55 protein-coding genes (1 of these 55 only partly in view) are annotated in these 57,264 nt (G+C 53.9%); 30 read left to right on the top strand and 25 right to left on the bottom strand.

Annotated elements, in window-relative coordinates:
* The 9 genes from hslU to tatC form a co-directional block, all read left to right on the top strand.
* Positions 1–789: the 3' portion of an ATP-dependent protease ATPase subunit HslU gene (gene hslU, locus CZ787_RS02725; RefSeq protein ID WP_087105925.1), read on the top strand. The gene continues 534 nt to the left of window position 1, outside the view; 789 of the gene's 1,323 nt are visible here — the last part of the coding sequence; its start codon lies beyond the left edge, outside the window; the stop codon is at positions 787–789.
* A gap of 92 nt (positions 790–881) precedes the next feature.
* Positions 882–1,265: a gamma-butyrobetaine hydroxylase-like domain-containing protein gene (locus tag CZ787_RS02720; protein ID WP_087105923.1), complete on the top strand. Its 384-nt coding sequence runs from the start codon at positions 882–884 to the stop codon at positions 1,263–1,265.
* A 197-nt stretch (positions 1,266–1,462) separates the two neighbouring features.
* Positions 1,463–2,218, top strand: coding sequence for a bifunctional demethylmenaquinone methyltransferase/2-methoxy-6-polyprenyl-1,4-benzoquinol methylase UbiE (gene ubiE, locus CZ787_RS02715; RefSeq protein ID WP_087105921.1), 756 nt, complete (start codon positions 1,463–1,465; stop codon positions 2,216–2,218).
* Between the two features lie 40 nt (positions 2,219–2,258).
* Positions 2,259–2,918 (top strand): ubiquinone biosynthesis accessory factor UbiJ, encoded by a 660-nt coding sequence (locus CZ787_RS02710; RefSeq protein ID WP_087105919.1) that lies wholly within the window; start codon positions 2,259–2,261, stop codon positions 2,916–2,918.
* Entirely contained in the window at positions 2,915–4,537 is a 1,623-nt protein-coding gene (gene ubiB / locus CZ787_RS02705) for a ubiquinone biosynthesis regulatory protein kinase UbiB (protein ID WP_087105916.1), read from the top strand. Before CZ787_RS02710 ends, ubiB begins: the two co-directional genes overlap by 4 nt.
* Positions 4,538–4,621: 84 nt before the next feature.
* The gene (locus CZ787_RS02700) at positions 4,622–4,981 is read left to right on the top strand and encodes a phosphoribosyl-ATP diphosphatase (protein ID WP_087105914.1); all 360 of its coding nucleotides are present in this window, start codon (positions 4,622–4,624) and stop codon (positions 4,979–4,981) included.
* Positions 4,982–5,017: 36 nt separating this feature from the next.
* Positions 5,018–5,284: a Sec-independent protein translocase subunit TatA gene (gene tatA / locus CZ787_RS02695; protein WP_087105912.1), complete on the top strand. Its 267-nt coding sequence runs from the start codon at positions 5,018–5,020 to the stop codon at positions 5,282–5,284.
* A 3-nt stretch (positions 5,285–5,287) separates the two neighbouring features.
* Complete coding sequence (gene tatB, locus CZ787_RS02690) at positions 5,288–5,719, top strand: Sec-independent protein translocase protein TatB (RefSeq protein WP_087105910.1); 432 nt, start codon at positions 5,288–5,290, stop codon at positions 5,717–5,719.
* Positions 5,716–6,498, top strand: coding sequence for a twin-arginine translocase subunit TatC (gene tatC / locus CZ787_RS02685; RefSeq protein WP_087105907.1), 783 nt, complete (start codon positions 5,716–5,718; stop codon positions 6,496–6,498). Before tatB ends, tatC begins: the two co-directional genes overlap by 4 nt.
* Before the next feature lie 119 nt (positions 6,499–6,617).
* On the opposite strand, the gene elbB is transcribed toward tatC, so the two are convergent.
* A complete protein-coding gene (gene elbB / locus CZ787_RS02680) occupies positions 6,618–7,277 on the bottom strand; it encodes an isoprenoid biosynthesis glyoxalase ElbB (protein WP_087105904.1) in 660 nt (219 codons plus the stop codon).
* Between the two features lie 172 nt (positions 7,278–7,449).
* Between elbB and hemB the strand changes: the two genes are divergently transcribed.
* From hemB to CZ787_RS02665, 3 genes are all read left to right on the top strand, one after another.
* Positions 7,450–8,463 carry a porphobilinogen synthase gene (gene hemB / locus CZ787_RS02675; protein ID WP_087105902.1) on the top strand — a complete coding sequence of 338 codons (1,014 nt, stop codon included), beginning with the start codon at positions 7,450–7,452 and terminating at the stop codon, positions 8,461–8,463.
* Between the two features lie 121 nt (positions 8,464–8,584).
* Entirely contained in the window at positions 8,585–10,777 is a 2,193-nt protein-coding gene (gene ppk1 / locus CZ787_RS02670; protein ID WP_087105900.1) for a polyphosphate kinase 1, read from the top strand.
* 176 nt (positions 10,778–10,953) lie between these two features.
* Positions 10,954–11,892: a LysR family transcriptional regulator gene (locus CZ787_RS02665; RefSeq protein ID WP_087105898.1), complete on the top strand. Its 939-nt coding sequence runs from the start codon at positions 10,954–10,956 to the stop codon at positions 11,890–11,892.
* On the opposite strand, the gene CZ787_RS02660 is transcribed toward CZ787_RS02665, so the two are convergent.
* Positions 11,855–13,450 (bottom strand): ATP-binding protein, encoded by a 1,596-nt coding sequence (locus tag CZ787_RS02660; RefSeq protein ID WP_087105896.1) that lies wholly within the window; start codon positions 13,448–13,450, stop codon positions 11,855–11,857. The two genes, CZ787_RS02665 and CZ787_RS02660, sit on opposite strands and share 38 nt — an antisense overlap.
* A 25-nt stretch (positions 13,451–13,475) precedes the next feature.
* Positions 13,476–14,234, bottom strand: a complete 759-nt coding sequence (locus CZ787_RS02655) for a winged helix-turn-helix domain-containing protein (protein ID WP_087105894.1) — start codon at positions 14,232–14,234, stop codon at positions 13,476–13,478.
* Between the two features lie 220 nt (positions 14,235–14,454).
* Between CZ787_RS02655 and CZ787_RS19045 the strand changes: the two genes are divergently transcribed.
* On the top strand, positions 14,455–14,589 hold the full coding sequence (locus CZ787_RS19045; protein WP_254908543.1) for a hypothetical protein: 135 nt from the start codon (positions 14,455–14,457) through the stop codon (positions 14,587–14,589).
* Between the two features lie 102 nt (positions 14,590–14,691).
* Here CZ787_RS19045 and CZ787_RS02650 read toward each other — a convergent pair whose 3' ends face one another.
* From CZ787_RS02650 to CZ787_RS02635, 5 genes are all read right to left on the bottom strand, one after another.
* On the bottom strand, positions 14,692–14,871 hold the full coding sequence (locus CZ787_RS02650; protein WP_087105890.1) for a PLDc N-terminal domain-containing protein: 180 nt from the start codon (positions 14,869–14,871) through the stop codon (positions 14,692–14,694).
* Positions 14,872–14,942: 71 nt separating this feature from the next.
* A complete protein-coding gene (locus CZ787_RS02645) occupies positions 14,943–15,452 on the bottom strand; it encodes a retropepsin-like aspartic protease family protein (RefSeq protein ID WP_087105888.1) in 510 nt (169 codons plus the stop codon).
* A 24-nt stretch (positions 15,453–15,476) separates the two neighbouring features.
* The gene (locus tag CZ787_RS02640; RefSeq protein ID WP_087105886.1) at positions 15,477–16,823 is read right to left on the bottom strand and encodes an MFS transporter; all 1,347 of its coding nucleotides are present in this window, start codon (positions 16,821–16,823) and stop codon (positions 15,477–15,479) included.
* 153 nt (positions 16,824–16,976) lie between these two features.
* Positions 16,977–17,141, bottom strand: coding sequence for a hypothetical protein (locus tag CZ787_RS18785; RefSeq protein WP_172117332.1), 165 nt, complete (start codon positions 17,139–17,141; stop codon positions 16,977–16,979).
* Between the two features lie 43 nt (positions 17,142–17,184).
* A complete protein-coding gene (locus CZ787_RS02635) occupies positions 17,185–18,810 on the bottom strand; it encodes a BCCT family transporter (protein ID WP_087105884.1) in 1,626 nt (541 codons plus the stop codon).
* A 543-nt stretch (positions 18,811–19,353) separates the two neighbouring features.
* Here CZ787_RS02635 and CZ787_RS02630 point away from each other — a divergent pair.
* On the top strand, positions 19,354–19,725 hold the full coding sequence (locus CZ787_RS02630) for a hypothetical protein (protein ID WP_087106025.1): 372 nt from the start codon (positions 19,354–19,356) through the stop codon (positions 19,723–19,725).
* An 80-nt stretch (positions 19,726–19,805) separates the two neighbouring features.
* On the opposite strand, the gene glnE is transcribed toward CZ787_RS02630, so the two are convergent.
* The 4 genes from glnE to trmB all read right to left on the bottom strand — a co-directional run bounded on the left by glnE (position 19,806) and on the right by trmB (position 25,447).
* A complete protein-coding gene (glnE, locus tag CZ787_RS02625; RefSeq protein ID WP_087105882.1) occupies positions 19,806–22,760 on the bottom strand; it encodes a bifunctional [glutamate--ammonia ligase]-adenylyl-L-tyrosine phosphorylase/[glutamate--ammonia-ligase] adenylyltransferase in 2,955 nt (984 codons plus the stop codon).
* A gap of 28 nt (positions 22,761–22,788) precedes the next feature.
* Positions 22,789–23,160 carry a diacylglycerol kinase gene (locus tag CZ787_RS02620; RefSeq protein ID WP_087105880.1) on the bottom strand — a complete coding sequence of 124 codons (372 nt, stop codon included), beginning with the start codon at positions 23,158–23,160 and terminating at the stop codon, positions 22,789–22,791.
* Between the two features lie 31 nt (positions 23,161–23,191).
* Positions 23,192–24,619, bottom strand: coding sequence for a D-alanyl-D-alanine carboxypeptidase/D-alanyl-D-alanine-endopeptidase (dacB, locus tag CZ787_RS02615; RefSeq protein WP_087105878.1), 1,428 nt, complete (start codon positions 24,617–24,619; stop codon positions 23,192–23,194).
* A 162-nt stretch (positions 24,620–24,781) separates the two neighbouring features.
* The gene (gene trmB / locus CZ787_RS02610; protein ID WP_087105876.1) at positions 24,782–25,447 is read right to left on the bottom strand and encodes a tRNA (guanine(46)-N(7))-methyltransferase TrmB; all 666 of its coding nucleotides are present in this window, start codon (positions 25,445–25,447) and stop codon (positions 24,782–24,784) included.
* Positions 25,448–25,656: 209 nt separating this feature from the next.
* Between trmB and CZ787_RS02605 the strand changes: the two genes are divergently transcribed.
* The 8 genes from CZ787_RS02605 to CZ787_RS02570 all read left to right on the top strand — a co-directional run bounded on the left by CZ787_RS02605 (position 25,657) and on the right by CZ787_RS02570 (position 33,391).
* A complete protein-coding gene (locus CZ787_RS02605; protein ID WP_087106023.1) occupies positions 25,657–27,540 on the top strand; it encodes a beta-ketoacyl synthase in 1,884 nt (627 codons plus the stop codon).
* The gene (gene coaD, locus CZ787_RS02600; RefSeq protein ID WP_087105873.1) at positions 27,537–28,031 is read left to right on the top strand and encodes a pantetheine-phosphate adenylyltransferase; all 495 of its coding nucleotides are present in this window, start codon (positions 27,537–27,539) and stop codon (positions 28,029–28,031) included. Before CZ787_RS02605 ends, coaD begins: the two co-directional genes overlap by 4 nt.
* An 80-nt stretch (positions 28,032–28,111) precedes the next feature.
* Positions 28,112–28,360, top strand: coding sequence for a YfhL family 4Fe-4S dicluster ferredoxin (locus CZ787_RS02595; RefSeq protein ID WP_087105869.1), 249 nt, complete (start codon positions 28,112–28,114; stop codon positions 28,358–28,360).
* Positions 28,361–28,374: 14 nt separating this feature from the next.
* The gene (locus CZ787_RS02590; protein ID WP_087105867.1) at positions 28,375–29,664 is read left to right on the top strand and encodes an MATE family efflux transporter; all 1,290 of its coding nucleotides are present in this window, start codon (positions 28,375–28,377) and stop codon (positions 29,662–29,664) included.
* Between the two features lie 130 nt (positions 29,665–29,794).
* Positions 29,795–31,105, top strand: a complete 1,311-nt coding sequence (locus CZ787_RS02585; RefSeq protein WP_087105865.1) for a short-chain fatty acid transporter — start codon at positions 29,795–29,797, stop codon at positions 31,103–31,105.
* 50 nt (positions 31,106–31,155) lie between these two features.
* A complete protein-coding gene (locus CZ787_RS02580) occupies positions 31,156–31,671 on the top strand; it encodes an acyl-CoA thioesterase (protein ID WP_087105863.1) in 516 nt (171 codons plus the stop codon).
* 117 nt (positions 31,672–31,788) lie between these two features.
* On the top strand, positions 31,789–32,793 hold the full coding sequence (locus tag CZ787_RS02575; RefSeq protein ID WP_087105861.1) for a hypothetical protein: 1,005 nt from the start codon (positions 31,789–31,791) through the stop codon (positions 32,791–32,793).
* A complete protein-coding gene (locus tag CZ787_RS02570; RefSeq protein WP_087105859.1) occupies positions 32,786–33,391 on the top strand; it encodes a LysE family translocator in 606 nt (201 codons plus the stop codon). Before CZ787_RS02575 ends, CZ787_RS02570 begins: the two co-directional genes overlap by 8 nt.
* On the opposite strand, the gene CZ787_RS02565 is transcribed toward CZ787_RS02570, so the two are convergent.
* Complete coding sequence (locus CZ787_RS02565) at positions 33,388–33,741, bottom strand: I78 family peptidase inhibitor (RefSeq protein ID WP_087105857.1); 354 nt, start codon at positions 33,739–33,741, stop codon at positions 33,388–33,390. The genes CZ787_RS02570 and CZ787_RS02565 overlap by 4 nt on opposite strands.
* Before the next feature lie 95 nt (positions 33,742–33,836).
* A complete protein-coding gene (locus CZ787_RS02560) occupies positions 33,837–33,968 on the bottom strand; it encodes an entericidin A/B family lipoprotein (RefSeq protein ID WP_087105855.1) in 132 nt (43 codons plus the stop codon).
* Between the two features lie 188 nt (positions 33,969–34,156).
* On the opposite strand from CZ787_RS02560, the gene CZ787_RS02555 reads away from it, so the two are divergent.
* Positions 34,157–34,576 (top strand): HIT domain-containing protein, encoded by a 420-nt coding sequence (locus CZ787_RS02555; protein WP_087105851.1) that lies wholly within the window; start codon positions 34,157–34,159, stop codon positions 34,574–34,576.
* Positions 34,577–34,582: 6 nt separating this feature from the next.
* Here the strand turns inward: CZ787_RS02555 and CZ787_RS02550 are convergent, their stop codons facing one another.
* Genes CZ787_RS02550 through CZ787_RS02535 form a run of 4 tightly spaced genes read right to left on the bottom strand, consistent with a single transcriptional unit; the run spans position 34,583 to position 37,290 of the window.
* Complete coding sequence (locus tag CZ787_RS02550) at positions 34,583–35,617, bottom strand: nickel/cobalt transporter (RefSeq protein WP_254908542.1); 1,035 nt, start codon at positions 35,615–35,617, stop codon at positions 34,583–34,585.
* Positions 35,618–35,672: 55 nt separating this feature from the next.
* Positions 35,673–36,305, bottom strand: coding sequence for a DUF1007 family protein (locus CZ787_RS02545; RefSeq protein ID WP_254908545.1), 633 nt, complete (start codon positions 36,303–36,305; stop codon positions 35,673–35,675).
* A gap of 53 nt (positions 36,306–36,358) precedes the next feature.
* Entirely contained in the window at positions 36,359–36,733 is a 375-nt protein-coding gene (locus CZ787_RS02540; protein WP_140398961.1) for a hypothetical protein, read from the bottom strand.
* Positions 36,730–37,290: a hypothetical protein gene (locus tag CZ787_RS02535; protein ID WP_087105849.1), complete on the bottom strand. Its 561-nt coding sequence runs from the start codon at positions 37,288–37,290 to the stop codon at positions 36,730–36,732. The genes CZ787_RS02540 and CZ787_RS02535 overlap by 4 nt, the downstream gene beginning before the upstream one ends.
* A gap of 121 nt (positions 37,291–37,411) precedes the next feature.
* Here CZ787_RS02535 and CZ787_RS02530 point away from each other — a divergent pair, with 121 nt between their 5' ends.
* Entirely contained in the window at positions 37,412–38,551 is a 1,140-nt protein-coding gene (locus CZ787_RS02530) for a glycerate kinase (RefSeq protein WP_087105847.1), read from the top strand.
* 233 nt (positions 38,552–38,784) lie between these two features.
* Entirely contained in the window at positions 38,785–39,261 is a 477-nt protein-coding gene (locus tag CZ787_RS02525) for a Dps family protein (RefSeq protein ID WP_087105845.1), read from the top strand.
* A 67-nt stretch (positions 39,262–39,328) separates the two neighbouring features.
* On the opposite strand, the gene CZ787_RS02520 is transcribed toward CZ787_RS02525, so the two are convergent.
* Positions 39,329–40,795 (bottom strand): aminoacyl-histidine dipeptidase, encoded by a 1,467-nt coding sequence (locus tag CZ787_RS02520; RefSeq protein WP_087105843.1) that lies wholly within the window; start codon positions 40,793–40,795, stop codon positions 39,329–39,331.
* 39 nt (positions 40,796–40,834) lie between these two features.
* A complete protein-coding gene (locus tag CZ787_RS02515) occupies positions 40,835–43,027 on the bottom strand; it encodes a tRNA(Met) cytidine acetyltransferase TmcA (protein ID WP_328514763.1) in 2,193 nt (730 codons plus the stop codon).
* 231 nt (positions 43,028–43,258) lie between these two features.
* Between CZ787_RS02515 and CZ787_RS02510 the strand changes: the two genes are divergently transcribed.
* Complete coding sequence (locus CZ787_RS02510; RefSeq protein ID WP_087105841.1) at positions 43,259–44,959, top strand: ABC transporter permease; 1,701 nt, start codon at positions 43,259–43,261, stop codon at positions 44,957–44,959.
* A 6-nt stretch (positions 44,960–44,965) separates the two neighbouring features.
* Here the strand turns inward: CZ787_RS02510 and CZ787_RS02505 are convergent, their stop codons facing one another.
* The gene (locus tag CZ787_RS02505; RefSeq protein WP_087105839.1) at positions 44,966–46,066 is read right to left on the bottom strand and encodes an ABC transporter ATP-binding protein; all 1,101 of its coding nucleotides are present in this window, start codon (positions 46,064–46,066) and stop codon (positions 44,966–44,968) included.
* 235 nt (positions 46,067–46,301) lie between these two features.
* Between CZ787_RS02505 and CZ787_RS02500 the strand changes: the two genes are divergently transcribed.
* Positions 46,302–47,327: a Fe(3+) ABC transporter substrate-binding protein gene (locus CZ787_RS02500; protein ID WP_087105837.1), complete on the top strand. Its 1,026-nt coding sequence runs from the start codon at positions 46,302–46,304 to the stop codon at positions 47,325–47,327.
* A gap of 68 nt (positions 47,328–47,395) precedes the next feature.
* Here the strand turns inward: CZ787_RS02500 and polA are convergent, their stop codons facing one another.
* Positions 47,396–50,170, bottom strand: coding sequence for a DNA polymerase I (gene polA / locus CZ787_RS02495; protein ID WP_087105835.1), 2,775 nt, complete (start codon positions 50,168–50,170; stop codon positions 47,396–47,398).
* Between the two features lie 163 nt (positions 50,171–50,333).
* On the opposite strand from polA, the gene CZ787_RS02490 reads away from it, so the two are divergent.
* Both CZ787_RS02490 and speA read left to right on the top strand, forming a co-directional pair.
* Entirely contained in the window at positions 50,334–51,293 is a 960-nt protein-coding gene (locus CZ787_RS02490; RefSeq protein ID WP_087105834.1) for a homoserine kinase, read from the top strand.
* On the top strand, positions 51,290–53,203 hold the full coding sequence (speA, locus tag CZ787_RS02485) for a biosynthetic arginine decarboxylase (RefSeq protein ID WP_087105831.1): 1,914 nt from the start codon (positions 51,290–51,292) through the stop codon (positions 53,201–53,203). Before CZ787_RS02490 ends, speA begins: the two co-directional genes overlap by 4 nt.
* Before the next feature lie 94 nt (positions 53,204–53,297).
* Here speA and CZ787_RS02480 read toward each other — a convergent pair whose 3' ends face one another.
* From CZ787_RS02480 to CZ787_RS02470, 3 genes are all read right to left on the bottom strand, one after another.
* Positions 53,298–53,963 carry a fumarylacetoacetate hydrolase family protein gene (locus CZ787_RS02480; protein ID WP_087105830.1) on the bottom strand — a complete coding sequence of 222 codons (666 nt, stop codon included), beginning with the start codon at positions 53,961–53,963 and terminating at the stop codon, positions 53,298–53,300.
* 116 nt (positions 53,964–54,079) lie between these two features.
* A complete protein-coding gene (gene thpD / locus CZ787_RS02475) occupies positions 54,080–55,063 on the bottom strand; it encodes an ectoine hydroxylase (protein WP_087105828.1) in 984 nt (327 codons plus the stop codon).
* Between the two features lie 648 nt (positions 55,064–55,711).
* Entirely contained in the window at positions 55,712–56,515 is an 804-nt protein-coding gene (locus CZ787_RS02470; protein ID WP_087105826.1) for a Crp/Fnr family transcriptional regulator, read from the bottom strand.
* Between the two features lie 459 nt (positions 56,516–56,974).
* On the opposite strand from CZ787_RS02470, the gene CZ787_RS02465 reads away from it, so the two are divergent.
* Entirely contained in the window at positions 56,975–57,226 is a 252-nt protein-coding gene (locus tag CZ787_RS02465; protein ID WP_176372162.1) for a hypothetical protein, read from the top strand.
* Positions 57,227–57,264: the final 38 nt, after the last annotated feature.

Genomic DNA, 57,264 nt, shown 5'->3' with positions numbered 1-57,264 from the left:
ACAGGTGTCGACATCATGACGCCGCCTGGCATGGAAGAGATGACCAATCAACTGCAGAGCCTGTTTTCCAACATGGGCCAGCAGAAACGCGAGCAGCGCCGAGTAACGGTCAAAGAAGCGCTGGTACTACTACGCGATGAAGAAGCCAGCAAGCTGGTGAATGAAGATGAAATCAAAGCGCGTGCCGTTGAGGCCGTAGAGCAGCACGGCATCGTATTCCTGGATGAGATCGACAAAGTTGCCAAGGGCAGCGGACAGTCCAGCGGTGGTGAAGTATCTCGTGAAGGCGTTCAGCGTGACCTGCTACCGCTGATCGAAGGCTCTACGGTTTCCACCAAGTACGGCATGGTGAAAACTGACCATATCCTGTTCATCGCATCCGGCGCTTTCCACTTGGCGCGTCCGTCTGACTTGATCCCCGAGTTACAGGGTCGTCTGCCGATCCGCGTGGAGCTTGATGCGCTAACGCCGGGCGACTTCAAGCGCATTCTGACCGAGCCATCCGCATCATTGACCAGACAGTACCAGGCGCTGCTGGCAACCGAAGGGCTGGATATTGAGTTCACCCCTGACGGGATTGAGCGTATCGCCGAGATCTCCTGGCAGGTTAACGAAGGCACCGAGAATATCGGCGCTCGCCGCTTGCACACCGTGATGGAGCGCTTGCTGGAAGAAGCCTCGTTCAAGGGCGGCGATATGGACAGCCCGCTGGTCATTGATGCCAATTATGTGAACGCCCAACTAGGTGAACTGGCTGTCGACGAAGACCTGTCGCGCTATATCCTGTAATGATCGCTTAAATCGCTTGCCCACTGATGCCTGTTTCAATGGGGCGCAGAAGGTGGGCAAGCTATCTCGGCAATGAGCCAAGAGGTTTGTGCATGAACGCTCCCGCCCCCAACCGGGTCCACTACCATAAAAAGGCCCGCGAACTTGAACTTGGCTATGCCAGCGGTGAGAGCTTCCGGCTGTCGATAGAGTTTTTGCGGGTTTACTCGCCCTCTGCGGAGGTACGTGGTCATGGCGGTGATACCGCTGTACTTCAAGTCGGTAAAAAGGAGGTTGGGCTACAAAACATCGTCCAGACAGGCAACTATGCGCTACAGATTTACTTTGATGACGGGCATAGCAGCGGCATTTATAGCTGGGAATATCTGTTTGAACTCGCCACGCATCAAAAAGCCTATTGGGAGAACTACCTGCAGCGGCTAAAAGAAGCCGGTGCATCGCGCGAGCCGGCAGGTATTCAATTCAAGCAGCTGTGATTCGAGAATCGAGAAGCATGATTCAAGAACCATGCTTCAAGAACCATAACCCAAGAACCAAACTCAAAAACCATGACCCAGCGCATCCGACCAGGCGCAGACAAATTGGGGCAGACAAGGCTACAATATCGCCAACCTTTTTATACGACGGCCATTTGGTCGATTGTTACCGCCTCAAACTCGGGAGCTAAAGCCCCATGAGCCCCACGGAAAAGCGCACCACCGATTTTGGTTATCAAGAAGTCCCGGTCGACGAGAAAGCATCGCGTGTAGCGGATGTATTCCACTCTGTCGCCGCCCGTTACGACGTTATGAACGACTTAATGTCGATGGGCATCCACCGTGTATGGAAACGCTTCACCATTGAGCGTGCGGGCGTTCGCCCCGGCCACCACGTTTTAGATATCGCGGGTGGTACCGGTGATTTAACCCTTAAGTTCTCACGTATTGTCGGCCCGCGCGGCAAAGTCATTCTTGCCGACATCAACGCCTCCATGCTGAAGGTTGGCCGCGATAAGCTGATGGATAATGGCGTCGGTGGCAATGTTGAATACGTTCAGGCCAACGCTGAGTGCTTGCCCTTCCCTGACAATAGCTTTGACTGTATTACGATTGCGTTTGGCTTGCGGAATGTGACCAACAAAGACGCCGCACTACGCTCCATGGCCCGCGTGCTAAAGCCGGGTGGCCGCTTGCTGGTGCTGGAGTTCTCCAAGCCCAATAACCCGCTGCTTTCTAAAGCCTACGATGAGTACTCTTTCCGCCTGCTGCCTAAAATGGGCGAGCTTGTCGCCGGAGACGGCGAAAGCTACCGCTATTTGGCGGAGTCTATTCGCATGCACCCGAACCAGGAAACGCTTAAAGCGATGATGGAAGCAGCGGGCCTTGAGCGGGTGGAGTACTCCAATCTGACAGGCGGCATTGTGGCCTTGCACCGCGGCATTAAGTTATGACGTTATCGTCGATAGTGGTATCAACGATCACGAGGTCAGCATGCTGTTAACCCCGACACTTGTGTTGGCCGGTTGTGAACGTACGCTTAATGCCCTGCTCGCTCGCGACCCTGCCGCACCGGCTCGCTTAGCGGCCCTGGCGGGCAGTCGGCTTTTGGTGCGTTTGGAAAAGCCACATCTGCAGCTGGTACTGCATTACCATTTGGCGGGTATTGACCTACTCCGTGGCGATGACGTAGACGAAGCCGATGTCGACGCAGTGGTAGAACTCACGCCTGAAACCTTCTCTGAATGGATCAGCGGCGCCTCCATTGAGCGGCTCATGTTTGACGGAAAGCTCGCGGTGCGCGGACGCCTTCATCTGCTGGAGGCTACCCGCGACCTGCTGTTTGACCTGGATATCGACTGGGAAGCCGAGCTTGCCAATTGGTTGGGCGATATCCCCGCTCACTCGTTGGCCGAAGGCGTGCGCCGCCTGACGCGCTGGGGGCTGCGTACCAAGAATGAGCTTCTTCAGGATGTCTCAGAGTATGTATTTGAAGAAGCGCGTTTACTGCCAGGCCGCCAGCAGCGTGACGTGCTGCGTGACCACTTAACCGAACTTGAAGTGGCAACTGACCGTTTGGAAGCCCGCTTTAACCGACTCCATCGCCGTCTGGTGCGTGACTCATCGCTTGCCTCACAGGAGCCGTCGGCATGAGCCTGCGTCTGTTCAAAATTCTTTGGGTTATTGCGCGCCATCGGCTAGACACTCTGATTCCCATGGAGCGGCTGCCGTTTTGGCTGCGAGCGCTTTTATGGTTTTCGCCGCTGCAGCTTTTTTCGGTTGGTCATCGCAGTCGTGGCGAACGATTGCGCCTGGCACTGGAAGCACTGGGGCCTATTTTTATCAAATTTGGCCAGATGCTCTCCACGCGTCGCGACCTGTTGCCCGATGATGTCGCCAACGAACTTAGACGCCTACAGGATCAGGTGCCGCCCTTTCCGGCCGAACTTGCCGCCGCCCGGGTCGAAAAAGAGCTGGAGATGTCACTTGAGGTAGCGTTCGCTGAATTCGAGCAGGCGCCGCTTGCCTCGGCATCCATCGCTCAAGTACATGCGGCCAAGCTACACACCGGCGAAGAGGTGGTGGTTAAAATCATCCGCCCCGGTATCGACCGCATCATGCGCCAGGACATGGCGCTGATGTATCAGGTTGCCAAACTGTTTGCCAAGGTGCCCGAAGCCCGCAGACTACGCCCGGTAGAAGTGATTCGCGACTATGAGGCCACGCTATTCGACGAACTGGACCTTTATAAAGAAGCGGCCAACACCTCACAGCTCAAGCGTAACTTCAAGGATTCACCGCTGCTGTTTGTACCGACTATTTATTGGCCTTTCACACGTCGATACGTGATGGTTCAGGAGCGCATTCGCGGTGTGCCCGTCGCGGATATGGAGACGCTGACTGCCCGCGGGGTCAACTTAAAGAAACTCGCTGAGCGCGGCGTAGAGCTCTTTTTTACCCAGGTATTTCGCGACAACTTCTTCCATGCGGATATGCACCCGGGTAATATTTTTGTTAATTGCGATAATCCCGAAGATCCTCAATACATTGCGATCGACTGTGGGATTGTGGGCAGTTTGACCCGCGAGGATCAGGACTATCTCGCGCGTAACCTTTTGGCGTTTTTCCATCAAGACTATTATGAAGTCGCCGCGCTGCACATCGAGTCTGGCTGGGTGGGCGAAGATACTCGAGCGAATGAGTTTGCCGCGGCAATCCGCACCGTTTGCGAGCCGATCCTTGAAAAGCCTTTAAAAGACATTTCCTTTGGCCAAGTACTGTTAGGGCTTTTTCAAACAGCTCGGCGCTTTAATATGGAAGTCCAGCCTCAGTTGGTACTGCTGCAAAAGACGCTGCTCAATATTGAAGGCCTTGGCCGCCAGCTCTATCCGGAGCTTGATCTGTGGAGCACTGCCAAGCCCTATCTTGAACAGTGGATGAAAGACCGCGCGGGCATTAGCGGGCTGTGGGAGTCGCTAAAGCGCCAAGCGCCTGAGCTTTCTCATCAGTTGCCTGAACTGCCAGTGCTTGCCCACCAGGCGCTGACCCGGATGGAAGTTGAGCATCGCCAGCGCCACCAACAGGTCGACTCGATTCATCACATGCAGCGCCAAATGGCGGATCAAGGAAAACGCCATCACCGCTTACGGATTGGCCTGCTCTTGGTAGCGATTGCACTGGCCTGGCAGCCGCTTGCCAGTTGGGCCGCTACTCAGGATTGGCCGATTTTAGGCGCAGCCGCCATTGGCTTGCTGCTACTGTTATGGCAATAGCGTTGTTATAAACGTGGTTGGACGTTCACACGTGGTGGGACTTTCACTAACGAATGATGATGCTCACTGTTGTAAAGGAGACTCATGAATACCCCTTTAACGTCTAATCACGCCCCCGTGCTGGACACCCTCGCCGAGGTACTAAAGCAGCGGCGCAGCGCCTCTTCTGAAGATTCTTATGTTGCCTCCTTGCATCATAAGGGTTTGAACAAGATACTCGAAAAAGTGGGTGAAGAAGCCACCGAGACGCTGCTTGCCGCAAAGGATGCAGAACACGGCAGTCCCGAGCAGCGCCAGGCATTGGTCTCGGAAACCGCCGACCTCTGGTTCCATACACTGGTCATGCTCTCTCACCTGGAGCTGGATCATCAGGATGTGTTAAACGAGTTGGCGCGGCGCTTTGGCATTTCCGGTCATGACGAGAAAGCCGCACGTACGCCATAATCAATAACACGCATTTGAATTAACGAGGATACGCATATGTTAGGTGGCATCAGTATTTGGCAGCTGCTAATTGTCTTAGGCATCATTATTTTAATCTTCGGCACCAAGAAGCTACGCAATGTGGGCACCGACCTGGGCGGCGCGATTAAAGGCTTTAAAAAAGCGGTGCATGAAGACGATAAAGACGACGAAAAGAAAGACGTCGAGCCCCCGCACGCCAAGGTTAGCCACGAAGAACCTGGCAACACTTATGACGTTCAGGCCGAAGAAAATCGCAAGGCCCGTAACGAAGAGCCCAAATAATTTATGTTGGATATCGGCTTTCTTGAACTGATGCTTGTCGGTGTCGTGGGACTACTGGTACTTGGCCCTGAGCGCCTCCCTCGGGCGGCGCGTACGGCAGGCCTTTGGGTTGGTAAAATCAAGCGCACGATATCCGGAATGCAGCGCGAAATTAGCGCGCAGCTTGAAGCAGAAGAGCTGCGCCAAACGCTGAACGAACAGCAAAAGACCATTAACGATAGTCTGAAGAATGCTAAAAAAGACGTTGAGAGTATTCTCGACGCTCCCTCCTCGCGCAGCACTTCTTCATCGGCAAGCCAGAGCGAAACGGAGCAACGTGTAGCCCAGGCAAGCGCCCAATTGGATGAAGCGCAGCGGGAAGTGAACGAAGCGGCGTCCCATACCTCCAACGAGCCCTTAAAGGCGACCTCTAAAAAGGATAGTCAGAATCCATGAGTACCCCTGGCGACGCTCGGGAACCCCAGAACGATCATCAGCAGACCCCATTGATTGAGCATTTGATTGAGCTTCGCATGCGCCTTGTCCGCGCGGTGGTGGTCATTTTAGTGGTTTTTCTGGGCCTTTATGCTTTTGCCAATGATATCTATGGCTTTGTGGCCGAGCCGCTGATGGCTCTGCTACCGCCGGGTTCGCAGATGATTGCGACCGAAGTAGCCTCGCCCTTTCTGGCGCCCTTTAAGCTAACTTTGGTGGTCGCCGTTTTTATCGCTATACCCTTTGTACTGCATCAGGCATGGGCGTTTATCGCGCCAGGGCTATACGACAATGAAAAAGCCTTGGCCATCCCTATTCTGGTCTCAAGCATTGGGCTTTTTTACGCGGGAGCGGCTTTTGCCTACTATGTGGTATTTCCGCTGTTGTTTGCCTTTTTCACCCAGGCCGGGCCTGAAAACGTCACGGTCATGACCGATATTAACCAGTACCTGAACTTTGTACTGAAGCTCTTTTTCGCCTTTGGCGTGGCATTTGAAATCCCCATTGCGACATTTTTGTTAATCCTGTCGGGCGCCACCAGCGTAGAGAGCCTTTCCAAAAAGCGGCCCTATATTTTCCTGGGCTGCTTTGTCATAGGGATGCTGCTAACGCCGCCAGATGTGGTATCACAAAGCCTGTTGGCACTGCCCATGTATCTGCTTTACGAGGTAGGCTTGCTGTTTGGTCGCCTGGTGCGCAAGCGGCGTGATGAGCAAGCCACCGAAGAGCAGGAGCCGTAAACGGCGCTTCTACCACCAGAAAACCCACCGCATCGTTATTTACGCTATCAACGCGTTAAAAAGCCTCTGTCATTATTCATGACAGAGGCTTTTGTTATAACCGCCGCGTGTACCGCCTATTAGTCCATCATTTCGTCAATGCGATCCACCAGCTTGGAAATACCTGTAGCGGCTTCACTGATACGGGTTGCCAGCATATAGGCGGGCGTGGTGACCACTCGGTGTTCCAAGTCGATCACGATTTCATCCACTGCGCAGCTGCGATGCAGGCCACCCATGGCACTGATAGCCCCCGACACACTTGGGTCATGGCCCACGGTAACCGCAACACCCTCACCCAAAAGCCGTGGCACCAACACCGGCGCAATACACATTAAACCAATCGGCTTTTCCTCTTCCCGAAAGCCAGAAAGCGCGTCTTTTAGCGCCTCCAACACCTGCATGCCGTCCCCTGCGCTTGCAAAGTCAGACAAATTCTTCGCCACGCCAAACCCACCCGGCACAATGACCGCATCAAACTCATCGGCCTTTAGCTCAGTAATCGGCTGGATGTCGCCACGCGCAAGGCGCGCTGACTCCTGAAGCACGTTGCGTGACTCACCTTCTACGGCTTCCTGAGTGAGGTGGTTAACGACATGATGTTGCTCAATATCGGGCGCAAAGCAGCGATAACCAATGCCCAACTGGTCCAAACGCAACAGCGTTAACGTGGTTTCATAAATTTCAGAACCATCAAAAACGCCACAACCCGCTAATACCACTGCCACCTGTTTGGTCATGTCTATCTCCCTTATCGCAGTGTCTGCCGAATGCAATACAGCAAAGCAATCGCTCACTTTAGTCAGTGTGGCGGTTTGCCACAAGACGGCTTTCGCCGTAAGACATGCCTGATATACTCAATCCAAGCCTATGGGCATCTTTATTTATGACCCTTTATTACGGAGAGATCTCTTGAGCACACTCACTCCTCGCCAGTTTCCCAGCACTCGGCTGCGCCGCATGCGCCGCGATGACTTTTCCCGTAGGTTGATGCAGGAAGTGACCCTGACACCGTCTGATTTAATCTTGCCGGTGTTTGTTTTAGAGGGTGAAAATCAGCGTGAAGCCATTGCTTCCATGCCCGGCGTTGAGCGCCTGTCGATTGATTTATTGATTGAACAAGCCAAGGAAGCGTTTGCATTAGGTATTCCCGCGCTGGCGCTCTTCCCTGTGGTAGGTACCGAACAGAAAAGCGAGCTTGCCGAAGAGTCTTATAATGCCAACGGGCTGGTTCAGCGCAGCGTGCGCGCGCTTAAAGAGGCGCTGCCTGAGCTGGGCATTATTACCGATGTCGCCCTGGACCCTTACACCAGTCACGGCCAGGACGGTATTTTAGATGAGCAAGGCTACGTTCAGAACGACCGCACGGTAGAAACACTGCTTAAGCAGGCGCTTTCCCATGCTGAAGCCGGGGCGGACGTTGTCGCGCCTTCAGACATGATGGATGGTCGCATTGGCGCCATCCGCCAAGTACTGGAGCAAGAACTTCTGCACAATGTCCGGATCATGGCCTACAGCGCCAAATACGCGTCCAAATACTACGGCCCGTTTCGTGACGCGGTCGGCTCGGCGGCCAATCTAGGCAAGGCCGACAAGCGTACCTACCAGATGGACCCGGCCAATAGCGATGAAGCGCTGCACGAAGTGGCCATGGATATCAGTGAAGGGGCCGATATGGTCATGGTGAAACCCGGCATGCCCTATCTGGACGTGGTGCATCGGGTTAAAAACGAGCTTAAAGTGCCCACCTTTGCCTATCAGGTAAGTGGTGAATACGCCATGCACCGCGCCGCGTTCGATAACGGCTGGCTGGAAGCCGAGCCGGTGATTCTAGAATCACTAATGTGCTTTAAACGTGCCGGAGCCGACGGTATCTTGACCTATTTTGCCCTGGAAGCCGCTCGCCTATTGCAGAACCAACGCTAGAAGCCCGCGCTCAAGATGACAGATATATGACATTTATCTGTCATCTTTCTCCCGCATACTGCTTTGAACGGCAGGTATCACGCTATGCTAGTTTGAAGCCATTAATGCGGGGGAGCCTTATATGGACGATCACGTTACACCATCTACAGCGCTATCACTTAGCGAACCACCCAACGTCGAAATTGATGGTTTACCGTTACGCATTAATCGTACGCCCAACGGTGTGCATGCCAAGGATGCCATTAGTGAAACCGACCTGGACGACCCCCAACTCTATTTAAATCGCGAGCTTTCCCACCTTCAATTTAATATTCGCGTCCTGGAACAGGCACTGGACGATGCACATCCACTGCTTAATCGACTGATGTTCCTGCTTATTTTCTCATCCAACATGGATGAGTTTTTTGAAATTCGCGTGGCAGGTTTAAAACACCAGATGGCCATGGGCGATGATACGACAGCGGCCGATGGCCGTTTGCCCAAAGCGGTGCTTGCTGAAATTTCCGACATTGCCCATCAGCAGATCGCCCGTCAGTATAAAATTCTTAATGACACGCTGCTACCCGCCCTGGAGCAACAGGGCCTGCGTTTTCGGCGCCGCGCACAGTGGACTGAAGCGCAAAAGCAGTGGGTACATGAGAGGTTTAATAACGAGATCATGCCCGTCATCAGTCCGATTGGCCTTGATCCTTCGCACCCCTTCCCACGGCTGGTCAACAAGAGCCTTAACTTTATTGTTGAGTTGGAAGGTAAAGATGCCTTTGGCCGCGCGGGTGGCATGGCCATTCTTCCTGCCCCTCGCTCGCTCCCGCGTTTAATGGCGCTTCCCAAAGAGCTCTGCGCCGAAGGCTACTCTGAATATATCTTCCTCTCCTCCATGATTCACGCCCATGCTGAGGAGCTATTTCCCGGTATGCGCGTACGCGGCTGCTACCAGTTCCGATTGACGCGCAACGCCGACATGACCGTCGATCCGGAAGAGGTTTCTGACTTGGCCTCGGCGCTGCGAGGCGAGCTGCTGGCCCGCCGCTATGGCAGAGGCGTACGCTTGGAAGTCGCCGATAATTGCCCGGACGACTTGACCAACTTTTTAATGCGCCAGTACGAGCTTGATGCCGAGGATCTCTATCGCGTTGAAGGGCCCGTCAATTTGACCCGCATGATGTCGGTGCTGGGAGACGTTGATCGCCCTGAACTGGTGTATCGCCCTTATACGCCCAGTGTGCCCAAGACGCTTAAAATCGGCTCCATGTTTGACTCGATTGCCAGGAACGATATTTTGCTTCATCACCCCTTCCAGTCGTTCTCACCTATTGAGGAACTACTGCGTGAGGCGGCTCGCGACCCAAACGTTCTGGCCATTAAACAGACGCTTTACCGCACCGGCGCCGAATCGCCTATTGTGAGCGCGCTGGTGGATGCCGCGAGTCAAGGTAAGGAAGTAACCGTCGTTATCGAGCTACGCGCACGGTTTGATGAAGCGGATAACCTGCAGCTTGCCTCACGCCTACAGGAAGCCGGGGCCATCGTTATTTACGGCATTATGGCGTATAAAACCCACGCCAAGATGCTGCATATTGTCCGGCGTGAAAAGGGCGAGCTGCGCCACTACGCGCACATGGGCACGGGCAACTATCACTCTAAAACCGCCAAGCTTTACACCGACTACAGTCTGTTAACCGCCAACAAAGCGCTATGTGCCGATGTGCATAAGGTCTTCCAGCAGCTTTCAGGGATGGGCCGGGCGCGTAAAATTGATACGCTGCTGCACGCACCGTTTACGCTGCATGAGCGTTTGGTGGAGATGATTGACCGTGAAGCGCAGCTGGCACAAAAGGGCAAACGCGGGCATATCATTATCAAGTGTAATTCACTCACCGAGCCCAAGCTGATTAAAGCGCTTTACCGCGCCTCTCAAGCAGGTGTTGAGTGCGATTTGATTATTCGTGGCATGTGCTGCCTAAGACCCAATCTTCCGGGTATTTCTGAAAACATTCGTGTGCGCTCGATTATTGGCCGTTTTCTGGAGCACACCCGGGTATTCCACTTCCATAACGACGGTAAATCGGAAACCTGGTGTTCAAGCGCTGACTTTATGTCGCGCAACATGTTCCACCGGGTAGAAACCTGCTTTCCGCTGTTGGATAAAAAGCTCGCCACCCGAGTGCGTAAAGACCTGGAAACCTACCTGGTCGATAACTGCCAGAGCTGGCTGTTGCAAAGCGATGGCTCCTATCGCTTGCAGGACCCCGGCGATGGCGATGCGATCAGTGCTCAGGAAACTCTGCTTTACGCTTTCGCATCCAAAAGCTAGCACATATGTGCATGACCGGAAAAATCCAGTAAGCGCAGTAATGCCGTTAATAAGCGGCTTTACTGCTGGCAAGCACGCTTCTCACACTTTTAAACTCATGCAAAGACGCCTACGCCAATAGCCAAGTACATGAGAGACTGTCATGATAAATCCTTTCAAATTGAAAGATATTATCCATGATTGAGTTACGCCACCTACGCACACTGCTTGCCCTACGTGAAACGGGATCACTGGTGGAGGCCGCCGAACGGGTTCACCTTACCCAGTCGGCCCTTTCGCACCAGCTCAAAGACCTGGAAGGCCGGGTTAACAGCCCGCTTTTTGTGCGTAAAACACGGCCCGCCGAGTTTACTCGGGCAGGTTTACGGCTATTAGCCCTGGCCGACCAGATACTTCCGGAAGTGCGTAAAGCCGAACGCGACGTGGCCCGGCTGGCGGGGACCGAGCAGGGGCGGCTGCACATGGCCATTGAGTGCCACAGCTGCTTTCAATGGCTAATGCCTACCGTCGATTACTTCCGCGACCACTGGCCGGAAGTGGAAATTGATATTCCCAGCGGCCATCACTTTGACCCGCTACCTGCGCTGGCACGCGAGCAGCTGGATCTGGTCATTACCGCCGACCCTCAGGCACTGGAGGGTGTTCACTATGCGCCGCTGTTTCGCTATGAAGGGCTTTTGGCCGTAGCGCGTCAGCACGCTTATGCAGGGAAGCTCTTTATTGAGCCTCAAGCCCTGGCAGACCAAACGCTGATCACCTACCCCGTAGAGCAGGCGCGCCTGGATGTGTTTACTCAATTTTTAGACCCGGCGAACGTACGCCCTCAGGAAATTCGCACCGCCGAACTTACCATCATGATGATGCAGTTGGTTGCCAGCGGCCGAGGCGTATGTGCCCTGCCCAACTGGGCGCTAACGGAGTATCTGGAGCGCGATTACGTCAGTGCCGTTAAGCTGGGTGAAAACGGCATTTGGAGCACGCTGTATGCGGCCGTTCGGGAAGAGACGCTGGAAGCGCCTTGGATGCAGGATTTTCTACGTACCGCACGTGAAACCTCGTTTGCCGTACTCTCAGGCATTAAACCAGCGACTCACGACGAGGAACCAGCAACGTAAAGCGTGCGCCACCCAACGCAGGGCTGGTATCCACGGTTACGCTGCCGCCGTGGCCCGCCATAATCTTTTGCACGATGGAAAGGCCTAAGCCGTAGCCTCCCAGGCTGCGGGCCCGACTATCGTCCAGCCGAGTAAACGGCTTAAAAATATCCACGCGGGCATCTGCCGGAATACCTGGGCCGTCATCCTCAACATCAATACGCACCAGTTGATCTTCGCTCCAAAGCCGGATAATAAGGTGTTTTTTGCCATAGCGGCAGGCGTTACCCACTAGGTTTTGCAGCGCCCTCTGTAAATAGCGGGGCTCGGCTAAAAGTTCAATATCCGGCCCATCCGCCAGTTCAATAGTAAGCCCTTCATTGAGTGGCGCCAGCGTATCAATCACACGTTCGGCCATTGCCCGGCAGTCCACCAGCGCCATTTCAAGCTCGGCCCCGTTCACCGTTTCACCGCCCAGGCGAGCATAGGTAAGGATTTCATCCACCAGCTCGTCAAGCTCTGAAATATCGGCATCGATTCCCTGCAACTGGCGCCGAATAGCGGGCTGATCAGTCATATCCTCAACCATCTGTACGGCAAAACGAATACGTGCCACCGGCGTGCGAAGCTCATGGGAGACCGCACGAATCATCTCTTGCTGGCCACGCAGCAGCGTTTGCACTTGGCTTGCCATGCCGTTAAACGCCATGCCTAATCGGCCCAGAAAGTCGTCACTTTCTATTTTTACGCGCGTTTCAAGACGGCCGCTGGCAATGCGGGTAGCCGCCAGTTCAAGGCGCGCCATACGTGCTTCGATGCTGCGCATAATCAGATAGATAATTAAACCCAGCACAGCCATGACACCAATCAACAGCGGCAATTGTAAATTCATGGGCAGCGTATCACCGCGCGAGACAGGACCGGCCATTAACCAGACGTCTTCATCGGGCAGTTGATAAAGCAGGCTAACGGCCAGTTTTTCGGATACGAGCAGCGTTAATACGTTGCCTAACGCCAGTTGGCGTTGCTGTTGAGACGTTATGTTATCGGGCAGCGTATTAAGCAAAGTGAGCGGCCAGTTGCCGGAACGCAGCGACGTCAGGTTGGCTTCTCGCTCGTCACTCGGCAAGGCTTTTAGCCACTCGCCCAGCAACAGGATGCTGCCCTCCCATTGGCGGTCGCTCCAGGCAGGCAGGGTCGCTTCCAAAAACCATTGGCTTTCAGGCACTCGCTGACGGAGACGCCAAGGATCTTCAGTCACTAATACGCTACCACGCTCAATACGTTTACCAGCGAAGTAGCCAAGCTCTACCTCACTCATACGCCGCAAAGTAAGCTGCATACCCAGCCGCTCGGCAAAGTAATTAACCAACGAATTTCTTTCTTCTTCGGAGACATCGGCCAGTTGCTGAGTCATTAATGACATGGGCAGCGCTGCAAGCTGCTCGTGGTAATCCTCACGCCGTACTTGTTCAATAAAAGAGCGGCCGCCGAGCGCTATGAGCAGTACGACACAAAGCGCCAAGCCTAGCAGTAGATAGAATTTTAAAAACGCGCTATGGCTAAGCAGCCGCTGCATAAATCCTTTTCCTTCCCTGTGTTGATCAGCTGTCCTTCACGAAAAGGTAGCCTTTGCTGCGCACTGTCTTGATTCGATGAGGCTGGTTGGGGTCATCACCCACCTTGGGTCGAATACGCGATACGCGTACATCAATAGAACGATCCTGGCCATCGTACTTAATGCCGCGTAACTCATTGAAGATCTCTTCACGGGTCAATACCCGGCCCGCATTACGGGCAAGTAACCACAATAGGTCGAACTCGGCGCTGGTTAAATCAATACGTTCACCGGCAAGCCACGCTTCTCGGGTCGCATTATCAATTTCCAGATTTTCAAACCGTAGGCGCATTTCGCCATTGGGCGCAGGGCCATCTGCACGCCGTAACAAGGCACGCATACGGGCGAGCAACACGCGAGGCTGCACCGGTTTGGGCACATAGTCATCTGCCCCCATTTCCAACCCAAGGATTTGATCCACGTCGTCAGTACGTGCCGTCAACATCATGATGGGGCCCGCAAAATTGGGCCGCACTCGGCGACAAATCGCCAAACCATCCTCGCCGGGCAACATCAAATCCAAAATGACCAAGTCAGGCTGTAGCGTAAGAATGCGGTCCATCCCTTTCGCCCCATCTGCCTCTAGCGTGACCTGAAAACCGTTGGCTTCCAGATAGTCGCGAGTCAGCTCAGCCAAGCGCTGATCATCCTCTATGATCAGAATATGATCCTGAGCGGGATAGTCAGGCATAACGGTTTCTTGTGACCCAAGCGCCTGAAATTTCTGTTCCAAGTGATTATCCATCTTATCCTTCACTCCGCTTAGGCAGTTAGTCATTCATGTAGTCAGTCGTTCTCAAAAGGTAGGCGGTTACCTGTTCACAGGATACCTCAAAACCCAGCAAACACCCCTTCTGAGCAGCAGCCGCTTTTCTCTACTTGCCGTCGCGCACCGCTTGATTCTTCCAAAACAGAGGGCTAATGTAGACAGCGGACTGTCGACAATCTGGCTAGAGGAGTAAGCCATGAAAGATGGTAAAGCTAAAAGTGTTATCAAGCGTGTTTATGTTCCTACTCAGGTGCGCGATTTACCCAACGGGGAAAGAGTAACAATCCCTGGCCACTATAAAGCGCCGCCCAGTAATGGAAACAGTGCGTAACGGTACATACTTATAGAAAAGGCAGGCGCGATGCCTGCCTTTTTTAAAGCCGATATTTGCAGCGCCACCGCTAACCGGCAGCACAGCCTTTAGCCCGCTTGGCTATCCTTTGGGCCCTAATAGTAGCCATGCAATCAGGCCTACCAGTGGGAAGATCAGCAGCGCTAATATCCACAGTACTTTAGCCAGACCGCCTGCTGAACTTTTAGCAACTTTGACAATGGCCCAAACAATAATAATGAGCCAAATCAGACCGAGTAATCCACCGACTTCAATACCCATAGCAACTCCTTGCCTATTCGTTTCCGTGAGCTTTTAGCTAAGCACATCAATACACTATTCACAAGTATCGCTTATGAATCGGGTAGGCTCAGAACCATTTCGCCGCTGCGTATTTCAATATTCAGCAGATGCAAAAAGCTCATACCCAGCAGCACGACATGATTTTCCATGCCGGGGCTGATGGAGCCTTGTACATTACGGATATTGATACCACCCAGCGTTACTTCATCAAGCTGAGTAAGGTTTCCTTGTACGCGACCGTTGGCCGTATTAAACCAGGCACTGCGCCCACGTTCGAGCCCCAACCGATTGGCCAGCTCATCTGAAACGGCCACATAGGTAGCGCCGGTATCCAGTAAAAAAGTCACCGGCTCACCGTTAATTTCGCCCGGTGCTTCAAAGTGCCCCGAACGGTTACGCTTTAAAGTAACGGGGCCACCGTCAGTCGCAGTCTGCACGATATGGGCATTGGGGTTCAGTATTTTTTCCATCCCCCCATCCAGCCACCAGGTACCCAAACCGATTAACAGTACCCAGAAAAGCAGCATCATCACGATGCTGCCACGCTGTGCTGTCTGCATGATGTGCTCCCCGCTTGCGGTATATTAAGCGCTCTGCCACGCAATGGCGGCATCACGCCCTCGTCGCTCATTAACGTTTGCACAAATCAACATTGCGATAACAAACAGGCCTGCACATAAAAGGATAGATGCTTGTAGGCCAATGATCGTTTGCAGTACACCCAGCATCACGATGCCCAGCACGCCTGCCAATTTATTCGCCAGACCCCAAAAGCCAAAAAATTCAGCCGATTTTTCAAGCGGTGAAAACACCCCCACCAAGGCGCGGCTTGCCGACTGACTAGATCCTAAACTGAGCCCCGCCAGGCAACCAACCGCTAGAAAGACATGCTGTGCCTGCCACTGCCAATCAAAACGCATATTTGCCCAAGCGGTTATTTCGGGCGTTGCCCAAATGGCAATAATCGCAACTACCCACAGGCCAAGCGTTATTTGATAGGTGTGTTTCGCGCCTAACCGGTCCTGAAGCCAGCCAAACCCGAGCGCTCCGGCCGCCGCGGTTATCTGAACGATAATAAACATGATATTGCGTACGCTTTCATCCCAGCCAATCACCTGGGCGCCATAGATAAACGCAAACGCAATAATGATGTAGACCCCCGCCATGGAAAACAGCAGCGAGACAAGGAACACACTCAAGTCTTTGAAATAGCGCAACTCATGCAGGGTTGAACGTACGCGCTGTTGGGCAATATCCCAGTACGCCACCCCAGAAGGTTTGGGAGTGCCGCGCTCTTTAAGCCACAGGAAGGTGGGAATAGCGGTAATCAAGAAAAAACCGGCCGCGAAGGGCCCCACCCAACGGATACGTTCATAGTTTTCAACGGTTGCCTCCCCCAGTACGACGAGGGTAAAGCCCGCAGCAAACAGCCCGCCAATATATCCTAGTGACCAGCCAAACCCGGAAATCTTGCCAAGCTTTTCAGGCGGCCCAAGTTCCGGTAGAAAGGCCGCAATAAAGGACTCTCCCATGGAGTAGGCATAATTGGACAGCACAATCAGGACAAGCCCCAGCACGACATAGCCGGGAGATACAAAGTAAAGCATCGCGGTAGTGGCGACCGTGGCTAGGTAGCTAAAAAACAAAAAGCGTTTTTTCTCGGCCCGATAATCCATAATCGCACCGCAAAGTGGGGCCGTTACTACCACCATTAAATAACTGACCGCTAGCGCCAGGCTCCATAGAAAGTTGGCCAACCGAAAACCATCGCCTCGGTCCCCTACAATCACTGTGGTAAACAGCTCACCAAACACCACCGTAATGATCAGCAAGGTGTACGCCTGATTAGCGAAATCAAACATGGCCCAGCCGAATATTTCGCGGCGTGAAGCGTAGGAAGAAGCAGCCTTGGCAGCATCATTTAGCAACATCGGGAGTCTCTCTTTAGGGGCAGTGGCAAGCCTGCACATTAGCGCCTGTAAGGTATGACAAAACGCTTAAAGCTTACTGTATAAGCAAACGCCCGGCTTATCGCCGGGCGCTTTGACTGCATTTCAATCAGGACTGCGTTACACCAGGTTGGCCTACAAAAGCCAATGTGCCAAGACAGCCGACAGGCCAATCACCAGTGCCGTTACAACGGCGACCGTAACGACGCGGTCCAGCCAACGGTCCAACCAACGCTCAAGCGCCTGCCCCTTGGGCTGGCGTCGTGTTGCGCCGTGACGTCCCCGCCGAGCCATCAGCATCCTCGCTCCATGTGTTTGCTCCTGAAGACCTGATTAAGTTGACCTAGCTATTAATACGCCGATTGATAACATTAGGTGCACGGCGTAAGCGCTCCTCTTCGCCCATCTGCTCAGCTTCAAAGGCATCGGCGCCAACAGGCGTTTCACCGTGGCGACGATAGAGCTGGGTCAACATAGCCTTACGATCTGCGCGTAGCTCACGTACCAGCACAATGACCATCATATACAGAATAAAGGTAAACGGTAGTGCCGACAGCACTGCTGCTGACTGAAGCCCGGAAAGGCCTCCCGCCACAATCAGCGTTAAACAAATTGCCGCAATCAGCACACCCCAGATGATACGTTTATAAAGCGGGGGATTAATAGAGCCGTTGTCGGTCATCTGCGCCACGATATAAGAAGCAGAGTCAGCCGATGTTACCAAAAAGATAAAGATGAGCATCATGGCAACAACAGAAAGTACGTTAGAGAACGGCATCAGCTCGAACATTTTAAACAGCGCCACGGTGATATTTTCCTGAGTGGCGGCCGCTAACCCTACATTTGTGCCGTTAAGCTCCATGTTTAGTGCTGCTCCCCCAAATACGCCAATCCAGAGACAAGCCAACAGTGGCGGAACCAGCAATACGCCAAACACATACTCTTTAATCGTACGGCCGCGGGACACGCGCGCAATAAACGTACCTACAAACGGTGACCATGCAATGACCCAGGCCCAATAGAAAATCGTCCAGCTACTGGCCCACTCATTATCACTATATGGGGAGATACGTAGGCTCATCCCAATAAAGTTCTGAAGGTAGTCACCAATGCCTAGCGTAATCGTTTCAAGGATCGCAATGGTCGGGCCGGTCACCAACACATACACCATCAGCCCGATGCACAGCACCATGTTCAGGTTTGAAAGGCGCTTAATACCTTTATCAAGCCCGGACCAGGTCGACGCCATATAGGCGCAGAACATCACCAACAGAATAATAAACTGCCAAAACCCATTTTCAGGCAGGCCAAAAACAGCGTTCAAGCCGCCGTTCATCTGTAATACCCCAAGCCCTAGCGAGGTAGCCACCCCCATCACGGTCGCGACAACCGCAAATACATCCAGCCACGAGGCATAAGGACGAAGCCGCGGTCTTTTTGCGGTAACGGATGAAAGCACCGATGAAACAAGCCCCGCCTGACCTTTACGGAACTGGAAATAGGCAATGATCAGGCCCACCACCGAAAAGGCAGCCCATTGGTGAATGCCCCAGTTGAAGTAACTGTATTGAATGGCATAGCGGGCGGCGGCTTCCGTCTCGGCGGGCACATCGCCGTAGGGCGGCTCAATATAGTGCGTCATGGGCTCGGCCATGCCATAAAACACAAGCCCTACACCAAACCCGGCCGCCAGCAGCATGCTGATCCATGAGAAAAAAGTGTAGTTGGGCGTACTGTCCTGAGGTCCTAAACGTACCTTGCCATACTTGCTAAAGGCCAGTGAAAACAGGAATACAACAAACCCAAATACAGAGAAAAGATAAAACCAACCAAAAAGTCGCGTTACCGATGCGAGAGCCGACTCGGCTGCACTTCCGAACCCTTCGGGAAAGGCTGCTCCCACTACGACCAGGCTGAAAATGATGACAGCCGATGCAATAAACACCGACTTTCCTCCATGATTTGCCATACAACCACCTTGTTAGATAAGCAATTGAATGAAAGAAACTATACATAGACGTTGTAACCCTAGCGGGTTAACGATGTTTATGTACAGTCTTCGTTTATTCATGAAGGGCATGCTCATTTAACGCCATTATCTAAATGGGCAAACAGTTGTTTTCAGTCATCTTCTTTAGCGCGTTCATTGCACCAAAATAAAACATTAGATGCTCTTTTTTAGCCAAGTCGCATTATTTTGGCGCTAGCGATCCTATCCAGCAGGGTCTTCTATCGCGTGTTAATGGATACCGGTTGCCAACGGTATTTTGTTGCGTATCTGCAATGATGTGATTATTGGCGGCGAGCAACAGAACGCGGCTACAAGTTCACTCCTCTTCAGTTAACCCGCCCCCTTCAACAACCGCCTTTGCCTGAGGGGTCCAGTCAACAAATATGCCTAAAACGCCAATGGCGGCGCCATTACTCTTAATGTAGCAAGATATAGGCCAGCCTTCAGTGAACTTGGCTAACAAACTATGTTCCAATAAGGCACACGACGATGGAGGCTTTTATGCCACAGATGAATCGCGATCAACGTAACGCCGCTTGGCAAGCTGCTCAACAATGGCGTACACGCGCAGCGCAGTCGCAGCCCGGCGGGCTAATGGGTAGCTTAAAATTGCTGCTAACGTGGCTGGCGTTTGGCGTGCTAATGGTGGTTGGCGTCATACTAGGCCTGTTCTTTCTTTTAATTGGCTGGGCCATGATGCCTTTTGTGCGCCATAAAATGAAAAAGCGGATGGAACAGATGCGCGCCGAGCAAGCTCAGGATATTGGCGGCGGTTATGCAGAGCCTCACACGCGGTCAAGTCAGCAGGATGTTCTGGAAGGAAGTTACGAGGTAAAAACACACGAAGATAACAAGGCAACGCCGCGTGATTAACGGCGCTGTTCTTTTTAGCGAAGGGCCACTCCGAGATGTGCCGTTAAGCACACGCCGCTAATCATCGGCATGAGGCTTGTTTAGGGTTCAAGAAAGCGCTGCCAAAGGGCGTTGACGGCTGCGCGGTGCTCCTTAAAGTCATCGACCTCACCAATGGGTTTCTCACCTGTTAGTGCTGCGCGGTGTGTTCTGCTGCGGTAGGCTAGATAGGCTTCTTTTAACTGTTCAGCCTCCTCTGAAGGTAAGTGCCCACTCTCGGCAAGCATCTCTAAAATACGCATATTATCGCTGTAGGTAAGTAGCGTGGGGGTTTGGTTAGCCAGCGCTAACACCGCGTACTGGCAGAGAAATTCAATGTCCACCATACCGCCAGCATCATGCTTCAAATTAAAGCGCGTTTCCTGCGTTTTACTGCCCAAGTGGTCACGCATTTTGTGGCGCATGTTGACTACATCATCTCGCAGGGCTTGTTTATCACGCAGCCTGCCCAGGATGTCTCCACGAATCTGGTTAAACCGTTCGGCAAGCGCACTGCTTCCGGCGACGACCCGTGCGCGCACTAGCGCCTGATGCTCCCAGGTCCAGGCATTTTGCTGTTGATAGTCGGCAAAGGCATCAAGCGAGGTCACCAATAGCCCCGCATTGCCTGAGGGGCGCAAGCGCATATCGACGTCGTACAAGCTGCCTGCGGGCGTCACCGCGGTTAGAAGGTGAATAATGCGCTGGCCCAACCGGGTAAAAAACAGCGGCGTATCAATGGGTCGAGGACCGTCGGTAGCCCCTTTACCGTCGCTATCATGCAGAAAAACCAGGTCAAGATCAGAGCCATAACCCAGCTCGATACCGCCCAACTTTCCATAGCCAATAATCAGAAAAGCCGGTTCATGGTCGTTGAGCCCCTTGGGCACTCCGTGCTTACGGGTCACATGTTTCCAGGCCATCGCCAAAACGGCATCCAGAATCACTTCAGCAATATACGTTAAGTAATCACTTACTTTCATTAAATGACGCGTACCAGCGATATCAGAGGCGGCAACGTGAAGCATTTTGGCATGTTTAAACACCCGCAATGCTTCAAGCTGGGCTTCTTCATCATCTTCAGGCAGCCGGTTTAACGTTTGACGTAACTCATCGGCCAAGCGTGCTTTATCCGCTGGGGTGTAAAGAGTTTCTGGCGTTAACAGCTCATCCAACAGAATCGGATAGCGAGAAAGGCGCTCGGCAATCCATGGGCTGGCAACGCATAAGCGCATGAGATGCTCAAGCGCCTGAGGGTTTTCACGCAGCAGCGCTAAATAGGCGGTTCGCCTTAGTACCGCCTCAATCAAAGGCTGTACGCGGGCAAGCGCGATATCCGGTGTCTCATTTTCAGCCACGGCGGCCAGCAGTAGCGGCATTAGCGCATCAAGACGCTCAAAACCGATTCGCTGCATGCTTTGCACCTGACGCGATTGATAAAAACTCTGCAGACGCTTCAATACCTTATCGGGCTCGGCGAATCCTGCACTGTGTAAGTAAGCGATTGCTTCGTCCGCTTCCAGCTCGTTGCGCCAGATCAACCGCCACTGCGCAGGCGCCAAGCGGCTTGCGTCGTTGGTTTCTTCCGCATCCCCCTCGGGGTCAGCAATCACTGCATCAAAATGATGCCGAACACGCTCTCGAACATCATCAAGCGCCTCCATCAGTAGTGCCCAATCTTGATAGCCCATGGCAAAAGCAATCCGGGCCTGGTCGATCTCATCCGTCGGCAGCATTTGCGTCTGGCGGTCTTCAAGCGCTTGGATGACGTGCTCCAGGTCGCGCAGAAACGCGTAATCAGGCATGAGTTCATCGACCACCGTTTGAGGCAGTAGCCCCAGTTCGGGCAGGCGATTCAAGGCCGTTTTCAACGACGTTACCTGCAGCTCCGTATCCCGCCCGCCCCGAATCAGTTGGAACGCCTGCACCACAAATTCCACTTCGCGAATGCCGCCAGGGCCGAGCTTGATATTGCTCTGCATCCCTTTGCGCTTTACTTCACGGTTAATCATGGCTTTTAGCTCGCGTAGTGACTCAATGGCGCCAAAATCCAGGTAACGGCGATAAACAAACGGGCGCAGGCCAGCCAATAGTTCAATGCCCGCCTCTATATCTCCCGCCACCGGGCGCGCCTTGAGCAGGGCGTAACGCTCCCACTCGCGTCCCTGGTCCTGGTAGTAGCTTGAGAGCATGGCAAAACTGCCTACCAGCGGCCCGCCATCGCCTAGCGGCCGCAAGCGCATATCCACTCGAAAGACAAAGCCATCTGCGGTCATGGCATCCAGCGCGGCAATCAGCTTTTGGCCCAGCTTGGTAAAGTATTCCTGATGCTCCAGCGGCTTGCGCCCGCCCTGCGTCTCACCTTTTTCAGGGAAGGCAAAAATCAGGTCGATATCAGAGGAGAGATTCAGTTCGCCCGCGCCCAGCTTACCCATTCCAAGAACGACCAAGCGCTGGGCAGCGCCATCGGCACGGGGCGCTGGCATACCCCAGCGAGGCGCATAAAAACCTTCAAGCCAACGTAACGCGGCCTCAAGACACAGCTCAGCCAGTTGAGAAACCGCGTGAGCGGTATCCCACATGGTATAACCGTCAGGCCGATTTAGATCCCGCCAGATGATGCCCACCATTCGTGCACGCCGAAAACGCCGCAACACACGCTGCATGGCCGCTTCATCTTCTGCGCTTTCCAGTGCGTCGTGCAGCCACTGTTGTTGATCGTTCCGGGCCGGTGCCGCATCCAATTCGCCGTTGGCTTCAAGCGTTGCAAGCCAGCCCGGGTAGCGGGTGAACGTATCCAGCACAAAGGTGGATACGCTTAGCACCTTGGCCAGCGCCTCGCGGCGTGGTTGAGTAAGCGCTTGCCAACATCCCGAGGGCAGCGGCTGCTGGGTCATTGAGGCAGTATTATCCGCTTGGCCAAGCGCATCGTTCAGCCGCTGACCCACCTTTTGGCCCTCTTGCTGAAGCGCCTCAGGCAGCGCGTTTAAAGGTATAAACGAATTATCCAGTTGCATAGCTACCTCACCGCCAAGCGTTTACACGCTAGCCAAAGATTTTTTGCCCACCCAAAAGCCCCCAGGTAAGCCCGGCCATTATCAACGACAGCATGACGGCGGCGGACCCAATATCCTTGGCCCGCCCGGAAAGTTCGTGATGCTCTGTACCAATGCGATCGACCACGTTTTCAATCGCACTGTTTAACAGCTCAACAATGAGCACGAAAAACAAGCTGCCCACCAGCAGTAACCAGCTTAGCGAGTCATTACTGATCCACCAGGCAAAAGGCAACAACACGGCGGTGATACACACTTCCTGGCGAAAGGCCGTTTCGTTACGAAAGGCAGCCTTTAATCCTTTCCAGGAGTAGCGCGTTGAGTACACCAAATGGGTTAGACCGGTATGCTCTGGTTTCATGCAAGTCGTCTCACTTTAAGCGTCGAGGAAATTAATTAGCCAGAATCATTGCGTCCAAATCGAGCGACAACGGATCAAGCACCTCAGACCAGCTTATATAAGGAGTGTTACCACTTCCGTTCACCAATACACTAAAAACACCCCAACGCCCGGAGGCCGTACGAAAGTAACCTGCCACAGCGCGTACGGCAAAAGGCTGATTCAGCGTACCTGTTTTGAGCATTACGTTATTTTGAAACGTGGATGAGCCGCGTCGAATAAATCGCATGACGCCGTTGGCAGGCGACTGAAAGGCGGCCACGAAGCTTGGGAACAGCGAACTCTTCAGATACATGTCCTCCAGCATTACATTAACGCCGTGAGCCGATGTACGGTTTTCTGTCGTCAGTCCACTACCGCTATATAAGGTGACAGGGCCGTGGCCTGATAAGCTCTGGGCATAAACTTCCAGCGCTGAGCCCGCCTGACGCAGCTGGGCTTGCGGCGTTTCCACCAGGTTTAAGGCCAGCACATCAGCCATATAGTTATTGGAGTAGTTCATGGTGCGCAGCAGGAGCTCTTGTAGCGGTTGGCCATCCACCGCCGCCAAGCGCTTCGCACTGGCAAGAGGCTGTGTTGAAGTGACACGCCATGGGTCTCTGACAGAAATGCCCGCCTGGTTTAGCATGCCAAGCAGTATTTGCGCGGTCTCTTCAGCGGCGTCGCCTGCCCCTCGATAAATATCCCGAGCCATGGCGTTGGTCGAAATTTGCCCACTCAGGCGCATTACATCGCCACGCTCATCGGTTACTCGCTCGGCGCTAATTTCGGTTCCGCTATTGGCCGGACGTGTGATGACCTGGTTATCGATATCAATTAATGGTAACTGGCTATCGCAAAGCGTGGTACGAGCGGGCTCACCCGCCACTTGAGAAGGGGCCACGTTGACACACCAGCTGCCGAAATTAACCCCCGCGGAGGTAAGCGGCGCGCTATAAGCATTGGTCACACGGGTGCGGGCGTTGCAGCGGTCGTTGGTAATACAGTCGACAGGGCCAAAACGCCACTGGCTTACGACGAGCGCACCATCCACTTCATTAACACCGGCCATTTGTAAGCGCTGTACCAGGCGCCACAGATTTTCTGTCGTAAGCCCAGGGTCGCCGCCTCCTTCAAACACCAGGTCCCCACGCAAAATGCCGTTATCGATAGCGCCACTGCTTACCAACTGGCTGGTAAAGCGATGCTGAGGACCAAAGCGATTTAATAGAGCGGCTGCCATATAGGCTTTGGTAACAGAGGCGGGCGCCATCTGGCGCGCTGGGTTGATGCTTCCCAGCAGCACAGGCGCATCAGTATCAAGCAGGCGCGCCTCCGCGCTAATTGAAAACCCCTTATCCTGCAACTGCCCCAAACGGCTAAAATCGGCAAACAGCACGGGGCTCGCCAGTAGTGAAGCGGCGGCTACCCCGGCGGTCATCGTCGCACGCCATTTGTGCACCGTTGCTTTAAAGAAGTACGTCACTGTTATCAGCCTCAATGTATATTCATTTTGGAAACACGTGCATCACCACCACACCTACCACCATTAGGGTGATACCCATCCGCGCGGGCAGGCCAGGTTTTTCACCTAACACAAACGTTATAAGCGCTCGAGTTGAACCTGTAAGCGCCAAAGCGTTTGGCCGCTTTTATCGTATTTAGCTTCGAAGGGGGTTAAGTACTCACTATCGGGCGTCCATACGCCGATGTCTGCTTGCCTTCCCGTTACTTGCGTGACTGCCAAGGCAAACTCCTCAATATAAAGCGGCCAGTTGGAGCGCACCTCAAGCTGGCCACCCAGTGCCAACAGTGTGGGTAAAACCGGGTGCCCATGCCAGCGCATCTTTAAATGAGCGGCCTTGGGGTACGGATTGGGGTACAACAAATAGTGGCGTTCAGGTTGCCACCGCGCCTGATCCGCCAGGCGCCAAAAGTCAACCAGGTCCGCCCGGACCAGCAACGCATTATCCGGTAGCGCGCCATGATCACGCCCTAGCCTATCTTCACTGCGGTCGACCCCGATCACGGCATGGTCAGGGAACTGTGCAGCCAATTGGCGGGTCGAAATTCCAACACCGCACCCGGCATCGATTATCAACGGAGCAGGACGCGCTTGATACCAGCGGCTAGCCTGCTCAAATGCTGCCTGAGTATGAGCCGCAATGGGTTTACGTAGTGGCGTCGCCAACGCTCGATCGATCCGGCGCGCTAGATCATGGTGAGGGCCTGGCTGGTTGGATATAACGGGGCGAGAAGTGTTCTGCATGCCATCCCTCAGACTTAAAAGAGGTGATTCTATCAGTCTCCTGCGCTTGCAGCATGACGTCATAAGGTGCCCGGTGCTATGATCACGCCCGAGATATTTATTAAGCTCAATGGCAGCGTACTTTTTACCCTGCCATTGACAATAACTGTTATTAAAAACCACCGCACCACGAGGAACCCGGCTTGTCACACTTACCGGTGATTGTCGGCATGGGCGGCATCAATCCCGCCGGCAGGACCTCAGGCCATCAGGCCTTCCGTCGTACCGTGCTTGATGCCCTTCCCGCTGACCAGCAGCGCCAGACCCTGGAGGGCCTGGCGGCCCTTATGCAGCTTGTCGAGCACTCCGAAAAAGGGTGGCACGATCGCGCAGGCCAGCCCGTAAACTCGCCTGCTCAGTCGTTACGTGATCAGGTGCTTAACCACACATTGGTTCGCCGCAACGAGGACCCCAGGTTCCTGGAGCCGGGGCTGCCCGCCAATCGTCAGGCCAGCCTTCAGTTGAGCGAGCCGCTGCGCTTTACGCTGCGCCGTCGCCAGCTTCCGGAAAATTTACCGGAAAATTGGCAGGTACGCGAGCTGGGCGCCCGTGAGGTCGAGGTCACCGTGCCGGCAGGCGTTTTTGAGACGCTGCTGCCCGATGCTCAGCGCCCCAAAGTACGCGCAGCGGCGCAGCTTCCTCAAGGTTTTGAACCGGCAAGCCTGTACCGCAGTGTGCATCACCCTCGCGGACTTTCGATGGCGATTTTTGGCGCTAGTGACTGTTTGGGTGCCAGCGGTTTGTCTTGGGAAACGCTGCGCCAAACGCTTAATCCTGACCACATCGCCGTTTATGCAGGCAACTCCATTGGTCAGTTGGATGATGCTGGCTGGGGCGGCTTGATGAAGAGCCTGGTGAGCGGTCAACGCGCCACCTCAAAACAGATGCCGTTAGGGTACGGGCAGATGCCCGCCGACTTTTTAAATGCCTATGTTCTGGGTAGCGTTGGCAGTACCGGGGCGGTATTAGGCGCCTGCGCCAGTTTTCTCTATAACCTGCGCTTGGGTACTGAAGACATTCGTTCGGGGCGACGAAAAGTGGTCATGGTAGGCACCGCTGATGCGCCGATCACCCCGGAAATCATTGAAGGTTTTCGCGCGATGGGCGCCCTGGCAGACGACGCTAGCTTAAAAGCGCTTGATGCCCTGGAGCTATTAACAGATGCGGATTACCAGCGCGCCAGCCGACCGTTTGCGCTTAACTGTGGTTTTACCATGGCAGAAGCCAGCCAGTTTATCCTGTTGATGGATGACTCGCTGGCGCTTGAACTGGGCGCAGACATTATGGGCTCGGTACCGGATGTCTTTGTCAACGCTGACGGCTTCAAACGCTCGATTTCCGCGCCGGGTATTGGCAATTACATTACCCTGGGCAAGGCCGCGTCGCTGGTGCGTGACCTATTAGGGGAAAAAGCACTAAGAGAGCGCAGTTTTCTGCATGCCCACGGCACCAGCACGCCGAAAAATCGCACGACTGAGTCCCATGTGCTGGATGAAATTGCCCGTGCGAATGGCATTACCGACTGGCCAGTCGTCGCCATCAAGTCATTTATTGGCCACTCCCAAGGCTCGGCAGCGGGCGATCAGCTCGTAAGCGCGCTCGGCAGTTTTGCCCATGGCATATTGCCCGGCATCCCCACGCTTAATAAAGTGGCAGACGATGTCCACGCCGACCGGCTACGTTTTTTCCAAACCCCCATCGCCTTTAAGGCGGATGCTGCCTTTATTAACGCCAAGGGCTTTGGCGGCAATAACGCCACCGGCGTGGTGCTTTCACCCGATGTTACCGAGCGCCTGTTGCTCCAGCGCCATGGCGCCGATGCCATCAACGCCTGGAAAGCGCGTCGTGAAACTGTGCGCGCCCAGGCAGATACCTATCTGGTTCAAGCGGATAGAGGCCACTATGCGCCGCGCTATCAGTTTGGAGAAGAGGTGCTGGAAGGGCCGGAGTTGGATATTCACGCTGACCGCATTCATATTCCAGGCTATGCCCAGGCGGTATCGCTCACCAGTGATAACCCCTTTGGTCGCATCAACGAGGAGCCCTCGGAATGAACACGCCGCGCGTCAATATTGCCGTGTACCCAGGCACTTTTGATCCGATCACCAACGGTCACATGGACCTTATAGCGCGTGGCGCGAGGATGTTCGAGAAGGTCATCATTGCCGTGGCTGCAAGCCCCGGCAAGCGGCCAAGCCTTGATTTAGAGGCCCGCATGTCCTTGGCTAAAGACGTCTGCGCATCGCTTGCCAACGTTGAAGTCGTGGGTTTTTCCAGTCTACTGACGACCTTTATGCGCGAACAAGGCGCCACCATCATTCTACGTGGCCTGCGTGGCGCTTCCGATTTTGAGTACGAACTTCAGCTTGCCAACATGAATCGCGCCCAAAACCCGGAGCTGGAAAGCGTTTTTCTAACGCCTGGCGTAGAAAATTCGTATATTTCCTCCACTATCGTGCGTGAAATTGCCAAGTTGGGCGGCGATATTTCACCACTGGTACCTTCCCAGGTCGCAGAAGCCTTGCGTAAGCACTACACTACGTAACCACTAACATTGTTGAGTAAAACACTCGGGTATTTCTTGCCGTTATTCCCGTGTGTGCCAGCCATTTGCGAGGTATGCCCATGGCACTGATGATCACCGATGAATGCATTAATTGCGACGTCTGCGAGCCCGAGTGTCCGAACGATGCTATCTCGCCCGGCGAAGAGATTTACATCATCAACCCAAACCTGTGCACCGAGTGCGTTGGCCATTTCGATGAGCCACAGTGCCAGCAGGTTTGCCCGGTAGACTGCATTCCGCTTGACCCGGCACGCAAGGAAACGCAGCAGCAGCTGTTAGAGAAGTACCGCATTATTACCGCTGCCTAAGCGCGACGATTCGCATGCGTATATGGGCCATCGCATGGCCAATTATCCTTTCCAATATTACCGTCCCGCTTCTGGGCCTGGTCGATACCGCTGTGGTCGGGCACCTGCCCGATTCACGTTACCTGGCTGCAGTGACGCTGGGCGCCACTCTTTTCAGCTTTCTTTACTGGGGCTTTGGTTTCTTGCGCATGGGCACCACCGGGCTGGTCGCTCAGGCTATCGGCCGTGAAAGTGATAGCGATGTGCGCCTGTTACTGGGCCAATCGCTGATCATTGCTGGGGCGATTGGTGCACTGCTGATTCTTTTCTCGTCACCGCTTATTTCCCTGGGGCTTTGGTTGCTGGACGGTAGCGAGGTAGCTACACCGCTGGCCCGTGAATATGCCGAAATACGCCTATGGTCGGCGCCTGCCGTGTTGGCCAACTATGCAATATTGGGATGGTTTTTAGGCCAACAAAACTCTCGCGTTACGCTGATGATTCTGTTGCTGACCAACAGCGTCAATATCGTGCTCGACCTTTGGTTTGTGGTGGGCCTGGGTATGACCAGCAATGGCGTTGCCTGGGCAAGTGTTATTGCCGACTACAGTGCACTAGGGTTTGGCGGCTATTTGGTGACGCGCCAACTTAAAACGCTTTCTGGGCATTTATCGCGTGTACGCCTGCTGGCACTGTCGGCCTATACGGCCCTTTTCAATATTAACGCTAACCTGTTTGTGCGCACGCTTGGCTTGCTGTTCGTCATGGCCTTCTTTACTGCTCAAGGGGCGCGTCAAGGCGATACGGTGCTGGCCGCCAATGCGGTGCTGCTGCAATTTATTATGCTCACCAGCTACGCCCTGGATGGCTTTGCCCACGCGGCAGAATCGCTGGTGGGTCGCGCCTTTGGTCGCCGTGACTGGCAGGAGCTTTCACTCATTGTTCGCAGGGCAGCCCAGTTCTCCTTTTGGACAGCGGCCGGTGCCTCACTGGGGTTTGCCCTTGGCGGCAATCAGTTGGTTGCACTGCTAACCGGGCTTGAAGAAGTACGCACTGCCGCCGCGTTATACCTTCCGTGGATGGTGGTGATGCCGCTGATTGCCGTTTGGAGCTATCTTCTGGATGGCGTATTTATTGGTGCTACCGCCGTGCGTGAAATGCGCAATAGTATCTTTATCGCCATGCTGGTTTACCTGCCTACCTGGTGGCTGACCCAAGGGCTAGGCAATCATGGCTTATGGTTTGCTTTTACCCTGTTTATTACGGTGCGTTCGGGTGTATTGATTGGTTACTATCGACGCTACCGGCACTCGCGTTGGCAATAAGCGTTTAAACCCGCCCTCCCGTTATTGGCTAGCTGCGCTATCGTTCTAAAGTACGTCTTTAAATGTGAAAGCCATGGCGCATCGCCGTATATTAGCCATGGACTTCCTATAACAAACAAGAGAGCCCGCCATGCTAAAAATGATATCGAAACCAGCGGTTAAGCTGGTTGAGCGTTATCTACCCGACCCGTATATTTTTGTTTTGCTACTGACTATCGTGGCGGCCGTTGCCGCCATTGCCGTGGAGCGCCAAACGCCACTTGCGGTGATGCGCATGTGGGGAGACGGCTTTTGGGGCTTGTTAACCTTCTCGATGCAAATGCTGCTGGTCCTGGTAACCGGCTTTATGCTGGCAAGCTCACCGCCAGTGAAGCGTATCCTGCAAAAGCTTGCCGGAACGGCAAAAAGTGCCGGTGGCGCGATTATTCTGGTGACGCTGGTCTCGCTTGTGGCCAGCTGGATTAACTGGGGGTTTGGCCTGGTGGTGGGGGCACTGTTCGCCAAGGAGTTAGCTCGGTTGGTACGCGTGGATTACCGCTTGCTCGTGGCGAGTGCCTACTCGGGCTTCATCGTGTGGCACGGTGGCCTTGCGGGTTCCGTGCCATTGACTATCGCCACCGAAGGACACTTCACTGCCGATGCGATTGGCGTGATTGGCACCGGTTCAACGATCTTCGCCTTTTTTAACCTGGCGATTGTTGTGTGTCTGTTTATCGCGGTACCACTGGTTAATCGGTTAATGCTGCCCGACGAAAAAGACAGTGTGTATGTCGATAGCAAGCTGCTTGAAGATGACCCCGCGCCGCTGGGGCGCATTACCCGCCCGGCGGAAAAACTCGAAAACAGCCTGGTACTTTCGCTACTGGTGGGCGTGCCAGGGCTTTTGTATCTACTTGATCACTTTATTCTTCGGGGCGGCGGTTTAAACCTGAATATCGTGAACTTTCTGTTTCTGTTTTTAGCTATCGTACTTCATCGCACGCCACGCAGTTTGCTGATTAGCCTTAACGAAGCCATTAAGGGCGGCGCAGGCATCGTTATTCAGTTTCCGTTTTATGCCGGCATTATGGCCATCATGGTGCAGTCAGGCTTGGCTCAAAGCATGTCGGAGTGGCTAATTTCGTTTGCGACAGCAACCTCGCTGCCCTTTTGGTCGTTTATTAGCGCGGGCATTGTTAACCTGTTTGTGCCTTCCGGCGGCGGCCAATGGGCAGTGCAAGCGCCCGTGATGCTGCCAGCGGCCCAGGCGCTAGGTGCCGATATCTCACGGGTGGCCATGGCCGTTGCCTGGGGCGATGCCTGGACTAACTTGCTGCAACCTTTCTGGGCGCTGCCGGTGCTTGCCATTGCAGGCCTAAAAGCCAAAGATATTATGGGCTTCTGCCTGATTCAGCTGTTTGTCACCGGAGTGATTATCTCCATAGGCTTGGTCTGGTTCTAAGCTTTATCTGCCCGCCCTACAGGGCGGGCAGCGTTAACCAAGGACACGTTATGTCAGATGCCGCACACACGGCCTTACCAGGACAGCATGAGCTGTCAATGACCGTACTAATGACGCCCGATATGGCGAACTTCAGCGGTAAAGTACACGGGGGCGCTATTCTTAAAAAACTGGATGAAGTCGCTTACGCTTGTGCCAGTCGCTATTCGGGGCACTATGTCGTCACCCTTTCCGTCGACCAGGTGCTATTTAAACAGCCCATTCACGTGGGCGAACTCGTCACTTTTTTGGCCTGCGTTAACCATGTTGGTCGCTCCTCAATGGAGATCGGCATTAAGGTGGTCGCCGAAGATATCCGTAATAAGCTCATCCGCCATACCAATAGTTGCTACCTCACTATGGTCGCGGTGGACCCTGACGGAAAACCCGCCAGCGTTCCCCCTTTGATGCTTACCACCCCTGTTCAAAAGCTCCGTTTTGAAAAAGCAGCATTGCGAAAAAAGCATCGTAAACAGGCAGAGCAGGAAGAAAAACTTACCCAGCAGCACTATCAGGCGCATGCTTAATAGTCAGGCACAGGCTTAATAGGCTAATCCAGACATTACAAGGCGTCGCAGGCAGCGGCCGAATCAGGTGGGCTAAGCGCTTGATGCTGCTTTAATACCCATTCACAAGGAGGTTACATGCCCACCAGACGGCGCTACCCACAATTGCCTAAGCCCGTTGAGTACGCTCATATTGGCTGGGATTTGCTGATTCTCATCGCGGTGGTGCTTAATTTAGGGCTTTTGCTCTTTGATTCACTGTTTTTAATCGAGCCTGTTAACCAGGCCATTGCAGGCTTGGCACCCACCTTTCATACATTTTACGACACTCAAATCCATAGCCGCTTTTTTACGATTGATTTGTTCTTTGTGGCTTTTTTTGTTGCCGATGTTCTGCTGGGCTGGACCGTCGCCGTGGCCGAAAGGCGCTATCATCGCTGGTTTTTCTACCCCTTTGTGCACTGGTATGACGTTCTGGGCTGTATTCCATTAAGCGGTTTTCGCCTACTCAGAATACTGCGTGCGGTGTCATTACTTCATCGCTTACATCGTCTGCGGCTTATTAACATTACTCACTGGTCGATATATCAGTTTCTCTTTAAATATTACGATATCCTGCTTGAAGAGCTTTCTGATCGTATCGCGCTACGGCTTTTGGACAATGTTCAGCAGCAAATTCTGGCCAGCGACTCGCTAACTGAGCGAGTGGTCGACCGAGTCATCATGCCGCGTAAAAAACAGTTGATTAGTGAAATTGTGCAGCGTCTGGAAAGTACCGTGGGCGAGGCATACCAACAAAATCGCACTCACGCTATGAAAGCCATTGATGAACTTGTAAGCCGCACACTACGTGAAAGCCCTGAGATTCAGCGCTTGCACCGCCTGCCGATGGGCCAAACCGCCACAAATGCCATGCAGGCGTCTATTAGCGGCGTTGCCCAACGGTTAGTGGATGAGCTTGCGCTGGGTATCCACTCTCCCGAGTTTAGACAAGTGGTTGAACGCACCGCAGAGAGCGGCTTTAACAGCTGGCTGACCGTCGAGGAAGGCAGCCAGCGAATCACAGAATTGGTGCTTTACGATATGCTTGAAATGCTTAAAGAGCAGGTGAATCGCCAGCGTTGGAAGGATCGTTATGAATAGTCAGTGGGTTATTCTTGGGCCAGCCGCCCTTTACATGATGTCGATGACCCTGACGCCCGGCCCTAATAACATTATGTTAACCGCGTCAGGCGCCAACTTTGGCTTTAAGCGCACGCTGCCGCATATGGTGGGTATTGTCGGCGGCTGCTTTTTGCTGTTTTTCGGTATTGCTTTGGGGCTAGGCGTGCTGTTTGAGCGCTATCCTTCCCTACAATTAGCCCTGCGCTGGTTAGGCAGTGCTTACTTGCTCTACCTCGCATGGAAAATTGCCAGCGCGCCACCGCCTGATTTAAAGAGCAAGGCACACAGCGTACCCCTTACCTTCTGGCAGGCCGCCGCGTTTCAATTTGCCAATCCCAAGGCGTGGGTCATGGGGCTTGCGTTAATCGCGGGGTTTATTCCTGATCAAGGTTCAACCGTTGCAAACGCGTTAATCCTGGTGGGCTTTGTAGAGCTGGTTGCCTTCCCCTGTTTGGCGCTATGGGCGGGGTTTGGCATAGCGATCGGTCATTGGATTAAAAGCGACGGTGCCTGGCGAATATTTAACGTCACCATGGGAGTGCTCACCGCCGCTTGTGTAGTGCTGATATTGCGTTAACCGCAGCGTAAAGCTTCGACCGTTTCATTACTATCAACATGGATATTCAAGCGGTCCGGTCGGTGGTCCATAGTGGCCACATCGCCTGGACGTAGCACGCGTACCTGGCGCGACTGACTTTCGCTTTGCAACTGCGAAACGTTCGCTTCATCGAACGCCTCGCCTATAGCGTATCGAATTGAGGCGGTATCGCAGCTGTCCATGGGTATCGGCTGGCCATTTTGATCACCCGAACCCGACGTTCTAGCCGCGTCAGAACCGGTAGCGCATGCAGAAAGCAGAATAATGCCGCCGCTGGCGGCTAATAATTTCACGTACTGAAACCCAGAAATGGATCGCCACGTATTCATAAACCTACCCCAAATGATTATTAACATGCAGGCCAAACACAAAGCGGGCCAGGCAATTGCCTAGCCCGTTCGACATCGTCAAGGGTTCATGGACCTTAGCTTGCGGCGTCCTGAACGGCCTGGCCGCCTCTTTCTACATCCTGGCCTGCGCCAGCCACCGTGTTACAACCGGCCAACGCGCCTGCTGTCATAAGTAGAATAAAACCAGTCGCTAAAAGCTTTTTCATTTGAGTTCTCCTTAACGTGTCTAGCAACAGCCCCTCTGGTAGCGCCTACCATTTCCAAGGGGTACTTTCAGCGTAACAGTGTTTGGGTACTTTCGCCTGTTTTCCCGAAGGTTGCTCCCTACACCGCGTCATCTACCCAAAGCATCGGCTATCATATACACCACTGAAGACTACCTGGAGCGCGCCCTTTGAACGATTTCACTCTCGACCAACGTCTGGATACTGACACCTTCCCCATCGCCGACCTGCCGCTTTGTCGTGTGCTGTTAATGAATGATGCGCGCTATCCTTGGGTGATTCTGGTGCCCCGGCTGAATAATATCAGCGAAGTATTTGAGCTTTCCGAGACTGACCAGGCCCAGCTATGGCAGGAAGCAACCCAACTGGGCAGCGTGATGAAAACCCTCTTCGAAGGCGATAAACTGAATATCGCCACCTTAGGCAACGTCGTCAAGCAGCTGCATATCCATGTGGTCGTGCGCCACCAGGCTGATGCCACTTGGCCTGCGCCGGTATGGGGCAATGGCAGCGCCGAACCGTATGAGTTGGAGCCACTTGCCGACCTGCGCGATCAACTTATTGCGCATATTGACCGCTTAAACGCTTAGTTGCTGTCAGGGCCTTAAAAGCGGGCTGCTTTGCCTTGCGGGCGGCTCGCCAAGCAAGGGCGCCCCGGCGGGTTGAGAAACACTCGTTGTGACAAGCATAACGCCCAATAGAACAATCAACATGCCGCCGGCCAGCGCCGCCCAACCCACCGCTTTATGCGCCGACTGAGAAGCGTGCTGCTGCCTGGCTAAACGCCGCGTTGCCCAGCGGCGTGCAAACACGCTGGCAAGCGCCAGCGCCGACACCGTAATTCCTGTACCCAGCGACATGGCCAGTACCGATAAAACGCCAATATAAAATTGCCCCAATAGGCTGGCGGCGCCGAGTAAAAGTACCGCGCCACTGCAAGGACGCATACCAATCGCGCCGACCGTCATGATGGCTGTACGCCAATCCAACGCCTGCTCGGGTTCAATATGATGCGCGCCGCCACAGCAGTGGTGGTGGCCATGACTGTGGTCGTGATTGAGATGATGGCTATGGCCATTGCCGTGGTCGTGCTGAACCGGATAAAACGCAATAGGCTGATAAGCGCGGCGCAGCTGCTTGTAAGCCCGAACGCATAGCCAAATACCCAATAGCGTTATGAGTAAAAAACTGGCCTGCTCAACCCAAACAACACTGCCCATGGCCTGACGCGTTAGCCACCCCAGGCCGTGCACCAGAATGGCCACCATGACGATGGCAGTCACGCCTTGCAACAGAGACGCGGCAAACGAAAGCCCTAATGCTCGCCGCACGGCGCCACCATGAGAGGCCAGATACGTTGCCAGCACCGCTTTCCCGTGCCCTGGCCCTGCCGCGTGAAAAACGCCGTAACCAAAACTGACGCTCAATAATACCCACCAGGTGGCTTGAGAAGGTTCGCGGGCAAGCTCGGTAATCGCCAGCGTGAGCGAGCGGTTAAAGCTCCGCTGCCAAGCCAGCATCTGGTAGCTTGTGCTCTGTAATCCCCCTTCCCATAGAAATATCACTGCCCCGGCAGCAAGTGCTAATAGCGCAATCAGCATAATGGGCCTGCGCATAACGAGTGATCGCATAAAGCACTACCTTATTTCATACATTCATAGAATTCGTCGGGTCTGCGGCTTGTGATTAGCGGCAATCAACACGCCCTGTTTCGGCAAAAAATCGTCCAAGACCTGGTTCGGCTTCCTCATCTTGGTCCAGCAGAGCAGCTTGCAGGACCAGCTCAGGGTCAGGTTCGGCGATTAAGATGCTTAGCTCGCAGGCAGGTTCCCCGTGCAGCACCAAGGCGTCGTCTTTAGGCTGATTATTGTCTGACTCATGAACCATCTCGATATAATACGTTGGATCGTATATTTGATAATCAAGCACATGACCCGCCAAGGGTTGCGGCGTTTGTAGCGGGAGGATAAACGTAAAATTAAGCCGCCCGTCATGTTCCATGGCCGTGTATTCGGTTACCTCACCCAATGCCAGCGGCTCGCCATCCAGGCGAACGTCTGTAAAGTAGTGCTGACCCGCAAGATTATTGCGTATTTCAGTGCCTAATCGGTCAAGCCCAACTTCCAGGCTAACGCCATCCACATGCTGGAGCTCTTCAAACACCACCAGGCTATAAAAAGGGTCCATCCGCCATGCGTGATGCAACCCACGCACAACGCCCTCCTCGTCAGTCATGACCCGGATACTGAAATCAATCCAGCCATGCGGATGTGCGGTTGCAAGCGGGCTCATCAGCAAGCCGACCAATCCAGCGCCCAGCGTCCAACATTTGCCGCTATAAAAAGTACTTACTCTTTGATCACAACACTGCTTCACGGTGCTAATCCCAACGTTGCTTGTAAGTCCACTAGCCACGGATCCAATAAATAAGGTGCCAATGGTTGATTGCCACGCCAGGCCATGACACTCACTTGGCTACCACTCCCCGCTTCACTCACCTGCAGCTGCAAACGGTATTCAGGCCAGCGGGCTAGCGAGGCTTCTGCACGCCCCAGGGACAAATCGGCGTGGCGTATCACATATCCTTGCTTCATCATCAGCTCGACAGCGCTTCGAAACGTCGTATCGACAGAGGTTGGATAAACAAGCTCACGCGGGACAGAGGGCGACGTCGTTGCACAGCCGGTAAGCCATGCACCCAAAAGCATCACGCCTACCCACCTGATATCCCAACGGCCTCGCCTCATAACCCTCTCCCGGCTGGCACCCTGTATTGCTCAAGCGCCGTTTGAAAGCGCTGACAAAAATCATCGTTGCTCGCACTGTACGACTCCCGCATATCGCCCAGATGGTCGAAGCGGCGGATATCGCGCGAAATGCGAATATGGTCGTCGTGGATCAGTAACGAGACACGTTCGACCTCGACTGGCTGCTGTTGAAGCCCGCCCCCAAAGCCCATTCCAATGCCGATACCGCCACCACCTCCAATCCCGAACCCGCCGAAGGCACGTATGCCGCGACCATAACCGTAGGCGTTATCATAAGGATCGTAATAGCCACGCAGCGCTTGGGTGCGGCTAGCGCTGACCAGGCCTAACGCCGCATCCGTCGAATTCAGTTCAAATCCCGATTCGGTAAGCAGCGCAACGCTTTGGCGAAGCACTTCTTGGGAGTCTCTTTCAGCACTGTTAGAAAAATAGCAGGCCGCTGAGGGGGCAGGCTCAGCCTGGGGCAGACGGTCTGGCGTCACCTGGCAGCCAGCCAACGCCAGCAGGCAGGTTAAGCTAATCGGTATCGACTTCATGTTAGATCCTCGAGCGATGATCACAACGGGTCTATCAGCAACTGGTCTATCAGCAAGCAGCGCGTTAAGCTCCTCTCATCATTACAATAGATTAGAGACCGTCATTTGCGGAGATTGTGCGATGAATATCCTGCTTTGCCCCGATAGTTTTAAAGACGCCCTAAGCGCTGAATTAGCAGCCAAGGCGATGGCTAAAGGCGTACGTAGTGCGGTCCCCGACGCGCAAACACACTGCTGCCCGTTGGCTGATGGTGGCGAAGGAAGCCTGGATGCATTAATTGCCGCAACCGGTGCCAAGCGGTGCTATCAAACGGTTCACGATGCACTTGGTCGACCCCGTGATGCTGCCTGGGGTTGGCTTAGCGAACAGCGTACCGCGTTTATCGAACTGGCAGAAGCCAGCGGATTACAACACTTAAGCCCTCAAGAGCGCAACGCGCTACAAACCTCCACCTTTGGGGTAGGCGAGTTATTTCTCGCAGCGCTTAACCAGGGCGCCGAAAACGTACTGCTACTGCTGGGAGGAAGCGCCACCAACGATGGCGGCGCTGGCATGCTACAAGCCTTGGGCGCCAGGCTTCAGGATGCACATGGCAAGCCACTTGCGCCAGGCGGTGCTGCGCTTGCAGGCCTTGAATCGCTGGATATTTCCGGACTGGACCCACGTCTGGCATCACTCAACGTGGAAGCAGCGGTAGATGTGGATAACCCGCTGCTGGGTGAGCGGGGCGCCAGTGCGGTATTTGGCCCTCAAAAAGGCGCCTCCCCTGAAGAGGTAGCTCAGCTTGACCAAGCGCTGGGCCGCTTTGCCGATATTTGCGCCAGCACGTTGGCGCATGACTACCGAGACCTACCCGGCGCAGGTGCCGCAGGCGGAATGGGGTTTGCAGCCAGCGCGTTTCTTAACGCGACGCTAAAACCGGGCATCGAGCTGATTATGCAGCACGCGAAGATGCCCACCCTGCTCAATAACGCCGACCTGGTCATTACCGGTGAGGGGCGGCTGGATGGGCAAAGCATGTCGGGTAAAACACCTATTGGCGTTTCCCGTGCGGCCAAGCGCTTGGGTAAACCAGTGGTTATTTTAGCGGGCAGCCTGGGCGATGGCTGGCAAGCCTGTCTTGATGAAGGTGTAACCGCGGCCTTTGCCTTGGCCGATGGCCCCATGACGCTGGAACAGGCGTTACCCAGAACAGCCGAGTTGCTGGCGGCACGCTGTGAAACAATTATTCGTTTATGGTTAACCCCGGCGGCCCCTTGAAAAACATCTCGAACGGCAGCATTACTATTGGTAGGCAGCATTCGTGAAAACCACGTCGATACATGGTCCGTTTTAAGATCCAGTTATTAAAACCGGGCGGTGTTGCCGTCACGGTAATGTCATAACGCTATGAGTACGATGCAAAAAACCTGTTTTGCAATGTTCCAGCAGCGTTTTATGCTAATCAAACGATTTGATAGCCGTGCTACACGGCTCCAACAAGGAGAGACAGCATGACCGATACCAATAGCATCGGCCTTCATGAAGGCAGTGCCAGCCAGCTTGCCGAGAAACTCAACCACCTGCTGGCGAACTATCAGATTTTTTACATGAACGTGCGCGGCTACCACTGGAACGTGAAGGGTAGCGACTTTTTTGAACTGCACGCCAAGTTTGAAGAGTTTTACACGGACCTACTGACCAAGGTAGATGAAGTCGCCGAGCGTATCCTCACCCTGAGTCACAAGCCGGTACATGCCTACAGTGACTACGCCACGCTTTCGCATATTCAGGAAGATAAAGACGTACACGACGGTAAAGCCTGCGTTAACGGCATTATCAAGGGCTATCAAACTCTGATTGAGCTACAGCGTGACGTGCTCTCACTCGCCTCTGACGCTGATGATGAAGGGACAGCCTCACTAGCCAGCGACTACATTCGCGAGCAGGAAAAAACCATCTGGATGCTGAACGCCTATCTCGGTAAGTGATAAGCGCTCTTCTTAGCGATAGATGCAAAAACGGCACCCTCGCGGTGCCGTTTTTGTTTAGCTGAGACTAGCCTTTCTGAGCGAGGTCTTCCATCAACGCGCGCAGCATACGCCAGAACTCATCGACCGATGCAAGCTCCACCCGCTCATCCGGGGAGTGAGCCCCACGAATCAGCGGGCCAAACGAGATCATATCCAGGTGGGGATATTTACTGCCCAGAATGCCGCACTCAAGCCCCGCATGAATGACCTTAACAGCGGGTTCTTTCTCAAACAGCGCGGCATGGCGTTTGTTAAAAATCGCTAACAGCGCACTGCCAGGATTCGGCGCCCAACCGGGGTAGCTATTCTCGACACGGACACGTGCGCCCATCAACCCAAACAGTGCCTCAAAACGGTCGGCCAAAGCGATCATTGCGGTATCATGCAAGGAACGCACCAGCGCACATAGATGCAAACGCCCCTCTTTCAGGCTGAGTACGCCCAGATTATTGGACGTTTCAACAACACCGGGCACATCAGCGCTCATGCGCTCGACGCCGCAGGGCGCTGCGTGAAGCGCGGCCACCAACATGGCGCTGGCGTCCAGGGTTAGCGGGTCTACTGACGCGTTATTCACCGCACGCGTTGCCGTCAGCACCAAACCGCTATCGCCACTGCCAAGCTCGGCACGTAGGGTACTTTCCAGCGCTTTTAGCGCGTCGAAGGCGGCATCCACTTCGTCAGCGGGCAAGGCCAGCTGAGCAAACGCTTCACGAGGAATCGCATTACGCAGCGTACCGCCGTGGTAGCTAACCAGCCGCCCATCAAACCCTTCAAGGGTACGCAGCGCACGCACCAGCAGGCGATTGGCATTGCCCAGCGGCTTGTGGATATCCATGCCTGAATGGCCGCCTTTAAGGCCTGTCAGTGCAATCTCGACCAGTTGCTCATCGTCGCGCAGCTTGGCACTGGGTAGCTGGGCATCCACCACCACATCGCCACCGCCCGCGCAGCCGATATACACTTCACCACGGTCTTCACTATCCAGGTTAAGCAGCAATGAGCCTTTCAGCCAGTTCTCTGCCAGGTTCAGCGCGCCCCCCATTGAGGTCTCTTCTTCCAGAGTAAACAGCGCTTCCAGCGGGCCATGGGTAAGCTCAGCATCCTCAAGCACGGCAAGAATAGCCGCCACGCCCATTCCGTTGTCAGCCCCAAGCGTTGTGCCCTCAGCATGCAGCCAACCATCGGCGACGTAGGTGCTTATTGGATCACGCGAAAAATCATGGGCGCTGTCAGCATTGGCCTGGGCCACCATATCCAGATGGCCCTGCAAAATAACCCCTGGGGCGTGTTCGCAGCCAGGTGATGCCGGCTTACAAATGCGCAAATTGCCAAAACCATCGCGGTCGTGAGCAAGCCCTTGAGCATCGGCCCAGGCTTCTAATATCGCGACCAACGCAGCTTCCTGGCCAGAAGGGCGCGGCGTATTACACAGCGTACGAAAATGGCGCCAAACGATAGGCGGCGTTAACGCGTCTAAATGTGCGTTCATAAAAGCTCTTCATTATCGGTAACCGACCCACTTTACTCCTCAAGGCGACGAGGGAAAAGCATGCATTGATGCCACTTGCCCCACCGCTTGGCGTAGTGCACGAACGGACTCATTATGCGCGGCGGCTAAAGGCTGATTTTGAAAGGCCCACGCCGCCAGTTGGTGATGCGCGGTTGCCATGCCTGATGAGGGCACGTGGCTGGCTTCTCGCGCCAGCGCTTGTAGCGCAGGCCGCGCCAGCGCCGGGTCACGATGCGCATAGGCGACATCGTTGATGGCTTGGCGCTCCTTTGCGGTTAGCGGTGTAGAAGGCAGTCCGCGTAGTAATAGTGTGACTACCTCGGCGGGCAGCATGGTTAATTCAAACGCCAGCAAGCTGGGTAATGCAGCGCTGAACCCTGCCGTTAACGAACGCAGTACCGCGCGCCCCTCAACGTTCAGCGCCTTGGCAACCATCACCGCAAATTCCCCGGTAGCCGCTTCACGGGTGATGCCTAGCCGCACGGGCTGAAACCCTTGAGCAAGCCAGAAGCGCAGTAGCGACGCTTCGGCGCCGAAGGTGGCGCCATAAAGCGCAATGCCTTGCTGCGTGGCCTCCTGAACATCCTCGGCAATAAGCTGTTGCCCCAGGCCTTCCCGGCGGCGGTCTGGATGAGTGGCGATACGCACGACACGCCGCCAGCGGGCGGTCAGTGCTGTACGGCTGCCCATGTGGGCGGCCAGCGACTGCGCCATCAAATGCCCTTGCGGGCGGCGCTCGCCCCGTGCGACCTGCTCGGCAAGCGTGGCATCAAAGCCGCCCTCTTCTCGCACCACCAAAACCGCCTGAGGTACATTTTTTTGCCCCAGTAGACGCAGCGTGGTTCCTGGCCCGTCTAACAGCTGACGCACGTCACCTGGAGAGGTTCGGTAGTGAGACTGCACCAGCAGGCCAAACAGCGCTTCAAGAGCAGCTTCATCCTGGGCAAGGCAGGCACGCTCAAGTGTATATGATCGGCTGGCGAGATCATCACGTTTCCCTAAGGCTGGCAGCGGCGCTTTAAGTAGCAGCAACCGGTTTATTGCAGCTTCAAGAGGATCACCGGCATTCCAACGGATGGGGGTGTCCAGCGTCAAGGCTTTCCATTGCGGCGTCAGCCGGGTCAATACGTCTTTAAAGCGCAAGGCAAACCCTCGCCCCGAACCTTCGTAGCCATCAACGGTGGTCGCAAACGCAATACGTGGAAACGCCGCCAGCCACTGACCCAACAAGGCAGCAGGAATCGCCGCGGCTTCATCCACCATTAAATAGCTGCCATCACCTCCCAACTGTTTGGCCGCAACCTGCTCGGTAAGTACATCCGGGGGCAAAAAGCTCAGCTCGCGGTTATCTGCGAGTTGAAAACGTCCTGGGGCGATGCGCGCTCCGTCAGGGCACAGGGCTTCAAGCCGAGCGAACAGACTCTCCACGGCGCTTAACCTGGGAGCCGTCACAATGATATTCGAGGTTCCGTTTTCTAAAAGGCGTGCGCAAGCGATCCCAAGCGCGGCACTTTTTCCCCGCCCGCGATCAGCGGTAATCACCACCGGGCGGCGGCGCTTTAAACGTACAAGCTGGGCAACGATAGCCGATTGATCCGCCGTGAGGCACGCGCTATCGCTAACGCTCTGTGGACAATTCGTGCTGGCGGGTAAACGGGGAAGCGCTGGCATTCCGTAGGCATGCCAAGTGATGACATCTGTACGCTCATGAAGCAGGCGAGCCAATCGCGACAGATAGTGAGACGTTAACTGCTCCCAGTGCCAAGGGTGGTCAGCAAAGCGCGCGTAATCCGGATCCGGATGACGGCCCCAAGGCTTGGGAGTAATAAGCACCAGCAAGCCGCCCGCTATCAACGTGCCTGCCAGCGCGCCTAGCGCGTCAGGATCAAAGCCCGCCTCGCCACTGGCATCCAGCACGATGAGCTGATGCTCTGCACCTAAACGCGTGCGCGCCTTACGGGGCGTTATCCAAGGCTCAACGGGCACATCATCGGCCTGATGAGCAACCCATAAGGGAGCTATCCAGTTAGTAGCCTGCCACAGTCGATGCGCGTGGGCACGGCATTCGCACGGCCTACCGGTTAGCCATACCAGTTGACGCCAACGCCTCCTCTCCAGCCGCTTGGAATGGGCAACTAGCGTTTGAACTGGCCGCTCACTAGCCATGCCTAACGTTTCCGCCAGCCCGCTTGGTGGTGATAACCCTGGCATCAAGACTCCTGACACGCGTTATTGCTTAAAATACAGCTCGAAAAGTAGGTCTATTTTCGCCGTTTTTCCCCTTTGCACAACACTCATTGGCTAAACGGAGTGCTGAATCCCTTAACGAGCGGTTGGGCGCGGAGATAGCTGCAGCCACACTACCCAAGTGATACTATTTACAGCTGTTATTTTTTCGCATTGACGAGTCAGCCTGCCAGCCTCGTCTTAGGAGACAACGACGTGCCCATTCCCGCTCGCCGTTCACGATTGGCGCTACTCGCTGACGGTATATCCCGCTTTAGGCTATCACTCACACCCTGGTCATGTGCGCTGTTCTTGATTGCGCTGACGGTGGCACTGCCGATTCTGGTCGTCTTGAGCTATATCTTTGTGCCGACTGAAGGCGTCTGGCAGCACTTGGCGAGCACCGTCTTGAGCCGCTATCTGTCGAATACCTTTTGGCTTGTGCTCTGGGTGGGGCTGGGTACGTTAATCCTGGGCGCCGGTAGCGCTTGGCTGGTGGTGATGTGTCGCTTTCCAGGCAAACGAATCTTTGAATGGGCGCTTTTATTGCCGCTGGCGGTGCCGACCTATGTTATCGCCTACGCTTACACGGATTTTTTGCAGGTGGCAGGGCCGCTACAGAGTGCGCTTCGAGGATGGTTTAACTGGCAGTATGGCGACTACTACTTCCCCAATGTACGCTCGCTAGGCGGCGCCGCAACGCTGATTACGTTTGTGCTGTATCCCTACGTATATCTGCTTGCACGTGCCTCCTTTCTTGAGCAATCGGTATGCGTACTCGATGTAGGGCGTACTCTGGGTCGTGGCCCTTGGCATCTGTTTGCAAGCGTTGCCCTACCTCTGGCGCGCCCCGCCCTAGTGGGCGGCGTTTCGCTGGTGCTGATGGAAACCCTCAACGAATTTGGCGCGGTGCAGTTTTTTGGTGTGGATACCTTTACCACCGGCATCTATCGCACCTGGTTTGGGCTGGGCGAGCCCGTGGCAGCCGCTCAGCTAGCCGCCTGCCTGCTGACGTTTGTGATTGTGCTGGTGCTGCTGGAGCGCTTCTCGCGCGGGAAGCGGCGCTATTTTCATACCACCAACCGCTACCAGCAGTTGCCTGAGTATCGCCTGCACGGTTGGCGCGCCCTCGGCGCAACGCTCGCCTGTTTGTTGCCTATTGTGATTGGTTTTTTATTGCCGAGCGGTATTTTGCTGAACCTCGCCATCCATCAAGGCGACGCCCTTCTGGGCACGCGCTTTATCCGCTTCGCCACTAATAGCCTAAGCCTTGCCACGGTAGCAGCATTGATTGCCGTAGGTCTTGCCGTGCTGTTGAGCTATGGCGTCAGGCTGCATAACTCGCCCGGGGCCCGGCTATTTACCCGAATCGCCGCGATGGGCTATGCCATTCCCGGCTCGGTGGTCGCGGTAGGTATCTTGATTCCCTTTGCCTGGCTGGATAGCACGCTGAATACGTGGCTACACGCCCACTACGGAAAAATTATCGGCCTGGTGTTTAGCGGCTCGGCGTTTATTTTAATTTATGCCTATGTCGTGCGCTTTTTGGCCGTGTCATTTAATGCGGTTGAGGCAAGCCTGGGCAAAGTTACCCCCAATATGGACGCCGCCTCGCGCACTTTGGGCCAAACCGCAGGTGGCACGCTGCGCCGTATTCATACGCCGCTGATGCGTAGCAGCCTGCTGGCCGCCGGAATTCTCGTGTTTGTGGATGTAATGAAGGAGCTGCCCGCGACGATTATCCTACGGCCGTTCAACTTCGACACCCTGGCGGTGCGTGCTTATAGCCTGGCATCTGATGAGCGCTTGGCTGAGGCCTCCACCGCGTCGCTGGCTATTGTGGTGGTCGGCATCTTGCCGGTGATTCTGCTTAGCCTGGCCATGCGCCGGGCGCGGCCCGGCAGCCATGCTCAATAAGTCTACCTAGGCTTCATCCTGAAAAACAAACACCTGAGAGTGGTCCAGGTCGATATCAATCGGCTGGCCCTCCTGGGGTAGAAAAACGCCGGGCACACGGGCATGTAGATGCGCCTCTTGACCATCAGCCCCGTGGGCGCACAAATGAATGAGGCTGGAACGCCCCAGCAGCTTTGCCATGACGACATGGCTATGGCGGTGGGCGGCTGCGGGCAAGCCGCGTTCCTGAAGCCGCAACGCCTCAGGGCGAATCATAATCCGCGCCTTACTGCCTTCGGGCAGCCAGCTGGCATCTATTTCACCTACCGGAGTTTGTACACGGCCACCCTTTACCGTGCCACTGAGTTCATTTACTTCACCAAAAAAGGTCACCACAAACGGGTCGACTGGCGTGCAGTAAAGCTCACGCGGCGTGCCCGTTTGAATAATTCGGCCATCGCGCATGAGGGCAATTCGGTCAGCCATAAACATGGCTTCTTCCGGGTCGTGGGTTACCAATAACGTGGCCGACCCCAGTTTTTTCAGCACGTGCAGCGTATCGTCGCGAATACGATCACGCAGCCGTGCATCCAGGCTTGAAAAGGGTTCGTCGAGCAGCATCAGTTTGGGCGTGGGTGCCAGCGCGCGGGCCAAGGCGACGCGCTGCTGTTGCCCGCCAGACAGCATATGCGGGTAGGTATCGATGTAATCCGCCATCCCCAACTGAGTCAACAGCTCGACCGCGCGCTCACGACGCTGGCGCACAGGCATCTGTTTGAGCCCAAAGGTGACGTTTTCCAGCACACTTAAGTGAGGAAAAAGCGCCGAGTCCTGAAATGCTAGGCCGACGTTACGCTTTTCCGGCGGAAGATGACGCTGGCCAGGTAATGCGACGGCCTGCCCTTCCAGGCTAACGCTTCCTTGCTGAAGGACTTCCAGCCCTGCGGCAATACGTAATAGCGTGGTTTTACCGCATCCCGATGGCCCCAGCAGGCACACGACTTCTCCAGGGGAAATCTCTAACGAGACCCCCTTCACCACCTGGTTTGCCGCATACGTATGGTGGACATCGTGTAGCGAAAGAGCCTGTAGCGTGGCGTTATCGGGAACTGATACGGTTACTGCCATAATGTCACCATTACCTCATTTAACCAGCGTCTCACTTAGCCAGCACTTTTGGCGTGCTGCTCGGCAGGCTGCGTTGAATATCAACACCATTGTATTTTTCATTCGCTTGATATGCACGCAGGGTTGCACAACCACGAACACCTTGTTCTTTTTCCCTTGACGCAGGTACTGCGAAAGTATTCAATATTAAAACTTAATGCAACTTATTCTCATAATCATTTAGGACGCTAACTATATGAAAACAACACGTCTTTCAGTCTCTATCGCCGCCATTTTTGCGGGCGCTGCTGTATCAGGCACAGCACTTGCCGATGCGGTTAACATTTACTCTGCCCGCCACTACGATTCGGATGAAATCCTTTATAAAGCGTTCACCGACGAGACGGGCATCGAAGTGAACGTTCTGGAAGGCGACTCCGACCAACTGATGGAGCGCATGCAGCGTGAGGGCATTGCCAGCCCCGCCGACGTCATGCTGACTGTCGATGCGGGCCGTTTATGGCGCGCCGAGCAGGATGGCCTGTTCCAAAGCGTGGATTCTGAGGTACTGAGCGAGCGTCTGCCGGAGTCAATGCGCCACCCTGACAATTTATGGTTTGGCTTTAGCCAGCGCGCTCGGGTAATCCTCTATAACCGCGACAACGTTGACCCCAGCCAAATCGAAAGCTACGAAGATTTAGCCGATCCTCGGTTTGAAGGCCAGCTGTGCATTCGCTCCTCCAACAACATCTATAACCAGTCATTGTTAGCGTCCATGATTGAGCATCACGGTGAAGAGGGTGCAGAAGAGTGGGCCCAGGGCGTGGTTAACAACCTGGCGCGCAACCCGGAAGGTGGCGATACTGACCAGATTCTTGGGGTCGCCAGTGGCGAGTGTGACTTGGCCGTTGCCAACCACTACTACTATGTTCGTATGCTCCATTCCGACAGCGAGTCTGACCGTGAAGCAGCGCGCAAGGTGGGGGTAATTTTCCCCAACCAGAACGACCGTGGCACCCACGTTAACGTTGGCGGTGCTGGCCTGGTAGCCAATGCGCAAAACCCTGAAAACGGCATTAAATTCCTGGAGTTCTTATCGTCTGATGGCGCCCAGGAAATCTTCGCCGAGCGTAACTATGAGTTCCCGGTCGTCGACGGTGTCAAGAAAGACCCGGTATTAGAGTCATGGGGTGACTTCAAAAAGGATGAACTGAATATTAATGTGCTGGGTGAGAATAATCCCGAAGCCATTCGTATTTTTGACCGCGTCGGCTGGCGCTAAGCCCTCCCCACGCACACAAAACGGCCCGCCATTTGGCGGGCCGTTTTCATGTGAGCACTATTTACTTTTTAATGCGCTTCATCCCAATTAACCCCGCTTTCGGCTTCGACAATAAGCGGGACTTTAAGCTCGGCGGCGGCTTGCATACGCGTTTGCACTTCACCAATAAACGCTTCCACCTGTTCTTCTTTCACCTCGAATACCAGTTCATCGTGTACTTGCATGACCATCAGCGCATCGAATTCGCCCTCTGCAAGCCAGGCATCCACGTCGATCATAGCCTGTTTGATGATATCCGCGGCGGTGCCCTGCATGGGCGCGTTGATCGCGGTACGCTCGGCACCCTGACGGCGGTTGCGGTTTTGCGAGTGAATTTCCGGCAGGTACAGGCGGCGCCCCAGCACGGTTTCCACAAACCCATCTTCCGCTGCCTGGGTGCGAATCCGGTCCATATAGCGAGCCACGCCAGGGTAGCGGTCAAAGTAGCGGTCGATATAAGTTTGCGCCTGATTGCGCTCGATATGCAGCTGGCGCGCAAGGCCCCACGCGCTCATACCGTAAATCAGCCCGAAGTTAATCGCTTTAGCACTGCGCCGCTGATCACTGGACACTTTGTCCAGCGCGGTGCCGAAGACTTCCGCGGCGGTGGCCGTGTGAATATCGCGATTTTCGGCAAACGCGTCCAACAGGCCCTTGTCTTCTGAAAGGTGCGCCATAATGCGCAGCTCAATTTGCGAGTAGTCGGCGGCGACGATGCGATAGCCAGGCCGAGCAATAAATGCCTGGCGAATCTTGCGCCCCTCCTCGGTACGGATCGGAATGTTCTGCAAGTTCGGATCCGATGAAGAGAGACGACCGGTGGCGGTGACCGCCTGATGGTAACTGGTGTGTACCCGGTTATTTACCTTGTTAATCAAGCGCGGCAGCTTATCGGTGTAGGTAGACTTCAGCTTGGAAAGCCCGCGATGCTCCATGATTACCTTGGGCAGCGGGTAATCCAGTGCCAGCTCCTCAAGCACCGCTTCGGCCGTTGAAGGTGCGCCTTTAGGCGTTTTCTTAAGAACAGGAATCTTCAGCTCATTAAACAGAATTTCGCCTAATTGCTTGGGCGAACCCAGATTAAATTCACGCCCAGCCAAGTCAAATGCTTCAATTTCCAGTTCACGAATGCGCTTATCCAGCTGCTGGCTCTGCGCGTGTAGACGTTCGGCATCTATCGCCACGCCGTTACGCTCAATGCGGGAAATCACCTTGATCAGCGGCAGCTCCAGGTGATCCAGCACTTGGGCCAGGCGCCCCTCTTTGTCTACCTGCGGGCGCAACACATCGTACAAGCGCAGGGTGATATCGACGTCTTCACAGGCATAAGGTGCTGCCTGCTCTAACGCTATCTGGTTAAAGGTCAGTTGCTTGGCGCCTTTACCGGCGATCTCTTCAAACGAGGTGGTTTTCTCGCCCAAGTATTTAAGTGCCAGCGAATCCATGTCGTGGCGCGTAGCCGTGGAATTCAATACATAAGAGGCCAGCATGGTATCGGCCAGCGTTCCAGCAACGATAATGTCGTAGTTGGCCAATACGGAAATATCGTACTTGAGGTTCTGGCCAATTTTGATGGTCTTTTGATCTTCAAGCAGCGGCTTAAGCGCAGCTAAAACCTTGGCTCTATCCAACTGAGCGGGAGCATCCAAATAGTCGTGGGCCAGCGGAATATAGGCCGCTTCACCGGCATCAAGCGCCAAGCCAATTCCCACAATTTCGGCTTCCATGTAATTCAGGCTGGTCGTTTCCAGGTCAAAACAGAACCGCTTGGCGCTTTTTAAGCGCTGGAGCCAAGCGTCCAGTTCGCTTTGCTCAACGATGACATGGTCCTGGCGCTCTTGACGTCTGGCTGGCTGCGCATTACCGGCTTCCTCAGTATCTTCAGGTACCGGTTCGCCGCCTTTTACGTCATCCACGCCTTCATCTTTTCCCTCCAGCAGTTCAGCCAGCCACTGTCTAAATTCAAGCTCTTTATAAAGCGAAACCAGCTGTTCGCGATCCGGATGGGCGATGTCCAAATTATCCAGCCCAACCGGCAGGTCACAGTCGACTTTGATGGTGGCGAGCTGGTAGGAGAGATAGGCCTGTTCACGGTGCTCTTCAAGCTTTTGGGATAGCGTTTTGGCCCCACGAAACGAGAGCGTTTTAACCCGCTCTAAATCCCCGTAAATAGTGTCCAGCCCGCCGCCCATTCCTTGCAGCAGCCCCAAGGCGGTTTTCTCGCCCACGCCCGGCACGCCCGGGATGTTATCGACCTTGTCGCCCATCAAGGCGAGGTAATCGATAATGAGAGAAGGCGGCAGACCAAATTTGCCCTCCACGCCGGCCTCATCCAGGGTTTCATCTTTCATGGTATTGACCAGCGTGATATGCGCATTCACCAGCTGCGCCATATCTTTATCGCCGGTGGAGATCACTGCATCCCGACCCGCCTGCGTGGCACGGTGCGCCAGAGTACCTATCACGTCATCCGCCTCAACGCCGTCAATGCATAAAAGCGGCAAGCCAAGCGCCTTTACGCAGGCATGCAGTAGGGCGACCTGGCTGCGTAAATCATCCGGCATCGGTGGGCGATGCGCCTTGTAGTCTTCAAAGAGCTCATCACGGAAGGTTTTTCCCGGCGCATCAAACACCACCGCCATCGGGCTTTGCGGATAATCCTTTATGAGCCGTTTGAGCATGTTCAGCACGCCCTTAACGGCTCCCGTCGGTTGGCCATTAGAGGTTGTTAACGGCGGCAGCGCGTGGAAGGCACGATACAAGTACGAGGAACCATCGACGAGCACGATCGGGGCACGGGCCATAACCAATATCCATTGCAAAAAAAGTATAGGCTCATGATACGCGCTAAGCGCCAGCGGCTGAAATAAACTGGCGGATACAAATACGCCTAAGCGCTTAACAACGCTGCCAACTCAGCCAGCAAGCCGCTACAATAATCAGCTTAGCAACCTGGGCGAGACTTTCATGGCTGTATTCACCCCGCTTAGCGACGCACAGGTCGCTACGTTTCTAGACAACTTTGATGTTGGTGGCTTTGTGTCTCTGCAAGGAGTCGCGGGCGGCACCGAAAATTCAACTTTTTTTGTTACCACGCAGCGCCGTGAACTGGTGCTCACCCTGTTTGAACAAGGTGAACATGAAGAGCTGCCGTTCTTCGTCGACCTGTTGGACTACCTGGATGAGCACCGCTTGCCAGTGCCAGGCCCGGTTCACGACCGCGATGGCATCGCACTGCACAGCCTGGCAGATAAACCGGCTCTGCTATTTCCGCGTATGCCGGGCCGTCATCCCGTCGCCCCTAATCTGGCGCAATGCCAAGCGCTTGGCGATACGCTGGGCCGTTTGCATGTGATCTCACAGCACTTCTCCGGCCATCGCCCGAACCCCCGCGACTTGCACTGGCTACAGGCCATGCACCATAAAGTATTGGCGTACTTAAGTCCTGATGATCAGGCATTAATGAAAAACGAAGTCGAGGATTTTGAAAGCGCCTTCAGTCAATGCGCCCAGCTGCCCCAAGGGGCTATCCATGGTGACCTGTTTCGCGACAATACGCTGTTCGATGGCGACCAGCTTGGCGGCATCATTGATTTTTATAATGGCTGTACTGGTGATCTACTGTTTGATCTCGCCATCGTGATTAACGACTGGGCATCAAATGAAGACGGCACGCTCAATGCAGAGCGCTATAATGCCTTGCTGGGGGCTTACTTGGCACGCCGACCGCTCACCGTCGATGAGCGTGACGTATGGCCGATGATGCTGCGCATGACGGCGCTACGGTATTGGTTATCGCGTCTACTGGTCGTCTACGTTGACCCACCGGCTCACGATTTAACACCTCACGACCCCGAGCGTTTTCATACCATCTTAAACGCGCGCATTGCGTATGGTGCCTTACCACTTCCTGAGGCTGACTTATGAGTGCAACGCAAAGTGGGTCAGCACTAAGTGCTCGCCGCACATGGAATATCGACCAATGGGGCAGCGGCTACTTTGATGTAGACGACCACGGCCAAGCGCTGGTGCGTCCCTTGGGCAACGACGCCGAAGGCCCTACCCTGCCCCTGCGTGAGCTGGTTATTCAGTTGCAGGAGGCAGGCCTACGCTTGCCTGTTCTGGTTCGTTTTAGCGATATTCTGCACGACCGGGTTGAACAGTTGTGCGGCGCCTTTGATGCCGCCATGAGTGATATTGACTACCAGGGCGGCTACACCGCGGTTTACCCCATCAAGGTCAACCAACAGCGCCGCGTGGTCGAGGAAATTCTGGCGACTTCCGAGCGCGGTAATGGCCGAGTAGGCCTGGAAGCGGGCAGTAAGCCCGAGCTTCTTGCCGTGCTTGCTCTCTCGGGCGGTGGGTCATCGCTGATCGTGTGTAACGGTTACAAGGACCGTGAGTACGTGCGTCTTGCCCTGCTGGGCGAGAAGCTTGGCCACCGTGTTTACCTGGTAGTGGAAAAGCTCTCCGAGCTTGCGATGATCATGGAAGAAGCGCGGGAGCTGGAGGTTACACCGCGTATTGGCCTGCGTGCGCGCCTGGCCTCGGTGGGCAAGGGCAAGTGGCAAAATACTGGCGGCGAAAAGTCAAAATTCGGCCTGACCGCCAGCCAGATTCTTGAGGTCGTGGAAACACTGCGCGCCCAGGAAGCCTTGGCAAGCCTGCAACTGGTGCACTTCCACCTGGGTTCGCAGATCGCCAATATCCGCGACATTCAGCGCGGCCTGCGTGAGTGTGCCCGTTTTTATCAGAACCTGATTACCCTTGGCGCACCGATTGATACGGTCGATGTGGGCGGCGGCCTGGGTATTGACTACGAAGGCACCCGCTCGCGCAGTTACTGCTCAGCCAACTACTCCATGCGCGAATATGCCCGTAACGTCGTGAGCGCCTTTGCTCAGCTGTGCGAAGAGTCCAACCTACCTCAGCCCCATTTAATCAGCGAATCGGGCCGAGCGTTGACGGCCCATCACGCGGTGCTTATTACCAATGTGATTGGCGAAGAGCGCATTGATGATACGCCGCCCAAGAAGGTGCCTCAGGACGATATACAGGTTGATGCCCTGTGGCGCGTGTTCGACCAGCTTGCCACGCCTCAGGAGCCGCGCATGCTGGTCGAGGCTTGGCACGACCTCCTGCAGGCAGTAAGCGAGTTACAGGACAGGTTTGTGCTGGGCCTGAGCGATATCAATGCCCGTGCCGAAGGCGAGCGCCTGTATTTGGCAGCCTGTGCGCGTTTGCGCAGCCAGTTGGATACTCGCAATCGTGCACATCGCGAAATTATGGATGAGCTTGCCGAGAAGCTGGCTGACAAGCTGTTTGTTAACTTCTCGCTATTCCAGTCGGTGCCTGATGTGTGGGGCATTGAGCAGATCTTCCCGGTGCTGCCATTAAGCGGGTTGAATCAAACCCCAACGCGCCGTGCTGTCATTCAGGATATTACCTGCGATTCAGACGGACGTATCGACAGCTACGTTGATGGACAAGGTGTGGAAAGCACCCTGCCCCTGCCCGAATGGCCCTCGGAAGATGAGCGCTGGCTAGGCTTTTTCCTGGTGGGGGCTTATCAAGAAATTCTGGGTGACTTGCATAACCTGTTCGGCGATACCGACTCGGTTGACGCTGCATTAAACGAGCACGGAGAGTGGGTGCTTTCCAACCCACTGGCGGGTGATACCGTTGCCGATGTACTGGCCTACGTCAACTTTGACGCCAAGGTACTTATGCAAAAGCTGACCGAGCAGATCGTCAATAGCGGTTTCTCAGAGCAAGAGCAGGAAAGCTTTGCGGCAAGCCTGCATGAAGGGCTGGAAGGCTATACGTATTTAGAGTAACGCTACCGCCTTACTTTTTTTCCTTACTTTTCAGCACCAATAGAAAGCGTCCCCCCTGGAAGACCAAGGGGCGCTTTCACTATGCAACGCTGGCTTATTCAGCAACAGAGGTTGTCACTTCCAGGCCGCCGGTCAGCGTTAAGCGCAGTGATGTGCCTCGAGTTAACTCACCGACACCAGCGGGGGTGCCGGTTAAAATGACATCGCCCGGCTCAAGCGTGAAATGACGGCTCATTTCCGCAACCAGCGAGGGAATCGCAAAGATCATATCCGCACCTTCCCCATGCTGGCGCGCTTCACCATCAACCTCCAGCGTAAAGGCCAGTGCATTCCAGTTAGGTACTCGGCTTAGTGGCAGGAACTTGGATAGCGGGCACGACCCATCAAAACCCTTGGCGATTTCCCACGGGTGGCCTTTCTCTTTCAGCTTCGTTTGTACATCGCGTAGCGTTAAATCGAGCGCTAACCCAATACCCACAATCGCACGTTCAGCTTCATCCGGCGTCGCGTGGGTGAGGGTTTCCCCAACTAACAGGGCAAGTTCGGTTTCATAGTGCACATCGCCTTGAGAAAAAGGCGGGCTTAGCGGCTGCTCTATATCCACGACACTTGTCGCAGGCTTAATAAATAACAGTGGCTCGCTGGGAACGGGATTATCCAGCTCTTTCGCGTGATCAGCATAGTTGCGGCCAACACACACGACTTTGCCCAATGCATGGGGAAATGCCTGACCGTCGGTAAATTGTGGAACAAGACGCATGGCGGGTACTCTCCTTCTCATTATACGTGCCGCGTTCTTAACGACAGACGCAACAGTTTACCCTACCTATGTGTATGTTCCACAACCCAATACGAGGTTATCGTTCATCCTCCCAATCACTTATCGACTAGCCACTCCTGGCCTGGGTCATGGGCCAGAAAGTCCGGACGCTGCTGCGGGGCCGCATACGGCTCGCGGCAGCGATTATCGGGGCGGTTAAAGACGAAGAACACGTTACTGCGCGGGTCCGGCGACAAGTTAGCGTTTGAGGCATGCAGTGTATTGCAATCAAACAGCAATAGCCCACCCGCCTTACCTTTCGGCGCTTCAATACCGTGCTCAGCGACCAGTTCAGTGAGCGCCTCTGGGCTTGGTACGCCCACTTCCTGCGCTTTCAACGAACGCTTATGGTTATCCACTGGCGTCTCCCCCTGGCAGGGCACAAACTTCTTGTGCGAGCCAGGAATCAGCATCAGCGGGCCATTAAATTCGTGATTATCGGTCAGGATCAAGGACGCACTTACTGCATGCATACCGGGCATACCATCCTCAGCATGCCAGGTCTCAAAATCCGAGTGCCAGTTAAAGCCCTTACCGGCGAACCCCGGCTTGTAGTTAATGCGTGACTGATGCACATAAGGATCATCACCAATCAACTGCCGAGCGGCGCCTGCCACGCGCTCATCTCTGGCCAGCGCGCCCAAGCGTTCTGAAAGGTGGTGTACCGCAAACAGTGAACGAATTTCATTACTTTCAGGCTCGGTAATACTGAAGTCTTTATCACGGTAAGCATCCGTATTCATAAGTGCCTGCATCTCAGCACGCAGCTCATCAAGCTCACTACCGCTAATCAAATTCGGGATAAACAAAAAGCCTTTACGTTCAAATTCATCCAGTTGAGTTTCGCTTAAAGGCCCTGCCAGGTGATGCCCTTTTACAACGGCGTCCTGACGCGCCTGCCAAAGTGCTTGAGGAGGTTGTACCAAGCGCGATGGATAGGGATCATACAGTTTCGTATGTTGCGAAGAGGGCGAATCCGCTAACTCGCTGTAATGCTTATGGGCAGTCACATTATGAAAAGATAGATTGCTGACTGTCATCTAATCCACTCCTTGTATGATTAAATTTCAGATCAAGGTCATTGCCATAACAAGGTAGCTAACTTATACGTCTCTGCAAGGCAGAACATAGCCTTTATAACGTGGATTAAACCAACATCGCTTAAGCGATTATTAACGCTTCAACCTTCTTTAATGGGCTAAAATTTCATCAAACTCGCCAATTACTTATAACATACCTCCAAAGTTTACTGAAAACACCAACCCTATAGATAACAAGCTTTAAGTTTGTACGAATTCGAAACAAGATCTCTTCTTTCTCTATTAAAAACCATCTTTCGCCATTTGAATGCCTGACCATCTTCCATGCTTAGGCCGTGGCGATGGAAAACATTCTTGCCATCACATTGACGCTTTAAGGGATTGTCAGCACTGACTTGAACGCACTTTCCCAATTCAAATCAACCATGCGGTTTCATGCTATCCAAGCCATGCCAACAGTCCTCTCCAGTGGAGAAGGCTTTAGAAAGTGGCAATTTCATGCTAAACGACCAACATTCAAATAAAAAAGACCAACTACGACAACAATTTAACAAAACCAGCCAAAAGAAAATACGATTCACTGATCAGCTATCGTAACTCTTTCATTAAAAGCCCGTAATATACGGCTACTAAAGCACGAATATAACGTTACTCTATACGGACATGGCCATAAATAAACTCACTATCAAAACCTGTTGCTGCCGCCATTTCCTCCGGCTTAAGGAGCTTAATACTACTCCTCGTTTTACGAATAAACTTCTTTTGTTCCAGCGCCGTCATGCAGCGGCTAACATGGACACTAGTAATGCCTAATAGCTCACCTACTACATCTTGAGTAATAGGAAATGCGTAAATATTAGTTTTCAACATCCCTTTGAAGCAGAATCGTGCATAAATTTCTAATAAAAAATGAGCAACACGCTCTTCAGAACGGTGGTGCGTACAGCTTCTTAATCGTTCAATGGTAATATTGTCGTTGACCATGATATAAGACATTATTGCTTTTCTAACGCTCATATCGGTTTTGAAAAGCTCATGTATATCTTCCACCGATACTTTCTCCAGCTTACAGTTAGTAAGCGCTAATATAATAATGTCGTGATTTTCAAAGAAGCTGTCCCGAATGCCTATTATATCGCCCGGCATAAATACATTACATATGTCTTGACTTCGTTTATCAGAAGCATGACAAAGGCTCGCCCACCCTTCTTTCACTACAAATATATCTGCCCGACCATCACATAAAGAAAACATTTTTTGATTTCTCTTTAACTCGACCGGTTTTTTACGCATTGCGTATAAACTTTCTATAGATTTATGTTCCAACTCCCCATACAAGCCCAGAATATTTTCCAAGGTTATATCAAAATCTGGAACGTCGAAATCATCAGCGCCGCTGTTAAAGCTTTTTCTGTCCATAACATTATAGTTTCCAGCTATTACCTTATCCATTTCTACACTCCCTGTAGTTAGACGAAGGTTATGCATGATAACCAAAAGGTAAAATATTAATACAGCCAAAAAAGGTGAAAGGCGAAAAAAATATAGTCAACGTTAAAAACATAAACAAGAATTATTTATTTTTCCTACTTGGATAAAGAACATTACTAATTTCATTAGCCAAAAAAATTAACAATTGTTAATTTTTACATTGGCTTATATCACCGATCACCGATGTACGTTCTTTTCAGGCAACGTAGGTTTGAAAAGAATCGCTACGTTTATAAACAAACTGAATCCCACTAGGTCACAAAACAAAGATCAATTATCTTAAAGGCATCTAATAAGCATGTTAACTAATAAATACGGAATTGAACTTTATTAAATTAAACATATCAAGGATAAATACTACCAGCTGTCTTACGCTAATTATGCGGCATTAGGAGAACGACCTTATTCACGGAGAGAATAATGATGAAACGTAATATTTTTGTGGTTGCTTTAGAGGATAAGCAGCGTCATGCGATGGAAACCTTGCGTGAGGCAAAAGCATTAAACATTCATGAACTGCTTAGTGTGGATACGGCGGTTGAGGCTGAAGAGCTATCGTTTAATCAGCTTTTTGAAGAGACCAAGGCGCAACTAGACAGCTTCTCAGGGTCAATAGATGGCATTATCGCGCAGTGGGATTTTCCCACCAGTGTACTAAGTGATCATGCATAAATTATAGTGTATAAAGAACAAAGACCCAACAGAGTAAA

The sequence above is a fragment of the Halomonas citrativorans genome, from assembly GCF_900163645.1.
GTDB classification, from domain to species: Bacteria; Pseudomonadota; Gammaproteobacteria; order Pseudomonadales; family Halomonadaceae; genus Vreelandella; species Vreelandella citrativorans.
The sequence above is the reverse complement of the archived record's forward strand: the minus strand, read 5'-3'. Positions and strand labels throughout refer to the sequence as shown.

Coding starts and splice junctions, on each gene's coding strand:
- dacB (WP_087105878.1), bottom strand. CDS start 24,619: ATGACCGCCGGGGTAGCCGCCGCTTCACTACTGGCGAGCCCCGTGCTG.
- CZ787_RS19045 (WP_254908543.1), top strand. CDS start 14,455: ATGAAAGATGGTAAAGCTAAAAGTGTTATCAAGCGTGTTTATGTTCCT.
- CZ787_RS02645 (WP_087105888.1), bottom strand. CDS start 15,452: ATGCAGACAGCACAGCGTGGCAGCATCGTGATGATGCTGCTTTTCTGG.
- CZ787_RS02530 (WP_087105847.1), top strand. CDS start 37,412: ATGAATATCCTGCTTTGCCCCGATAGTTTTAAAGACGCCCTAAGCGCT.
- CZ787_RS02540 (WP_140398961.1), bottom strand. CDS start 36,733: ATGAGGCGAGGCCGTTGGGATATCAGGTGGGTAGGCGTGATGCTTTTG.
- CZ787_RS02505 (WP_087105839.1), bottom strand. CDS start 46,066: ATGGCAGTAACCGTATCAGTTCCCGATAACGCCACGCTACAGGCTCTT.
- CZ787_RS02480 (WP_087105830.1), bottom strand. CDS start 53,963: ATGCGTCTTGTTCCACAATTTACCGACGGTCAGGCATTTCCCCATGCA.
- CZ787_RS02470 (WP_087105826.1), bottom strand. CDS start 56,515: ATGGATAAGGTAATAGCTGGAAACTATAATGTTATGGACAGAAAAAGC.
- CZ787_RS02570 (WP_087105859.1), top strand. CDS start 32,786: ATGAATAGTCAGTGGGTTATTCTTGGGCCAGCCGCCCTTTACATGATG.
- CZ787_RS02605 (WP_087106023.1), top strand. CDS start 25,657: ATGGGCGGCATCAATCCCGCCGGCAGGACCTCAGGCCATCAGGCCTTC.
- CZ787_RS02550 (WP_254908542.1), bottom strand. CDS start 35,617: ATGCGATCACTCGTTATGCGCAGGCCCATTATGCTGATTGCGCTATTA.
- CZ787_RS02700 (WP_087105914.1), top strand. CDS start 4,622: ATGAATACCCCTTTAACGTCTAATCACGCCCCCGTGCTGGACACCCTC.
- tatB (WP_087105910.1), top strand. CDS start 5,288: ATGTTGGATATCGGCTTTCTTGAACTGATGCTTGTCGGTGTCGTGGGA.
- speA (WP_087105831.1), top strand. CDS start 51,290: ATGAGTGCAACGCAAAGTGGGTCAGCACTAAGTGCTCGCCGCACATGG.
- CZ787_RS02580 (WP_087105863.1), top strand. CDS start 31,156: ATGTCAGATGCCGCACACACGGCCTTACCAGGACAGCATGAGCTGTCA.
- trmB (WP_087105876.1), bottom strand. CDS start 25,447: ATGCAGAACACTTCTCGCCCCGTTATATCCAACCAGCCAGGCCCTCAC.
- CZ787_RS02595 (WP_087105869.1), top strand. CDS start 28,112: ATGGCACTGATGATCACCGATGAATGCATTAATTGCGACGTCTGCGAG.
- CZ787_RS02490 (WP_087105834.1), top strand. CDS start 50,334: ATGGCTGTATTCACCCCGCTTAGCGACGCACAGGTCGCTACGTTTCTA.
- tatC (WP_087105907.1), top strand. CDS start 5,716: ATGAGTACCCCTGGCGACGCTCGGGAACCCCAGAACGATCATCAGCAG.
- elbB (WP_087105904.1), bottom strand. CDS start 7,277: ATGACCAAACAGGTGGCAGTGGTATTAGCGGGTTGTGGCGTTTTTGAT.
- thpD (WP_087105828.1), bottom strand. CDS start 55,063: ATGACAGTCAGCAATCTATCTTTTCATAATGTGACTGCCCATAAGCAT.
- CZ787_RS02650 (WP_087105890.1), bottom strand. CDS start 14,871: ATGGGTATTGAAGTCGGTGGATTACTCGGTCTGATTTGGCTCATTATT.
- CZ787_RS18785 (WP_172117332.1), bottom strand. CDS start 17,141: ATGCTGATGGCTCGGCGGGGACGTCACGGCGCAACACGACGCCAGCCC.
- CZ787_RS02660 (WP_087105896.1), bottom strand. CDS start 13,450: ATGCAGCGGCTGCTTAGCCATAGCGCGTTTTTAAAATTCTATCTACTG.
- CZ787_RS02620 (WP_087105880.1), bottom strand. CDS start 23,160: ATGAAACCAGAGCATACCGGTCTAACCCATTTGGTGTACTCAACGCGC.
- CZ787_RS02525 (WP_087105845.1), top strand. CDS start 38,785: ATGACCGATACCAATAGCATCGGCCTTCATGAAGGCAGTGCCAGCCAG.
- ppk1 (WP_087105900.1), top strand. CDS start 8,585: ATGGACGATCACGTTACACCATCTACAGCGCTATCACTTAGCGAACCA.
- CZ787_RS02665 (WP_087105898.1), top strand. CDS start 10,954: ATGATTGAGTTACGCCACCTACGCACACTGCTTGCCCTACGTGAAACG.
- tatA (WP_087105912.1), top strand. CDS start 5,018: ATGTTAGGTGGCATCAGTATTTGGCAGCTGCTAATTGTCTTAGGCATC.
- CZ787_RS02710 (WP_087105919.1), top strand. CDS start 2,259: ATGCTGTTAACCCCGACACTTGTGTTGGCCGGTTGTGAACGTACGCTT.
- CZ787_RS02575 (WP_087105861.1), top strand. CDS start 31,789: ATGCCCACCAGACGGCGCTACCCACAATTGCCTAAGCCCGTTGAGTAC.
- polA (WP_087105835.1), bottom strand. CDS start 50,170: ATGGCCCGTGCCCCGATCGTGCTCGTCGATGGTTCCTCGTACTTGTAT.
- CZ787_RS02500 (WP_087105837.1), top strand. CDS start 46,302: ATGAAAACAACACGTCTTTCAGTCTCTATCGCCGCCATTTTTGCGGGC.
- CZ787_RS02585 (WP_087105865.1), top strand. CDS start 29,795: ATGCTAAAAATGATATCGAAACCAGCGGTTAAGCTGGTTGAGCGTTAT.
- CZ787_RS02515 (WP_328514763.1), bottom strand. CDS start 43,027: ATGCCAGGGTTATCACCACCAAGCGGGCTGGCGGAAACGTTAGGCATG.
- CZ787_RS02720 (WP_087105923.1), top strand. CDS start 882: ATGAACGCTCCCGCCCCCAACCGGGTCCACTACCATAAAAAGGCCCGC.
- ubiE (WP_087105921.1), top strand. CDS start 1,463: ATGAGCCCCACGGAAAAGCGCACCACCGATTTTGGTTATCAAGAAGTC.
- CZ787_RS02565 (WP_087105857.1), bottom strand. CDS start 33,741: ATGAATACGTGGCGATCCATTTCTGGGTTTCAGTACGTGAAATTATTA.
- CZ787_RS02535 (WP_087105849.1), bottom strand. CDS start 37,290: ATGAAGTCGATACCGATTAGCTTAACCTGCCTGCTGGCGTTGGCTGGC.
- CZ787_RS02520 (WP_087105843.1), bottom strand. CDS start 40,795: ATGAACGCACATTTAGACGCGTTAACGCCGCCTATCGTTTGGCGCCAT.
- CZ787_RS02560 (WP_087105855.1), bottom strand. CDS start 33,968: ATGAAAAAGCTTTTAGCGACTGGTTTTATTCTACTTATGACAGCAGGC.
- CZ787_RS02640 (WP_087105886.1), bottom strand. CDS start 16,823: ATGTTGCTAAATGATGCTGCCAAGGCTGCTTCTTCCTACGCTTCACGC.
- CZ787_RS02635 (WP_087105884.1), bottom strand. CDS start 18,810: ATGGCAAATCATGGAGGAAAGTCGGTGTTTATTGCATCGGCTGTCATC.
- CZ787_RS02630 (WP_087106025.1), top strand. CDS start 19,354: ATGCCACAGATGAATCGCGATCAACGTAACGCCGCTTGGCAAGCTGCT.
- glnE (WP_087105882.1), bottom strand. CDS start 22,760: ATGCAACTGGATAATTCGTTTATACCTTTAAACGCGCTGCCTGAGGCG.
- ubiB (WP_087105916.1), top strand. CDS start 2,915: ATGAGCCTGCGTCTGTTCAAAATTCTTTGGGTTATTGCGCGCCATCGG.
- CZ787_RS02590 (WP_087105867.1), top strand. CDS start 28,375: ATGCGTATATGGGCCATCGCATGGCCAATTATCCTTTCCAATATTACC.
- coaD (WP_087105873.1), top strand. CDS start 27,537: ATGAACACGCCGCGCGTCAATATTGCCGTGTACCCAGGCACTTTTGAT.
- CZ787_RS02465 (WP_176372162.1), top strand. CDS start 56,975: ATGATGAAACGTAATATTTTTGTGGTTGCTTTAGAGGATAAGCAGCGT.
- CZ787_RS02655 (WP_087105894.1), bottom strand. CDS start 14,234: ATGGATAATCACTTGGAACAGAAATTTCAGGCGCTTGGGTCACAAGAA.